The organism is Runella limosa DSM 17973 (assembly GCF_000482465.1).
Taxonomy (GTDB): domain Bacteria; phylum Bacteroidota; class Bacteroidia; order Cytophagales; family Spirosomataceae; genus Runella; species Runella limosa.
In genome coordinates this window covers 1-57671 of record NZ_AXVJ01000063.1, presented here as the reverse complement: position 1 = coordinate 57671, position 57671 = coordinate 1, and the positions used below count along the sequence as shown (strand labels likewise).

34 protein-coding genes (1 of these 34 running past the window's edge) are annotated in these 57671 nt (G+C 45.3%); 28 read left to right on the top strand and 6 right to left on the bottom strand.

Features of this window, described 5'->3' with window-relative positions:
- The 5 genes from K339_RS0107445 to K339_RS37685 all read left to right on the top strand — a co-directional run.
- A protein-coding gene (locus K339_RS0107445) for a hypothetical protein (protein ID WP_037299549.1) crosses the window boundary here: on the top strand, positions 1 to 1023 show its 3' portion. The gene continues 678 nt to the left of window position 1, outside the view; only the last 1023 of its 1701 coding nucleotides appear in the window; its start codon lies off the left edge, out of view; its stop codon occupies positions 1021 to 1023.
- Between the two features lie 63 nt (positions 1024 to 1086).
- Positions 1087 to 1485 carry a hypothetical protein gene (locus K339_RS32860; protein ID WP_037299547.1) on the top strand — a complete coding sequence of 133 codons (399 nt, stop codon included), beginning with the start codon at positions 1087 to 1089 and terminating at the stop codon, positions 1483 to 1485.
- A gap of 114 nt (positions 1486 to 1599) precedes the next feature.
- Complete coding sequence (locus tag K339_RS0107435; protein WP_037299544.1) at positions 1600 to 2724, top strand: efflux RND transporter periplasmic adaptor subunit; 1125 nt, start codon at positions 1600 to 1602, stop codon at positions 2722 to 2724.
- Between the two features lie 25 nt (positions 2725 to 2749).
- Positions 2750 to 5920 (top strand): efflux RND transporter permease subunit, encoded by a 3171-nt coding sequence (locus K339_RS0107430; RefSeq protein ID WP_028523048.1) that lies wholly within the window; start codon positions 2750 to 2752, stop codon positions 5918 to 5920.
- Positions 5911 to 7341 carry an efflux transporter outer membrane subunit gene (locus K339_RS37685; RefSeq protein WP_037299542.1) on the top strand — a complete coding sequence of 477 codons (1431 nt, stop codon included), beginning with the start codon at positions 5911 to 5913 and terminating at the stop codon, positions 7339 to 7341. The genes K339_RS0107430 and K339_RS37685 overlap by 10 nt, the downstream gene beginning before the upstream one ends.
- 60 nt (positions 7342 to 7401) lie before the next feature.
- On the opposite strand, the gene K339_RS0107420 is transcribed toward K339_RS37685, so the two are convergent.
- The gene (locus tag K339_RS0107420) at positions 7402 to 8658 is read right to left on the bottom strand and encodes a sialidase family protein (RefSeq protein ID WP_028523046.1); all 1257 of its coding nucleotides are present in this window, start codon (positions 8656 to 8658) and stop codon (positions 7402 to 7404) included.
- 297 nt (positions 8659 to 8955) lie between these two features.
- On the opposite strand from K339_RS0107420, the gene K339_RS0107410 reads away from it, so the two are divergent.
- From K339_RS0107410 to lolA1, 5 genes are all read left to right on the top strand, one after another.
- Positions 8956 to 11364, top strand: a complete 2409-nt coding sequence (locus K339_RS0107410; RefSeq protein WP_028523045.1) for a TonB-dependent receptor — start codon at positions 8956 to 8958, stop codon at positions 11362 to 11364.
- A 17-nt stretch (positions 11365 to 11381) separates the two neighbouring features.
- Positions 11382 to 12704, top strand: a complete 1323-nt coding sequence (locus K339_RS0107405) for a DUF4374 domain-containing protein (RefSeq protein WP_028523044.1) — start codon at positions 11382 to 11384, stop codon at positions 12702 to 12704.
- Positions 12705 to 12801: 97 nt separating this feature from the next.
- Complete coding sequence (locus tag K339_RS0107400) at positions 12802 to 13863, top strand: quinone-dependent dihydroorotate dehydrogenase (RefSeq protein ID WP_028523043.1); 1062 nt, start codon at positions 12802 to 12804, stop codon at positions 13861 to 13863.
- Between the two features lie 171 nt (positions 13864 to 14034).
- Positions 14035 to 16560 (top strand): DNA translocase FtsK, encoded by a 2526-nt coding sequence (locus K339_RS0107395; RefSeq protein WP_028523042.1) that lies wholly within the window; start codon positions 14035 to 14037, stop codon positions 16558 to 16560.
- A gap of 167 nt (positions 16561 to 16727) precedes the next feature.
- Positions 16728 to 17357 carry an outer membrane lipoprotein periplasmic chaperone LolA1 gene (lolA1, locus tag K339_RS0107390; protein WP_028523041.1) on the top strand — a complete coding sequence of 210 codons (630 nt, stop codon included), beginning with the start codon at positions 16728 to 16730 and terminating at the stop codon, positions 17355 to 17357.
- 81 nt (positions 17358 to 17438) lie between these two features.
- On the opposite strand, the gene K339_RS0107385 is transcribed toward lolA1, so the two are convergent.
- The 3 genes from K339_RS0107385 to K339_RS32855 all read right to left on the bottom strand — a co-directional run bounded on the left by K339_RS0107385 (position 17439) and on the right by K339_RS32855 (position 23009).
- A complete protein-coding gene (locus tag K339_RS0107385) occupies positions 17439 to 19841 on the bottom strand; it encodes a 3-hydroxyacyl-CoA dehydrogenase/enoyl-CoA hydratase family protein (protein WP_028523040.1) in 2403 nt (800 codons plus the stop codon).
- Between the two features lie 114 nt (positions 19842 to 19955).
- Positions 19956 to 20411, bottom strand: coding sequence for a helix-turn-helix domain-containing protein (locus tag K339_RS0107380; protein WP_084332134.1), 456 nt, complete (start codon positions 20409 to 20411; stop codon positions 19956 to 19958).
- Positions 20412 to 20579: 168 nt separating this feature from the next.
- Complete coding sequence (locus tag K339_RS32855) at positions 20580 to 23009, bottom strand: TonB-dependent receptor (protein WP_051397869.1); 2430 nt, start codon at positions 23007 to 23009, stop codon at positions 20580 to 20582.
- 193 nt (positions 23010 to 23202) lie between these two features.
- Here K339_RS32855 and purU point away from each other — a divergent pair, with 193 nt between their 5' ends.
- The 4 genes from purU to K339_RS0107355 all read left to right on the top strand — a co-directional run bounded on the left by purU (position 23203) and on the right by K339_RS0107355 (position 28555).
- Positions 23203 to 24012, top strand: coding sequence for a formyltetrahydrofolate deformylase (purU, locus tag K339_RS0107370; RefSeq protein WP_028523038.1), 810 nt, complete (start codon positions 23203 to 23205; stop codon positions 24010 to 24012).
- 98 nt (positions 24013 to 24110) lie between these two features.
- The gene (locus tag K339_RS0107365; protein ID WP_028523037.1) at positions 24111 to 25754 is read left to right on the top strand and encodes a sodium:solute symporter family transporter; all 1644 of its coding nucleotides are present in this window, start codon (positions 24111 to 24113) and stop codon (positions 25752 to 25754) included.
- 125 nt (positions 25755 to 25879) lie between these two features.
- Complete coding sequence (locus K339_RS0107360) at positions 25880 to 27316, top strand: DUF1800 domain-containing protein (protein ID WP_028523036.1); 1437 nt, start codon at positions 25880 to 25882, stop codon at positions 27314 to 27316.
- Between the two features lie 27 nt (positions 27317 to 27343).
- Positions 27344 to 28555, top strand: a complete 1212-nt coding sequence (locus K339_RS0107355; protein ID WP_028523035.1) for a DUF1501 domain-containing protein — start codon at positions 27344 to 27346, stop codon at positions 28553 to 28555.
- 11 nt (positions 28556 to 28566) lie between these two features.
- Here the strand turns inward: K339_RS0107355 and K339_RS0107350 are convergent, their stop codons facing one another.
- Complete coding sequence (locus K339_RS0107350) at positions 28567 to 29895, bottom strand: sensor histidine kinase (RefSeq protein WP_028523034.1); 1329 nt, start codon at positions 29893 to 29895, stop codon at positions 28567 to 28569.
- The gene (locus K339_RS0107345) at positions 29892 to 31268 is read right to left on the bottom strand and encodes a sigma-54-dependent transcriptional regulator (protein WP_028523033.1); all 1377 of its coding nucleotides are present in this window, start codon (positions 31266 to 31268) and stop codon (positions 29892 to 29894) included. Before K339_RS0107345 ends, K339_RS0107350 begins: the two co-directional genes overlap by 4 nt.
- A 440-nt stretch (positions 31269 to 31708) precedes the next feature.
- Here K339_RS0107345 and K339_RS0107340 point away from each other — a divergent pair, with 440 nt between their 5' ends.
- The 14 genes from K339_RS0107340 to K339_RS0107275 all read left to right on the top strand — a co-directional run bounded on the left by K339_RS0107340 (position 31709) and on the right by K339_RS0107275 (position 57141).
- On the top strand, positions 31709 to 32959 hold the full coding sequence (locus K339_RS0107340; RefSeq protein WP_028523032.1) for an efflux RND transporter periplasmic adaptor subunit: 1251 nt from the start codon (positions 31709 to 31711) through the stop codon (positions 32957 to 32959).
- Between the two features lie 108 nt (positions 32960 to 33067).
- Entirely contained in the window at positions 33068 to 33745 is a 678-nt protein-coding gene (locus K339_RS0107335) for an ABC transporter ATP-binding protein (RefSeq protein ID WP_028523031.1), read from the top strand.
- A 90-nt stretch (positions 33746 to 33835) separates the two neighbouring features.
- A complete protein-coding gene (locus K339_RS0107330) occupies positions 33836 to 36193 on the top strand; it encodes an ABC transporter permease (protein ID WP_028523030.1) in 2358 nt (785 codons plus the stop codon).
- A 12-nt stretch (positions 36194 to 36205) separates the two neighbouring features.
- A complete protein-coding gene (locus K339_RS0107325; protein WP_028523029.1) occupies positions 36206 to 36799 on the top strand; it encodes a hypothetical protein in 594 nt (197 codons plus the stop codon).
- A gap of 120 nt (positions 36800 to 36919) precedes the next feature.
- Positions 36920 to 37258, top strand: coding sequence for a PadR family transcriptional regulator (locus tag K339_RS0107320; RefSeq protein ID WP_028523028.1), 339 nt, complete (start codon positions 36920 to 36922; stop codon positions 37256 to 37258).
- An 11-nt stretch (positions 37259 to 37269) separates the two neighbouring features.
- Positions 37270 to 39936, top strand: coding sequence for an ABC transporter permease (locus K339_RS0107315; protein WP_051397867.1), 2667 nt, complete (start codon positions 37270 to 37272; stop codon positions 39934 to 39936).
- A gap of 5 nt (positions 39937 to 39941) precedes the next feature.
- Positions 39942 to 42578 (top strand): ABC transporter permease, encoded by a 2637-nt coding sequence (locus tag K339_RS0107310; protein WP_037299537.1) that lies wholly within the window; start codon positions 39942 to 39944, stop codon positions 42576 to 42578.
- Between the two features lie 94 nt (positions 42579 to 42672).
- A complete protein-coding gene (locus K339_RS0107305; RefSeq protein WP_028523025.1) occupies positions 42673 to 45048 on the top strand; it encodes an ABC transporter permease in 2376 nt (791 codons plus the stop codon).
- A 306-nt stretch (positions 45049 to 45354) separates the two neighbouring features.
- Positions 45355 to 45693 (top strand): PadR family transcriptional regulator, encoded by a 339-nt coding sequence (locus K339_RS0107300; protein ID WP_028523024.1) that lies wholly within the window; start codon positions 45355 to 45357, stop codon positions 45691 to 45693.
- A complete protein-coding gene (locus K339_RS0107295; protein WP_028523023.1) occupies positions 45690 to 48344 on the top strand; it encodes an ABC transporter permease in 2655 nt (884 codons plus the stop codon). Before K339_RS0107300 ends, K339_RS0107295 begins: the two co-directional genes overlap by 4 nt.
- Positions 48345 to 48495: 151 nt before the next feature.
- Positions 48496 to 50895 carry an ABC transporter permease gene (locus K339_RS0107290; RefSeq protein WP_028523022.1) on the top strand — a complete coding sequence of 800 codons (2400 nt, stop codon included), beginning with the start codon at positions 48496 to 48498 and terminating at the stop codon, positions 50893 to 50895.
- A 590-nt stretch (positions 50896 to 51485) separates the two neighbouring features.
- Complete coding sequence (locus K339_RS0107285; protein WP_028523021.1) at positions 51486 to 51821, top strand: PadR family transcriptional regulator; 336 nt, start codon at positions 51486 to 51488, stop codon at positions 51819 to 51821.
- 13 nt (positions 51822 to 51834) lie between these two features.
- A complete protein-coding gene (locus K339_RS0107280; protein ID WP_051397866.1) occupies positions 51835 to 54453 on the top strand; it encodes an ABC transporter permease in 2619 nt (872 codons plus the stop codon).
- Positions 54454 to 54456: 3 nt separating this feature from the next.
- Entirely contained in the window at positions 54457 to 57141 is a 2685-nt protein-coding gene (locus tag K339_RS0107275; RefSeq protein ID WP_157607509.1) for an ABC transporter permease, read from the top strand.
- The last annotated feature ends 530 nt before the right edge of the window (positions 57142 to 57671 follow it).

The following is a 57671-nucleotide window of genomic DNA, read 5'->3' as shown; positions in this document are numbered from 1 at the left end:
AACCCAATTAAGCAAATCAATATTCAGTTTGGTCATGATCAAAATTTCATAGGAAGTGGATACCGTTCGATGCTTCTTTCCAACTGGAGTGCTCCTTACTTGTTCTTGAAAGTGACTGCGCAACTGGGGCGTTTTCAATACACCAACCTTTGGTGTAATATGTTGTACAATCAACCCAATCGTAAACCAGAAGAGCCTATTGAGAAGAAATATGCGGCTATTCACCACTTGAGTATTAATTTGAGTAAAAACGTTAGCTTAGGGATTTTTGAAGCCGAAATGTACGGTCGAACCAATGGGAAACTAGACGCCAATTACTTCAATCCAATTATTTTTTATCGTTATCTAGAAACCTACTTAGGAAGTTCTGATAATGCCATGTTGGGGGTTGATTTTCGCTGGAATTTTTTGAAGAAGTTTAGTTTTTATAGCCAATTTATGTTGGATGAATTTAAAACTTCGGAATATTTTGGTAAAAAAGGCTCGTGGGGGAAAAAGTTCGGTTTTCAAGCAGGGCTTAAATACGTAGATGCTTTCAAGATTCCGAATTTGGATTTACAAGCGGAATTAAATCTTGCTCGCCCTTACACGTATGCGCACAAATCGGGATACACCAATTATGTCCATTATGACGTGCCCTTGGCGCACCCACTTGGAGCAAATTTTTGGGAAGTCGTAGGACTTGCTCGCTATCAGCCAAGTCGTAGGTTAACCCTTTATGGAACGTTTCTGCGCTCGCGCAAAGGAATTGACATTGATGGTCGAAACTGGGGAGGGAGTGTTTATCGAAGCTATCAAGATGGTCGCCCAGGTGATACTAATAATTTTTTGACGCAAGGCACGCCCGTCGATGTATCATTTACAGACTTAAGAGCGTCGTATATGCTCAAACACAATTTCTTTATTGATGGACGGCTCTTGTTTCGTAATCAAGTAAGCCCAGCGGCTTCGGTAAACCTCAAAACCAACTTAGCCACCTTTGGTTTTCGATTAAATTTACCCTACCGCCAACAGGTGTTCTAATTTACAGGCGAACTTTTTTTGTAAAAACACGCTTGCTTTAACAATCCACTATTAAAAATACCGATGTCCATTCTCCGTAAACATATCGTTTTTCGAATCGTTTGGGTGTTTATGGCATTGCACATTCTTAACTGTAGTATTGACTCTCCTGACGCCCAGCCTGATTATGTTCCCGAAAACCTCAGCTACAACGACATCGAAAGTGTGGCCGAGTTGATTATCGAGCAAATCATGGGATTCGACAACATCATTCCTGAACAAGACGAACACGATACCGAAGACGGTGGGAGTATCTCCATCGCCAAAATCCTTTTTTACTGTCAGCCCTTCAGTATTTTTTCACTGACTACGACCGAAGCCGTACTGCCTTCGGCCGAGCGCCCAATTCACTACCGCGATACCTACGCGTCCCAGTTTCACGCCGAAATTGTTCCCCCCCCACCCAAAGAAATGGCTTCATAAGGCTTTTGGCCTAAAACCAGTCATTCGACTGCGTTAGCTCATTTTCTTAATTTTTAATAACACAAAAGCATAGCTCCAAAAGCTACGCTTGGTTGTACTTTTTATCCAACTATTATGAAACCATTCGTAGTGTTGGCGGGTATTTCTGCCTGCCTAATAATGCTTTGGTCGTGCGCCAAAGAGACAAAAATCGCACAAGCTACCCAAGAAATATTGCCTGTTACTCAACCCATTATCATTGACACGACTTACACCCAAGAGTACGTAGCCTCCATTGCGTCGCTCCAAAATGTGGAAGTAAGAAGCAAAATCGGCGGGTACATCGAAGCAGTATTGGTGGACGAAGGCAAACCTGTACGGGCGGGTCAAACGCTATTTCGACTAGGAAGCCAAGCGTACCGCCAAGAACTTAACAAAGCACAAGCGATTCTCAGAAGCTCCCAAGCGGAAGCAAAAACGCTGGTGCTTGAAATCAAAAACACCCGCCTCCTCGTAGAACAAAACGTGGTGTCGAAATCCGAATTGGACATTGTGGAGTCGAAGCTCGAAACCCTCAAAGCCAAAATCGAAGAAACGGAATCGGACGTGGCCAACGCCCAACTCCAACTGTCGCTTACCGAAATCAAAGCTCCCTTTAGCGGCGTCATTGGGCGTATTCCTAACAAAACGGGGAGTTTGGTGGACGAAGGAACGCTGCTTACTACCCTGTCTAACAACCAAGATGTATTTGCCTATTTCAACGTCACCGAAAAAGAATACTTGGATTTTACGGAGCAAAACGAGGTGGGTCAACGTAGGCCAGTGAAGCTACTGTTGGCCAACGGTCAGCCGTATTCTCAAACGGGCGTTATCGAAACCGTTGATAGCCAATTTGATAAAAGTACGGGGACGATTGCTTTTCGTGCCAAATTTCCGAACCCTAAACAGGTGTTAAAAAACGGGGCGAGCGGAAAAGTCCAACTGACCAGCACGCTTAAAAATGCGCTGATTGTACCACAAAAATCGGTGTTTGAAGTGCAAGATAGAAACTGTGTCTATGTGCTTGATGCAGGAAACAAAGTCAGCCTCCGCAACGTACAAATCTTACAGCGATTGCCGCAACTTTATGTGATAGCCTCGGGGCTAGGTACGTCCGATACGATTTTGTACGAGGGCATTCAGCGAGTGGTCGATGGCGATTCTGTCTCGCCGAAGTTGATGCCAATGCGTCAGGTAATGGCAGGTATGGGACAGAAATAGCGCACAATTCAAACTGAAAAAATCCATGTTTAATCAATTCATACATCGACCCGTACTGTCGGTAGTCATCGCCATGATTATCACACTACTGGGTTTATTGATGCTCACCCGACTGCCCATGACGCAGTTCCCGAGCATTGCTCCCCCCGAAGTAAACGTAACTGTCGAATATACGGGAGCCAACGCTGAAACAGTCACAAAAGCCGCCCTTGTCCCGATTGAACGGGCTATCAATGGCGTACCAGGAATGAAATACATGTCATCGGATGCAGGAAACGATGGGGTGGGCGTAGTACAAGTCATTTTTGAAGTAGGCACTGACCCCGACGTGGCGGCAGTCAACGTCCAAAACCGCGTAGCTGCCGTTATGGGGGAACTTCCTGCGGAGGTGATTCGGAACGGGGTAAAAATAGCCAAAGAGGAAAATGCCATGTTGATGTACCTCAACATCTACAGCCGAGATAGTACGATGGAGGAAAAATTCCTCTACAATTTTGCGGACATCAACGTCTTGGCCGAACTCAAGCGGGTAAAAGGCGTAGGGTACGCCGACATTTTGGGAGCGCGCGAGTACGCCATGCGTATTTGGCTCAAACCCGACAAAATGCTCAATTATGCCATTTCTACGGAAGACGTACTAGAGGCATTGGAAGAACAAAACGTGGAAGCTGCTCCAGGAAAAGTGGGGGAGAGCAACGACAAAACTCCGCAGGCGTTGCAGTATGTCATCAAGTACGGCGGAAAGTACAATACACCCGAAAAGTACGAGAACATTCCCATCAAGTCCAATGCTGATGGGCAGATTTTGCGCATCAAAGACGTCGCTGATGTGGAGTTTGGAACGACGTATTTTGACGTAGAAGCCAAAATCAACGGTCGCCCCACGGCGGCTATCATGCTCAAACAGCTTCCAGGCTCGAATGCCAGTGAGGTGATTGCCCAAGTAAAAGAACGAATGGCGACCATCAAAGAACGGGTTTTCTTGAAAGGAATGGAGTACGAACTTAGCTACGATGTGTCTCGCTTTTTGGATGCGTCTGTTCATGAAGTAGTCAAAACCCTGATTGAAGCCTTTATTTTGGTGGCGTTGGTGGTGTTTTTGTTTTTGCAAGACGTTCGCTCTACGCTCATTCCTACCGTTACGGTGCCTGTGTCGTTGGTTGGGACGTTTTTCTTCATGCAGTTGTTTGGGTTTTCGCTCAACCTCATCACGCTGTTTGCGCTGGTGTTGGCCATCGGAATTGTGATTGACGACGCCATCGTGGTCGTTGAGGCAGTTCATGCAAAGCTAGAAACGGGAAAATATTCTCCCCGAAAAGCCACCGAAAAAGCCATGAAAGAAATCAGTGGGGCTATTATTGCGATTACGTTGGTTATGTCGGCAGTGTTTGTACCCACTTCGTTTATGACGGGCCCCGTGGGGATTTTCTACAAACAATTTTCTCTAACGATGGCCATCGCGATTGTGCTCTCAGGAGTTAGTGCCTTGACGCTGACGCCTGCGTTGTGTGGCTTGTTTTTGAAAAATACCCACGCCGAACATCGTAGTCATGGACTCTTAGCTCGTTTTTTTGCGGGGTTCAACCGTTGGTACGAAGGGCTTTCAGGGCGATACCAACGCTTGCTTTCAGTCATCGTCAACCGCCGAGTGGTGACGTTGGGAATGCTACTGGCATTTTGCGCTGGGACGGGTATTTTGGGGAAATTAATTCCGTCAGGTTTTATCCCCAACGAAGACCAAGGTACTTTTTACGTGAGCATTACCACGCCGTCGGGTTCAACCCTCGAACGTACCAAGGCCGTAGTCGATGAAGTGCAGCGAGCCTGTCAAAGTCTCGAATCGGTCGAGTCTATTTCTACGTTGGCGGGTACCAATATCCTTTCGGACGGGACAGGAGCTACCTACGGTACGTGCTTAATTAATCTTAAAGATTGGGAAAATCGAAAAGAAACGGTGGATGAAGTCATCGAACAAGTCACCGAGCGAACCAAACACATCAAAGATGCCCGCCTTGAGTACTTTCCGCCGCCCGCCGTCCCAGGTTATGGCAATGCGAGTGGGTTTGAATTACGATTGTTAGACAAAACGGGGAGTGGCGACTTCAAAGCGATGGAAGCGGTGGTTACGCAGTTTATCAAAGACCTCAAAGCTCGCCCCGAAATTGCTTCGGCATTTACCATTTTTGATGCGAGCTTTCCACAGTACCTGTTGCACATTGACGAAGACAAAGCCGCGCAAAAAGAAGTAACCATCAACAAAGCGATGGGCGCATTGCAGACCCTGCTGGGGAGTGAATACGCTACCAACTTCATCAAGTACGGCCAAATGTATAAAGTAATGGTACAGGCATTGCCGCAGTATCGTGCCAAGCCCGAAGACATCCTAAACCTGTACGTGAAGAATAACAAAGGAGAAATGGTGCCTTTGTCGGCCTTTGTGCGTATCGAACGGGTATATGGGGTGGATCAAGTAACCCGCTATAACATGTACCCTTCGGCGGAGCTGAATGGCGAACCCGCCGAGGGATACAGTAGTGGCAGCGCCATTGAAGCCGTGCAGGCAACGGCGCGCGAAAAACTCCCAACGGGTTATGACATTGACTGGGCAGGTATTAGCCGCGACGAAGTAGAAACGGGTAACCAAGCCGTTTACATCTTCGCCATTTGTTTGTTGTTCGTGTATTTGTTGTTGTCGGCTCAGTACGAAAGCTTCTTATTGCCGCTACCTGTCGTGTTTTCGCTCCCAACGGGGATTTTTGGAACGTTCTTATTTCTGCACTTTTTGGGGTTAGAAAACAATATTTACGCCCAAATCGCAATGGTGATGCTCATTGGGTTGTTGGGAAAAAATGCCATTCTGATTGTGGAATTTGCCACGCTTCGCCACCGTGAAGGAGCGACCGTGGTTGAGGCTGCGATTGAGAGCGCCAAAGTCCGCCTTCGACCCATTTTGATGACATCCTTTGCGTTTATTGCGGGATTGCTACCACTGATGTTTGCGACGGGGGCAGGAGCCATTGGCAACCGCACCATTGGTACGGCAGCCGCAGGAGGAATGTTGTTTGGGACTGTTTTTGGCGTGATTGTCATCCCTGGACTGTACGTCATTTTTGGCACATTGGCCGAAAAATTAAAAAAGAACTCCAAAAAAGAAGAAAAACCACTTACCGAAGAGCGCCTAAAAAAATGGATATAAAACCAATAAAACTGCTAATCATCTTGCTGTTGGGAGGAGTTATTGCGGGATGTAAAGTGCCACCCATTGCCACCCAACGCGAATTTGAACCACTTCCTGCGACGTTTGAAAATAGAGCAGATACCGCAAACAGCGCCCAGATTCAGTGGAGAGACTATTTTCAAGACAGTACCTTGACGGCGCTGATTGAAACAGCTTTGGTCAATAATTTTGATGCCCTGACGGCCATTCAACGGATTGAGATGGCGCGTTCCAACGTGAGAGCAACGGAAGGACTGCTGAAACCAACGGTTTGGGGAGGAGGAACAACGGCGCTGCGCCGATTTGGCCTTTATACCATGGACGGAGCAGGAAATGCCACCACCGACATTGTGGAGGGGAAAGTTGTTCCGACCCACCTTCCTGATTTTTTTGTGGGCTTGACGGCTTCGTGGGAAGTTGATATTTGGAAAAAACTTCGTACGCAGCGAGAAGCGGCTTTGGCGCGTTATTTGGCCAGTGTCGAAGCGAAAAATTGGATTACGACCAATTTGGTAGCGGGCGTTGCCAATGCCTATTATGGTTTGTTGGCACTTGACAACGAGCGAGAAATTGTTCGGCAAACCATTGGTTTACAGGAAGAAGCCCTCAAAATTGTAAAAGTGCAAAAACAAGCAGGAGCGGCCAACGAACTGGCTGTAGAACAGTTTGAAGCCCAACTTCTGAATAGCCAACACGCTGAAGTGGCTATTATGCAAGCAATTACTGAGACCGAAAATGTTATTCATGGGCTTCTAGGACGGTTTCCACAGCCAATTGTTCGGGATAAAAACCAACTCTCGCGAGCAATTGCCGCGCAGATTCAAACGGGGATGCCGTCAGACTTACTCAAAAACCGTCCCGATATTCGAGCGGCCGAATTGGAACTTATAGCAACCAAAGCCGACTTGGTGGCAGCAAGAGCGGCCTTCTTTCCGTCGTTTAGTTTGACGGGAATGTTGGGATTACAGGCATTTAATCCGAAATTTTTGGTGAGTACGCCTCAGTCGTTGGCTTATTCGGTCGTAGGAAATTTGGCAGGCCCGCTTATCAATCGTTCGGCCATTATAGCACAGTTCAATGGGGCGCAAGCCGTGCAAATTGAAGCGTTGTATAATTACCAAAAGACGATTTTAGATGGGTATATCGAAGTCAACAACCAACTGGCCAATCTACGAAACTTGGCCCAGATGTTTGACCTCAAAAATCGGGAAGCGCTGTTGCTAACTCGCTCAATAGAAACGTCTAGTAAACTGTATCGCACGGGGAGGGCGTCTTATTTAGAAGTACTTTTTGCCCAACAAAATGCGCTGCAGGCGAAGTTGACGCTTATCAATACCCAAAAACAGCAACAACAAACGACGGTTAATCTGTACCGTGCCTTGGGTGGGGGCTGGAAATAAATTCGCTCACAAAAAAGCAAGGCTGAAAGCCTTGCTTTTTTTGTAAATCGTACATAAGTTTTAGTCAACAGTTTGGAGCGCTAGGGCTGTTTTTTTATCAGCAGTGACAACTTCATAGGCGATGAATACCTCGCCATTATGGGCCAAACTACTAGCGTTTTGACCATTGATAGAGTTTTTAACGGACTGAATATCAAATAGTTTTCCATTAATAACTTTGCTGTAAAATACGCTAGTTGTGCCAGCTTCTGACGTTTGTTCCCACACCCAAACGGCAGTTTTCGCATCGGCGGCAATCGAAGCATTTTTAGCACTGGCATCCAATACTCTCAATAAATTACCCGATGAGTTGGTCAAACGAATGCCCGATTGTCCGTTGCGTGTTCCCGAAAACCAAGTGATGTATTGTTCGGTTTTTGTAGCGGCTGAAGTTGCACCTGAGTGCGGGCAACCTTTGATTTCCCACTTATCGTTGTACAAAATTTTGGGCGCAGAAAACGTCATACCATTGTCTTTTGACACGATATGCGCCATGTCACGTACGTCGTTGTTGTTGTCGCGGTAAACCATGTGTAAAGCCCCCGACTCATCCACAACCATGCTAATATTGCAGCAATCACAAACCACGGGGTCGATTAGTCTTTCTGCTTGAAAAACACCATTTTTTGATACCGCCAAGCGCAAATCACGTTCTTCGTGCTTGGTACTTCCTTTTACGTCTTTCAAATAAGCCACTGCAATTTCATCATTAGGCAACACAACCGCATCGAAAAAGCCACGGATGAGTTTGCTGGTATCGGCATCAACCGACGTTGGGGACGTCCACGAACTTCCGCCGTCTTTAGAAACCGAAAACCTGATTTCTGAGCTACGTTTTGGTCTTGCTTGCGGGGCTTGTTGCGGGGCGGCCTGCGCACCGTGATTGCCATGGTCATGACTGGCGGCTGCGGGGCGCTGTTCTCTTGGTGGAGTTGCGCCACCTGCTCGGTAAGAAAACACTGCTACGATGTCGCCATTTTTTTTAAATAACAATTTGGGACGCATCAAACGACCATTTCCTAAGCCTGCATCGGCAAAGACTAATTTCTTTTCCCCAAACGTTTTGCCATCTTTTGAGGTAGAAAAGTACAACGAAACGGTGTTTTGAGGGTCTTTTTCTGTCCAGTATAACACAACCTCTCCCTTGTTGTTTTTGGCCAAAGTGGGTAAGGTGTAAGACTTGGTTGGATCCAAGGGGATGGGGGCGTTATCGGCTGGGTTCGTTTTCCAAAAAAGACTTACGAACATCAACGAAATTGGAATTAGTAATTTTAGCATGGTGTATTTAGACTAATTTTAAATTGTGTGCAAATAAAGCGCATACCAATTGAAAAGGCAAATGCTTTCGGCATTTATCTCACCTCAGCACTTCAAGCCAAGGACAAAGAAGCTTTAAAATGTGTTTTTACGAGGCAGTTATATGATTTTGTAAAGAAAAACACCCAAGTCATGGAATATTTTTTGGTTCTTATTTAGAACAAATCTAGTTTTGTTGACTAAATTAGATTAAATCCAAATTAAAATAGAGTTAAATAGCCATTAAAATAACTGCACACGCACAGTTGTACATCATCTATGAAAATACCGTTTCTGTTATTGCTGTTGCTTTTGTTTTCTGTGAGCGTCTTTGCACAAACGGCCACGCTGAAAGGCCGTATTTATACCAAAGAGCAGGGTGGAGTAGCCCACGCCAATGTGAAGTTGATGCAAAGCAATGCGGTGGTTGCGGCCGATGAAAACGGGTATTTTATGCTAAAAAATGTTCCTTATGGGCAGCATGAAGTGATGGTTACCTCGGTTGAAATAGAGCCGATACAACTCAAAGTGACCATTAATAAGCCTCAGATAAATCTACCTATTACGGCCAAACCTAAAAATTTTGAATTGAACGAAGTACGGGTTGTTCAAAAATCAGAGAAAAAAGAAATCGAAACGTTGGGGTTTGCGGTGAATGTCGTTGAAACGAAGGAAGTAGCCCAACGCAATATTCAAACCAACGAGTTGCTAGACCGAACCGTGGGGATACGGGTTCGGCAGAATGGCGGGTTAGGCTCGGCTGTAAATTATAACCTAAACGGTATGTCAGGAAATTCGGTACGGGTGTTCATCGACGGTATCCCGATTTCTACCTATGGAGAGTCTTTTAGCTTAAATAGCATTCCACCTGCCCTGATTGAACGCGTAGAAGTGTATAAAGGGGTGATTCCTGCGCATTTGGCCGATGATGCCTTGGGGGGAGCTATCAACGTTATTCTAAAAAAGGGAGCAATGAATAACCTGTCTGCCTCTGTTTCTTACGGGTCTTTCAATACGTTTCAAACCAACTTCAACGGTACGTACCGCAACGAAAAAACGGGCTTTACGGTCAAAGCTTCCGCTTTTCATAATTACTCAGACAATGACTACGAGGTGTGGGGAAAGTTTGTGCGAAACATCCTGCCCAATGGACGCTACGAATATGTAAGGGCTAGACGGTTCAATGACGCGTATCGTTCTACGGGTGGGCAAATTCAGCTGGGTTTTATGAATGTGAAATGGGCCGACCAATTTTTGATTGGCTACAATGGCTCAGACGATTTCAAAGAAGTACAACACGGTACCTATATGTCCATTCCTTACATGGGGCGCTTCACCGAATCGCAAGCTAATGTGTTGAGCCTAAACTACGTGAAGAAAAACTTCTTGACCCGAGGGCTGGAATTTAACGTCAATGCTATGTATAGCCAACGCGGCCAAGTGGTGGTAGATACCGTGAAATGGAACTACAATTGGTACGGTCAGATCAGCGTCGGATTGAACGGAAACCCCATTATGCGCCCAACGGGTGCCCAGCAAGCCGCCCCGACTATCATGCACATCGACCGAAATGTCAGCACTTTTCGAGCAGGGTTAAACTATGATTTGAGCAAAAACCATCGCTTGGTAGTCAATCATATTTATTACGGCATCGACCGTCGGGAACAAGATTTTATGCGGTCGGAGTTGGAACGAGCGTTTATTGGAACGCGTAATCTCCAAAAAAACATCACTTCGGTTGCTTATGAAGCTAAGTTGCTCGAAAATCGGCTGAAAAGTAACCTTTTTGCCAAGTTTTATGAGCAAAGTATAGACCGCATAGACCCTGTTTTACGCGTGGTAGATGGGCAAAATGTGCGTCAAGAAAACCGTGCAAACAGCAGTAAAAAGCACACAGGTTATGGTTTGGCCATGTCATATACGCTCAATCCGAAATTTATTTTGTTGACATCGGCCGAAAAAGCCGTGCGTTTGCCGTCGGAAAGTGAAGTGTTTGGGAGCCCAGGTGAAAACATTATTGAGAATTTTGGGATTCGTCCAGAGGTAAGCTACAACTACAATTTTGGCCTAAATGCAGGTAATTTTTATGCGGGAAAGCACCGTTACTCTTTTACCGTTTCGGGTTTTATCCGCGATACCCGCGATAAAATTGTGCAGCGCATCAACCCAAGGGTAAATGATGCCCTGCAAACCAATCCTTTTGAAAACTTAGGCAAAAACAAGGCGATTGGTTTTGAAGCCGACCTTCACTATTCTTTTGATAATAACCTGCGGGTGGACGTGAACATGTCGAAGTTTAATTCGGTATTTAACGTTCGTTACGACGCCAACGGCCGAGAGTATGATTATTACAACCGACAGCTTCCCAACGAACCCTACTGGACGACCAACGCCAATGTTCAATACACCATAAAGGATTTGTTCAAAAAGAAATCAGCGCTGAACCTCTATTACGGCTTTCGTTTTGTGGAACGTTTCTACACCACTTGGTTGATTTTGGAAGACTTTCGGACGCCACGCCAGTACATCCAAGATTTGGGTGTGAGCTATGCTTTTCCTCAAAACAAATTTGTCGTGAGTGCCGATGTCAAAAATGTATTTGACCAACAAGCCTACGACAATTTTGCGGTGCAAAAACCAGGACGGGCATTTTATTTGAAACTTAACTATCTGATTAATAATTTCTAACATTTAATTTATCCACAATGAAACGACAGCTAAGAAACGTGTTAGTTTGTACGTCGGTTATCGCGGCATTTACCATTACGAGTTGTGAGAATGCAGGAAGCGGTACGGTCGAACCCGACGAAACCTCCAAAGAACGTTGGATAACCGTGGCGGGGGCGCTCATGGGAACAACCGCAGGCGACGGAAACGGCGGAACAATGGTCTATTCAGTAAGCAAAGCAGATGCTAAAAATCCGAATATATCTATTGGGGTGTATGACAATGGTTTTCCTGTAAAATCAACCAGAACAGCCCGTTTGCAAGCCTCGGAAGATGGCACAACGTTGTTTAACATCGCCTATTCGGGAGATAATGGAGGGGAGTTTGCTCGGTATAAAGTCAATGGTTCAGGAAGTTATACCCAAGAAGATGTGACGGTAAATATTTCTCAGTATGCTACCACCACACCCCGTTGGTCTAAATTGTTTGACGGTGACAAAACGGGAATCGCAGTCAACGTAGCCAGCATTGTAGCCAACAATGCCACTGATAAAACCAAGCCATTTGCCTACTACCGAGGTACTGCCACGGTATTGGCGCTTGACTTACAAAAAGTACTTATCAATGGGTATAAGCAATACGAAATTCCGTTGTCGGCCGAAGAGGAGTTGAAAGGTCATACCATTTTCCGTTTAGATGCGCCAGTACTTAACAAGGCACAAAACAAACTCATCATCGGTACGTGGATGCGTAAGTACAACCCCGCTACGGGTGCTATTGAAAGCACATTTGATCGCTTGGGAAGTAAGTCGGTGGTCGTTGATTACCCTTCTTTGGAAAATCCTAAAGTGATTACTTCGACCGTAAGCAACGGTGACAACAGCGGCTACCGCAGTCCCAATGCGTTTGTGTCGGAAGATGGCAATATTTACCAAGCAACCCAACGTGACAGCAAAGGGTCGCATATTTTGCGGATTAACCAAAACAACGAGTATGACAATTCGTACGTGTTTAGTTTGGATGCTGCATTGGGTGTAAAAGGCTCGTACGTGGATAGTTGGAAGTATGCGGGAAATGGCATTGCGTACGTACTTTATACGCACGAAGGTACTACCCAAGGCTACATCGCTCGGGTGGATTTGACTGCCAAAACTGCAACAAAAGTAAACATAGAATACGATGCTGACCTGAACTTTGGCCAATACCAAGGGATTTTGGTGAGTGGCGATGAGGTTTATGTCGCAGTAACGCCAACGGGTAAAGACGGAAATATCTATATCTTCAATAGCAAAACAGGAGCGGTGACCAAAGGCGCAAAATTGCTAAACAAAGCGGGCAACCACTACATCGGGATTTTTTAGTCTTTTCTTTTGATAATTTTTAAAAAGTCTGTCTTTCAATTATATGAAGGGCAGACTTTTTTCTTTCAAGACGTCGATTTTCATTACCTTTGTCGCCATGTATAAGTGGCTCATTCTTCCGATTCTCTTCCGTTTTGATGCCGAAAAAGTGCATCATTTTATCTGTGGAACCCTCAAGTTTTTCTTTCAAATTCCTGGCGTTCCGTTTATTTCAAGGCAATTATTCAATTTTGAACATCCTTCGCTAGAGCGAGAAGTGTTTGGGTTGAAGTTTAAAAATCCTGTAGGACTGGCGGCGGGTTTTGATAAAAATGCAGAATTGGTGGATGAATTGGCCTGCTTGGGCTTTGGCTTTGTGGAAATCGGGACGGTGACCCCAAAACCGCAAGATGGCAACGATAAACCCCGTTTGTTTCGCCTCAAACCCGACCACGCTATCATCAATCGCATGGGTTTCAACAACCACGGCGCTGCCGCTGCTGCCCAGCGGCTTCGGAAGCGAAAAACGAATATTTTGATTGGAGGAAATATCGGTAAAAATAAACTTACCCCCAACGAAAACGCGCTCGACGATTATTTGAAGAGTTTTGATGCGCTATATGATACCGTTGATTATTTCGTCGTCAACGTGAGTTCGCCCAATACCCCAGGCTTGCGTGATTTGCAAGAAAAAGAACCGTTGATGAAAATCTTGGCGGCACTCAAACAAAGAGCCAACGAACTTGCGCACACCTCATCACTCATCACTCATCACTCATCACTGACGACGAAGCCCATTCTGTTGAAAATCGCGCCTGATTTGACCGATAGCCAGTTGGATGATATTATTGAAATAGTCACCACGACCCAAATAGCGGGTGTGATTGCCACCAACACGACCATTAGCCGCGCCGATTTGAAAACAGACGACGAGTTAGTGAAAAAAATTGGGGCTGGCGGGCTAAGTGGTGCTCCCCTAACGCATCGTTCTACTGAGGTAATTCGTTATCTTTGTGAAAAATCCAATCGGGCTTTTCCTGTCATCGGAGTAGGAGGGATTTCTTCTCCCGAAGACGCAAAAGCAAAATTGGAGGCAGGAGCGAGTCTTGTCCAAATTTATACGGGCTTCATTTACGAAGGTCCCGCCTTGGCAAAGCGCATCTGTCAATCCCTCGTTTAGTGCTTCACATACCCCATTTGTGCGTCAGCACACCTTCATACTGAGTGAGTTGTGTACTGTAAAACGCTTTTGTTCTACGGTCTCAATAACTGTGTCTATTCTTCGTTAGCATTTTTTGATAAAGTAGTAACTCGAAAAGAATTAGTAACGAAACCCTACAACGAGTATCTAATGGCCAAAAACGTTATTCCTCCCAATTCGTCGAAGCAAGATCGCAGGACGACGCCACCCCCGCCTAACCCACCCAGCGGACGAGGCAAACAAATGACAATTCCGTTTAATCCAAGCCCCCGTAGCCGTAAAGTTTGGGGTTGGGTATTGCTATTTTTATCGCTTTATATTTTTGGCGCTTTTATTTGGTACCTATTCACAGGCGCGGCCGACCAGAGTGTGGTCGATTCGGCTTTTACCACCAAAATGCGGGTATCGGTCAAAGAAACAGAAAACATCATGGGCTTTTTTGGGCTCTTGCTTTCACACTTCTTTATTTTTCGCTGGTTTGGAATCGCCGCTTTGGGATTACCGTTTCTCCTATTTTTAATAGGGGTAAAAATCGCGTTTGGACGTGAATTATTGCCTTTGCAGCGCACTACCCAGTTGGTATTGATTTACCTGATGTGGCTTGGGTTGTTTTTTGGCTTCTTCGTGTTTCAGACCGATACGGCTGGTTCGCTTAGTTTTTTGTGCGGTGGCATAGGCTACGAAATCAATGCCTTGCTCAACAAATACATTGGTTTTGGTGGTTTGTTTGTTGTTTTGGGTTTGTTAGGGATTATCATGATTTATTTTCACGGTATTTCTTCTTTTGATGAATTTGCCGAAATGGTTGAAACCCCCATCAAAAAGCGTGTGCAACCCGTGGACCTTGAGGTAGTGTTGGAGGAGAAAGAGGAAGCCGCTGTACCAAAAGAACGCCCTGCCCCTGCAACTCCGCCGAAAGTGGAAACAAAACCAGCAGATGAGCCTGAAGAAAAAGCGCAAACGGTTGATTTTACGGCAAATGGTTCAGCCTCTAAAACGCCCAAAGCAGCCCCTAACTTGACCCTTATTGTCGAAAATGCCGACGAAGTGGTGGCAGCCAAAGAAGATAGTACAGATGATACGCCAATTTCGGGTACGACGACCAAGATTCCAGTAGTGCCTTTTTCCGATGCTGACAAAGCAGCGGATGAATTGGTGGAGTTACACGGGCCGTATGACCCTACCCTCGACTTGGCCAATTATAAATATCCTACGCTTGATTTGCTCCATAACCGTGGCGAAGGACAATCAAAGGTGACGGCAGAGGAATTGGAAGCCAACAAAGACCGCATCGTTGAAACGTTGGCTAATTACGGAATCAGCATCGCAAGTATCAAAGCGACCATCGGGCCGACGGTGACTTTGTACGAAATTATTCCAGAAGCGGGGGTGCGTATTTCTAAAATCAAAAGCCTTGAAGACGATATTGCGCTGAGTTTGGCGGCGTTGGGGATTCGTATCATTGCGCCTATGCCAGGTAAAGGAACGATTGGGATTGAAGTGCCTAACAAAAATCGCGAGATGGTGTCGATTCGGTCGGTGCTGGCGAGTAAGAAATTCCAAGAAAGTACGTTTGATTTGCCAGTAGCTTTGGGGAAAACAATCTCCAACGAGTTTTTTATCACCGATTTGGCCAAAATGCCTCACTTGCTGATGGCAGGGGCAACGGGGCAAGGAAAATCAGTGGGGTTGAACGTGCTTTTGGCCTCGTTGATTTACAAAAAACATCCTGCTTTGCTCAAGTTTGTGCTAGTGGATCCTAAAAAGGTAGAATTGACGCTGTTCAATAAAATCGAACGCCACTTTTTGGCCAAACTCCCCAACAGCGAAGAGGCGATTATTACGGATACCAAAAAGGTGGTTTATACCCTCAACTCGCTTTGTATTGAAATGGATACCCGTTACAATTTGCTGAAAGAAGGGGGTGTGAGAAATATCAAAGAATACAATGCTAAGTTTATCCAGCGACAGTTGAGCCCTGAGCGAGGCCACCGTTTTTTGCCTTATATCGTATTGGTAATTGATGAGTTAGCCGATTTGATGATGACGGCGGGCAAAGAAGTAGAACAACCAATTGCCCGTTTGGCGCAGTTGGCGCGTGCCATCGGTATTCACTTGGTGGTGGCGACGCAGCGCCCATCGGTCAACGTCATTACGGGGTTGATTAAGGCCAACTTTCCCGCTCGCCTTTCGTTTAGGGTTACGTCAAAAATTGACTCACGAACAATTTTGGATACGGGAGGTGCCGAACAGCTCGTCGGGATGGGGGATATGCTGCTTTCAACGGGCTCAGACATGATTCGTCTTCAGTGTGCCTTTGCCGATACCGATGAGATTGATGAGGTATGTGAATTTATTGGTAGCCAACGTGGCTATCCTTCGGCCTATCATTTACCAGAGTTTAGCGGCGATGACGATGAAGGAGGCAAAGAAACGATTGATTTGGCCGACCGCGACCCGATGTTCGATGATGCTGCACGCGTGATTGTCGTAAGCCAACAAGGAAGTACGTCGCTGATTCAACGAAAACTGAAGCTAGGATATAACCGCGCAGGTCGTATCATGGATCAACTCGAAGCCGCAGGAATTGTAGGGCCATTTGAAGGCAGCAAAGCCCGTGAGGTGTTGATAACCGACATCGCCACGCTTGAACAAATGCTCAAAAACATGGGGTAGTGCCTTTTTGTCTCGACGGATGCTAGGCTTCTATCGACCAACAAATATTGAACACTTCGGTACTTGTTGTAACTTTGCTCAATCAAGTTTGGTTATATAGGCGTGTGTTTTAAACGTTTTCGTTGGAAAGCCATCTATATAGCATCTTTAACAAAAACAGATATTAAATGAGAAAAGCCCTAGTTGCAATGGCTCTTTTGGGGAGCCTTTTCGCAAATGCTCAAAATGACAAACGCGCTGCGACCATTTTGGATGCAATGAGCAATAAGTACAAGACGATGACATCGTTCAAAGTTGCGTTTACATACATCAATGAGGGAACGAAAGAAACCCTAAAAGGGGATGCGACCGTGAAGGGAACAAAGTTTCGTTTGAAAATGGCGGGTCAAGAGATTTTCAACGATGGAAAAATCATGACTACCTACATCAAAGAAAGCAACGAAGCAACTGTTAATAACTACGACCCGAAAGAAGCGGGGGACATTGACCCAACGAAGGTATATACGATTTACAAAAAAGGGTACAAATACACCTTCTTGGAAGAAGTAACTGAAGCAGGGAAGGTCTATGAAGTAGTGGAGCTTACGCCTGATAAGAAGGATTCGAAAGTAGCCAAGCTACACATCAAAGTAGATAAAAAAGACAAGTCAGTAAAAAGCTGGAAAATCTTTCAACGCAGCGGACAACGCCTTGGTTTTAAGGTAGATAGTTTTGTTCCTAACGTAAAAGTGGATGACAAGTCGTTTGCCTTTGACGCTTCAAAATACAAAGGAGTAGAGGTGATTGACCTCCGATAAGCAAGAATAAAATTCGTCTTATAGACCTTCCAAGTTTCAAAAACTTGGAAGGTCTTTTTGTTGGCAAGGACTATATAGCGACTAATTCCGAGGAGGTTTTCCACCCGTAAGTAGTCCTTGAATACGTTCTAACGTTTTCTTCTCACCTGTTAATGACAAGAAAGCTTCGCGCTCTAAGTCGAGGAGGTATTGCTCGGTGACGTTTTGAGGATAACTTAAGTCGCCTCCGCAAATGACGTAGGCCAATTTATCGGCGATTTTGGCGTCGTGGTCTGAGATGTAATTCGCCATGCGCATACTTCCAATTCCCGCTTTAAACAAAGCCAAGCCTGTTTTTCCCTGTACTTTGATGTCGGTGCGGTGTTTTGGTTGCGTGTAACCGTTTTCCGCCAAATCTACCGCTGCTTGTTTGGCTTCGGCAATTAAGCGGCTTCGGTTAAGCACAATTTGGTCGCGGTCGGCTTTGATGTAATTCATTTCCACTGCCTCTTGCGCCGAGGTCGAAACCTTCGCTTGTGCGATGTTCATAAAAGCAGTTTGGAGAATATTCAATTCAGGGTCGCCTGTTTGGTACAAGTCTGAGCAACGGAGCGCCATTTCTTTGGTACCACCTCCTGCAGGAATCAATCCTACGCCGAGTTCTACCAATCCCATATACGTTTCGGCGTGAGCCACGACTTTGTCGGAATGTAGGTTTAATTCGCAACCACCTCCGAGCGCCAACGAGTGAGCCGCCGTTACGACAGGAATCGACGAGTAGCGTGCGCGCATCATTGTTTGTTGGAATTGCGCAATCATGAGGTTGATTTCGTCGTATTCTTGCTCAATCGCAAACATAAACAACATGGCCAAGTTGGCTCCTGCTGAGAAAGCTTCGTTAGAGTCATTTCCGACGACCAAGCCACGGAAATCTTTTTCGGCAATGGCATACGCGCGATTAAGCCCTTCGACTACCTCGGCACCGAAGGTGTTCATTTTTGAATGGAATTCTACGCCTGCAATGCCGTCGCCGAGGTCGTAAATCGACGCTCCAGCGTTTTTCCAGATGATATTCTGTGATTTATTTTCAAGAATGATAAACGACTCTTGGCCTGGAATGATTTTGTACGATTTGGAAGGAATGTCGTAGTACAATTTTTTTCCATCCTGAACTTTATAGAACGTTTCATTCCCTGCTTCCAGCATTTCATATACCCACGGGGCAGGATTGAGCTGAAGCGACTCCATGATGCCTACCATGTTTTTAACTCCAATGGCATCCCAAGTTGTAAAAAGTCCCATTTCCCAGCCAAAACCCGCGCAAATGGCTTGGTCGATGCGGTAAAGCTCATCCGAAATTTCGGGAATGCGGTTAGAAGCATAGCGGAAGCCACTGGCAAACGTACGACGGTAAAACTCACCCGCTTTGTCGGTGCCTTTGAGTAAAATGCCAAAACGTTTTTTGAGGTCGTCGATGGCCTTGGTCTTTTCAAGGGTTTCAAACTTCACTTTCACCGATGGCTTGTATTCCAACGTGTTTAAGTCAAGCGCCAAAATGAGCGTTTTTCCTTTTTCGTCTTTTGATTTTTTGTAGAAACCTTGGCCAGTTTTATCGCCCAACCACTTGTTTTCCATCAGCTTTGCCATAATCGGCGGAAGTTCAAAGGCGGCTCTCGACTCGTCGTGTTGCATCTGGACGAGGTTATTACAAACGTTGACGGTCGTATCCAAACCTACCACATCCGACAAACGGAACGTACCTGATTTGGGGCGACCTACCACGGGACCCGTCAATTTATCGACTTCTTCGACCGTGAGGCCCATTTCGGCCGCCACGCGAATCGTTTCTACAAGGGCATGAATCCCGAGACGGTTGGCAATAAAGCCAGGGGTATCTTTACACAGTACGGTAGTTTTGCCCAAATACAAGTCTCCGTAGTGCATCAAGAAATCGAGGATAGACTTGTCGGTTTGGGGGCCTGGAATCACCTCAAACAATTTGAGGTAACGAGGAGGGTTAAAAAAGTGCGTTCCGCAAAAATGCTTCTGAAAATCATCGCTGCGGCCTTCCGACATCAAATGAATCGGAATCCCCGATGTGTTTGACGTAATGAGTGTTCCAGGTTTGCGAAGCGCATCTACTTTTTCAAACAACGACCGCTTTATGTCCAAACGTTCCACAATCGCTTCCAATACCCAGTCGTAGTTTTTGATTTCGGCGAGGTTATCGTCAAAATTACCAAGTTTGACCCGACTCGCAAATTTGGCACTGTACAAGGCCGCAGGGCTTGCTTTGAGAGTATTTTGGAACGCGTCGTTCACAATACGGTTACGAACCGCAGGGTGTTCGAGCGTCAAACCTTTGGCTTGCTCGGCCGCGTTGAGTTCTTTGGGAACAATGTCTAACAACAATACTTCTACGCCGATGTTGGCAAAGTGGCACGCAATACGCGACCCCATGATGCCTGAGCCTAACACGGCTACTTTCTTAATGCTACGGTTCATTGTATCTAAATCAGTATGTGTTGAATGAGATATTTTTGGTGAACCAAAAGTAGAAAAAAATAGTATGCAAGCATAATATTTTTAAAAAATATCTCTGACAACCACTTCAAGTAGCTAAGAATCCAACGGCCCGCACACCAAGTTCATTTGTTGGCGGTATTCGTCGGGTGTGAGAAGGGTATGTTGGTAGAAGGTTTTGAGGAAGTTGCTGTGCGAAAGATACCCCAAGTGTGACGAAATATTTTCAAGACAGATTTCGATGTTATTGGGATTGGCAAGAATTTTCTTGGCTTCCTGAACGCGGTAATAATTGATAAGTTCCAAAAAATCTTGTTCGATGGTTTCGCGAAGCGCTTTGGACAACAGCGACGGAGTAACGTTGAGGCGAAGGGCCAGCGAGTCGAGCGAAAAATGCGGAGAGAGGTAGAGCTTTTCTTGATTCAATAAAAAAAAGAGCCGATGAACGAGCTGACTGGGACGTTCTTGGGTGCGTTCTCTGAGAAATCCCAGCGAAACGCGCCTGAACAAATGCCCAAAATGAAATCGCTCCCCCGTCATAATGCTGCTCATTTTGTAATAAGATGCAAAATGCCAGGGGAACGTTGCATGAATGGGCTATTTCATTTAAAAATCTTGATAAAATAAGGCTGCTAATAGGTGTTTGGAAACCTTGTGCAAACATCAGAATTTTGAATCAATGAACGCTTACCCGATTCGTTAAAGTATGTTAAATGGGGGTTAACTAACTCCTACTCGGCGTTTTTCGTCCTCTACGCCCGAATTTCTACGGCGCGACTGGGTCACTTTGTTGTTACCAAAACGATACGAAAAAGACAACGTGGCCACGCGCGTATCACGGTTTACTCGAAATATTTCTACGTAATCATTGAACGTCACTGTAGCGCGCCCGATTTGGGTGTAAAGCAAGTCGGTGGCGTTGAGTTTTAAAGTCCCTTTACGTTGCCAGAAAGTTTTTTGAATTCCAACAGAGACTTGTCCCGTTGGTAGCACGTCCATGTATCCATAAATCTCGCGGGCACGATACACGACGGTAAGTTCTGCTACGTAGCCTTTTTTGCCAAGCGTAAAGCTGTTGTTGCTGTTGATGTTAATGTTGAAGTTTCCATTTTGCAGCGGTGTATTGGCCGTAAAACCTGTGTATTTTCCGTAATAAGTATTGATGTTGTTGACACTATTCCACCACTTGGTTACTTGGATAGGCGCCGAAACGTTGATTCCCCAAAACTCAAACTCGGTTAGATTTCGGTTGGTTTGAATGGTGATTTTTTCTTCTCCATCAGCAGGGACGATAACCTCAGTGATGTTATTGAACGTCTTGCTGTACGAAAGAGTCGTCGTGATTTGGTCTTTGTAGGTGTGCGACAGTTCGAGAGAGTACGTAAACTGAGGTTGTAAGTAGGGGTTTCCTTCGCTGTAGGTGCTGTTATTGATAAAAAACTTAAACGGATTGAGCTGCTTGTAGCTTGGGCGGTCGATACGACGACTCAGTGAAAGTCCCCAATGGTGGGTTTTGGAGTGTTTATAGTTGATAAAAGCACTGGGAAAGAGCCGCGTATAAGACGTATCAAACTGCGCTTGAGTAGCAATTTGATGTCCATTTAGGCGGGTTTGTTCGACTCGTAAACCCAACTGAAAATTGATTTTATTCAGCTCTTTGGCAAAGTTGACGTAGCCAGCGTTGATGTTTTCGTTGTAAATAAAATGATTGCTTTGCCTAGGGTCAAACACAGGTTTCCCGTCGCTAAGGTTGTAGTATTTGAGGTCATTGTCGGCGCGAACAAAGCTGCTTTTCGCTCCCAATTCTAATTTTGCTTTTTGTTTGAGTGGACGGGTGTAATCAAATTTGAGCGATTTGATGTCTAAAGAACCCGCGATGTCGCCCGTTAAAATAGCGGTTGGTAGCACTTTTTGCCCCAAGCCATCCAAAAAATCGGTGTCAAAACGTTGGTCAGAGGTGTTTTGGTAATGCACATAGTCGGCGTCTATGCTTAACTCATGGCCTTTGGTATCGAAACTATGCTTGAGGTTGAGGTTGGCCGCGTAGTTTTGCAATTTGTCTTTAGAATCATTGGTATTCAAGTCGTTTCGGAGGAAATTTCGTTGACCATCCAAGACACGTGTCGTGGTATTCCCGACGGGATTAAAGCGATTGTCCAAGCCTGTAACGAGCGCTCCCATAATCGTTTTGGACGAAATAGCATAGTCAAGACCAAGGCGGGCCGTGTGCGTTTTGAAGGGAAAACGAATGAAATTATCTTGGTCAAAAACACCTTCTAAAGTTGAGTTTTTGTAAAATTGACGGTCGAGGCGGAGGTGGCTGAAGCCTTTTCGGTAGGAGTAATTATAATTTCCGTAGAGGTTGAGTTTTTTGTTGCGGTGGTTGAATGTCACGCCTTCGGTCGTTTTTGCATATACGCCTTGCCCGTACGACAAGCTCAGTGTGCCGTTTGTGCCTAGGCTTTGGTCTTTTTTGAGGACTAAGTTGAGAATACCCGCGTTGCCAGCGGCGTCGTATTTGGCCGATGGATTGGTGATGATTTCAATTTTTTCGAGGGTATTGGCTGGTAAGCCTCTCAGGTAATTGGCAAGGTCTTGGTTAGAAATAACGGATGGTTTACCATTTATCATCACTACAACACCCTGCTTGCCTTTGAGGCTGAGGTTGTCATTTTGGTCAATAACCACTCCAGGCGAGCGTTCAAGCACTTCGAGGGCATTGCTACCTGCGCTGACGATGCTGTTTTCGACATTGACAATTGTTTTATCAAGTTGCCGTTCGATAAAGGGTTTGGTGCTGCGTACCGTGACTTCGTTGAGGTTTTGCGCGGCTTGGGTTAGAGCAAGCGAACGCAAATGAATAGAAGGTGTTTCGGAGTTGAGTACAAAAACGGGGCTGCTGAAAGTAGCATAGCTAAGTTGACTGACCCGAACAAAAAAACGGCCAAAAGCGATTTTTTCAAACGAAAAATCCCCTTGAGCATCTGTTATTTCGCCTTTGACGAGGGTAGAATCATTGGCTTTTAGGAGTGTAACGGTGGCAAATTCAACGCCTTTTCCGACTTCATCCGTAACGCGTCCAGAGATGGTTTGGGCAAAAAGGGCGTGTGTAGCCCCGCAAAGCAATAAAAGTAGTGTAAAACGAAACATAGCTGTATGAGTTTGGTAAGCCAAAACTACCGCCTATGCTTATTGAGGACGTTCACCCAAAGGGGGGGATTTACACCAATGGTTGCGAGAAGGAATGATATTTGGCCAAAAAATGGGTAAAATAGCCGTAATTCGTACATTTGAATAAAAATACCAAATCAACTTTTACCTTCAAATGAAGCAGATTCTCCTCATGGATGGGCCAGACCACAAAGGGCTCATCTACCAAGTTACGCATGTGCTGTATAATCACAACCAAAATATTATTAGTCAGGACGAATACGTGAGCCCGTCGGGACAGTTTTTTATGCGTACTGAATTTGAGGGAGAGGGAAATCCGAAAAGTATATTGGATGATTTAACGGCGACGCTTCCTGCGGGACTTAACCTGCGATTGAATCCCAAGAAAAAGAAAGATGTGGTGTTGTTTGTGACGAAAGAACACCATTGCCTTGGTGAATTGTTGATACGGTACGCTTTTGATGAACTTGACGCAACGATTCAGGCGGTGATTAGCAACTACAACGTCCTTCAACCGCTAGTCAGTAAGTTTGGGATTCCGTTCCATTTTATTTCCCACGAACACAAAACCCGTGAAGAACACGAAGAGGCTATTTTACGCACGCTCGACATCTATCAGCCTGAATATCTGGTGTTAGCCAAATACATGCGCGTGCTTACTTCGGATTTTGTGAAACACTATCCCAATCGAATTGTCAACATTCACCATTCGTTTTTACCTGCCTTTATTGGGGCTAATCCGTACCGACAAGCGTACGACAGAGGAGTAAAAATCATTGGGGCTACGGCGCACTTTGTCAACGATAATTTGGATGAAGGGCCTATCATTGCCCAAGATGTCAAAGAGGTAGATCACCGTTTGACGGCATTTGACATGGCAACGCTTGGAAAAGATACCGAAAAATCGGTGTTGTCGAAGGCGTTAAAACTGGTATTCAATGACCGTGTGTTTATTCATGGCAACCGAACTATTATTTTGTAAAATAGCATTAAAACAGTATTTTTTCTACTTTTTTATAGACGTTTCCGTATCTTGCGACGTATTTGACCCTAATAACAACTAACCTCCCAGCAATTAAAATGCAAAAACTCCAAACCCTAGACTACTTAGTCTTTCTAGTGTATTTTGTCGTAGTCGCAGGCTACGGTTACTGGATTTACCAACGAAAAAAATCAGCTGAAGCAAGTACAACCGACTTCTTCCTCGCCGAAGGTTCACTGACTTGGTGGGCGATTGGTGCTTCTCTCATTGCCTCCAACATCTCGGCCGAGCAGTTTATTGGAATGTCAGGCGATGGTTTTAAAGTCGGATTAGCTATTGCAACGTATGAGTGGATGGCAGCGGCAACCTTGCTAGTAGTAGGTATTTTCTTCATGCCTATTTACCTCAAAAACCACATTTTTACGATGCCTCAGTTTTTGAATAAACGGTATAATCAAACTGTTAGCTTAACGATGGCAATATTTTGGCTGTTGTTGTATGTCTTAGTCAATTTGACCTCTATTCTATTTTTAGGAGCATTGGCTGTATCAACTATCTCAGGGATTGACTTTACGGTTTGTATGATTGGCTTGTCAGTATTTGCCATTTTTATTACTGTAGGTGGTATGAAAGTAATTGGCTATACCGATGTAATTCAGGTGTTCTTCTTGATTTTGGGAGGTTTGGCAACTACCTATTTGGCGCTAGATTTAGTTTCTCAAGAATTTGGTGTTTCTGGTATCTCAGGTGCTTTGAATACAATTTTTGAAAATTCGGGAGATCACTTTCACATGATTTTTAGTCCAGGACAGTTATCATACCCAGATGGAGAAGGAGGTACCAAAGATGCTTACATGTATTTGCCAGGATTGACGGTATTGATTGGGGGGATGTGGATTGTAAATCTTAACTATTGGGGATGTAACCAATACATTACGCAACGTGCGCTCGGGGCGGACTTAAAAACTGCCCGTGAAGGGATTTTATTCGCGGCATTTTTGAAACTTTTGATGCCTGTTATTGTGGTATTGCCAGGGATTGCGGCTTATACCTTGTATCAAAAAGGGTTGTTTCAGGCAGAAATGATGAATAGCGGAGTACTCAAACCAGATAGAGCTTACCCTGTATTACTCAACTTGTTGCCAGTGGGTTTGAAAGGTCTTTCGTTTGCGGCATTGACGGCAGCGATTGTGGCGTCACTTGCGGGTAAAGCTAATAGTATCTCAACAATTTTTACGTTAGATATTTACAAAAAATACGTTGCTCCCGAAGCCGACGAGAAGAAGTTGGTGTGGGTTGGTCGGGTGACAATTGTGGTAGCGATGATTTTGGCGATTATAATATCACCTTATATGGGGATAGACAAAGGAGGGTTTCAGTTTATTCAAGAAATGACGGGATTGGTTTCTCCAGGGTTATTTGCGGCCTTCTTGTTAGGGTTTTTCTGGAAAAAAACCAATTCGGCGGGCGCTATGTTTGCGATTGTGGGTGGTTTCTTGTTGGCCTTTTCGATGCACAACAACTGGCTTCCAGGCGCAGATTGGTCAACCGTGCCGTTCCTTGACCGTATGGGAATCGTGTTCCTTATCTGTGTGGCAGTAATGATTGCCCTCGGACTTTGGAAACCAAGCGACAAAGGGCTTGAAATTGATGCGTCAATGTTCCGCGTGAAAGGCACATTTGCCGTTGGAGCAGCGATTGTAGTAGTTGTTGTCGCTATTCTTTACACGGTGTTCTGGTAAATCAATAATTCGTTTTTTCTAAAAATCCCCTGCTAGACTGGCTAGCAGGGGATTTTTTTAATGTGGGTATATTAAACCTATTCCTTCCGAGTGGTTCTAAGAAAAAAACAGTTCAAGGAAACACTATGGAAGCAAATTCACACCAGCGTCAGCTTCAACATTTTTTTTGGAGGGCAGGATTTGGGGCTTCTCCCGACGAGATAAAAGCCGCGCTCTCGGCCCCGAGGCAGCGGGTTATCAAGGATTTTATTCGAGATAGCAAAGAGGTTCATGACTTCAATGTCGTTGAGCCAATGCCCTATTTTTCATTGCGGAACGATAAACGCGACATGAAAGCTAGTCCGACCCAAGAACTTGACGGAATCAAGGACAAGTTAAAGGCCGTAGCCGAAGAGCGTCGAGAAAGCATCGGAAATTTAAACGATGCGTGGGTGGCTCGGATGGGGCAAGGAACGGGGGCTTTTCGCGAAAAAATGACTTTCTTTTGGCATAACCACTTCGCTTGCCGCAGCAGGATGGCGTTGTTTGTTCAGCAGCAAAACAATACGTTGCGCCGCCATGCCCTTGGCAAATTTAGCGATTTGCTGATGGCTATTTCCAAAGATGCGGCCATGCTTCAATTTTTGAACAATCAGCAAAATCGTAAAAAAAGTCCCAACGAAAATTTCGCCCGTGAGGTGATGGAATTGTTTACGCTGGGACGCGGAAATTACACCGAAAACGATGTGAAAGAGGCGGCAAGGGCGTTTACGGGCTGGGGATTTAACGGCTCAGGCGAGTTTGTATTTCGGCCACTATTCCACGATGAAGGTTCCAAAACGATATTTGGGAAAACAGGTAACTTCACGGGAGAGGATGTCGTGGATATGCTACTGGCCAATCCCAAAACGGCTCAGTTTATTTCTACGAAACTGTACCGCTATTTTGTCAATCAAAAAGTAAATCCCGAGCACGTTGAAGCATTGAAAAATCGCTTTTTACGCACTGATGGTGACATTTTGGAGGTCATGGAGTATGTATTTACACAGGACTGGTTTTACGACTCTGCCAATATTGGGGCGCAAATCAAGTCGCCCGTAGAGTTACTAGCGGGAATGCAGCGGACGCTTCAGATGGATTTTGTGGATAAAACGCCCGTCTTGTATGCCCAAAAGCTATTGGGACAAACGTTGTTCAATCCCCCCAACGTGGCGGGCTGGCCATCGGGAACGGCTTGGATTGATAGCTCAAGTTTGCTGACCCGAATGCAGCTGCCAAAAGTACTTTTTCGCAACGAAATGCTGGCGGCAAGCGTAAAAGAAAGCGGGGATGCCAACGAAGAAACGGTGAAACGGAAAAATAAATTTGAGGTAACGATGAATTGGGAAAAGTTTGCCTCCTTTTTTGAGACTTTTTCTGAACAAGACCTTACCGAAGCGCTGGCATCACATTTGATACAAGTACCTATTAACAGCTCTTTATTAAAACAAATTGATAAACAAGGAAATGCCTCAGGCCGAGTCGAGCGTGTCAAACAATTGACGGTGGCGTTGATGTCCATTCCTGAGTATCAAGTATGTTAAACACACTATCTAACTACCACTACCACCATGAAACGCCGCGAATTTTTAAGAAATACGACTTTTACGACCGCTGGCTCGTTATTAGTCCCTCAGTTTTTGAAAGCCTACGAAACGCAGTATTCTGCACCTTCTACGCTCAACGAAAAAGTAGTCGTCATCATCCAATTATCGGGTGGAAATGACGGACTCAATACAGTGGTGCCGTTTCGGAATGATATTTATTACCGTGAACGGCCGTCGATTGCCATAAAATCAACGAACGTACTGCGCTTGAACGATGACATTGGGCTGAATCCCGCCCTTGAAAAAATTAAAGAATTGTACGACAACGGGTTGGTGTCGATTATCAACAATGTAGGCTATCCCAATCCTGACCGCTCGCATTTTCGCTCGATGGATATTTGGCAAACGGGAAGCAGCGCCAGCGAGTATCTGTCAACGGGTTGGATTGGACGTTATTTAGATGCACAATGTGCGGGTCAAAGTGCCAAAATCGCTCCGCACCAAGCCCTCGAAATCGACGATACGTTAAGTTTGGCGTTGAAGGGGAAAAATTTGAATGGATTAGCACTTCAAAACCCCGAAAAGTTGTTTTCCCAAACCCAAAACGGTTTTGTAAAAGCTAATTCAAAACTAACCCCTGCCGACGACTACGAAAATGTGGCGTATCTGTACAAAACCTTGGCAGAAACTGTTTCGTCGGCCGAGTATGTTTACAACAAAGCCCAAATACATAAATCTAGTAAGTTGTATCCGACAACAGAGTTGGGAAAAAGCCTTAAAACCATTGCGGAGCTGATTACCTCGGGCGTAAGCACGCGGGTGTATTATGTATCGTTGTCGGGTTTTGATACGCACATTCGTCAAAACGACCAACAAGACCGCCTGTTGCGTCAGTACGCCGAAGCCGTGGGTGTATTTGTGGATGACCTAAAGTCGAATAATCGCTTGGATGATGTGATGGTTATGACGTTCAGCGAGTTCGGGCGTCGCGTGAAACAAAATGCTTCCAACGGTACCGACCATGGTACGGCCAACAACGTATTTGTGATTGGCGGGCCACACCGCACGAAGCCAGTATTGTCAGAAGCGCCTGATTTGACAGATTTGGATAACGGAGATTTAAAATACAAAATAGATTTTCGTCAAATATATTCAAGCCTGCTCGACGACTGGCTCAAAGCGGATTCTCGATTGGTTCTCGGCCAAGCGTTTGAACCTGTGCGATTGTTTGGATAAGGTAAATACTCTCACAGCACCATCACAAACGTGGTGCCCTCGCCAACTTCTGAGGTAGCTGTCAGTGAGCCGCCATGTTGCTGCAAAATTTGCCTTGATAGGCTCAGACCAATCCCTGAGCCTGTTTTTTTTGTGGTATAAAACGGAATAAAAATACGCTCCAATGCCTCAGGCTCGATGCCCGAACCATTATCGGCGACTTCAATGTAGGTTCGTTGGTTGATGTCCGAATGGGCTTTGACGGTAATCAGAGGTTCAGGATTTCCCTGCAAAGCCTCGATGGCGTTTTTAATGAGGTTGATAATAACTTGCTCAATCTGATCAGCATCGGCATTGAGAAGAAGGGTGTCGGGAACGACGCTCACTTTTAATTGTACCGACGATTCTTGTAAGCTTTTTTGGAATAACTGAACCACCCGTTGAAGAAGCTCCTTGACCGAAATTTCGGCAAAAGTAGGTTTGGGCAAGGCCGTAAAGTCGCGGTACGCATTCACAAACTGAATAATCCCTGTACTGCGCTTTTCAATGGTTTGAAGTGCTTCGGTCAAATCTTGAAGTCCTTCATTTTCGGGGATTTCTGGTTGTATGTCTAGCTGGACAATCTCTTTCATGGTGCCAACCAACGACAAAATCGGCGCCAACGAATTCATAATTTCGTGCCGAAGCACGCGCGTCAGGTTTTGCCAAGCCTCTACTTCTTTCTGTTGGAGTTCGGACTGAATGTTTTGAAGAACCACAATCCTGAGGACTTTGCCCCGTAGCTGAATTTGGGTTGCTTGTACCGAAAGCGATTCATCGTCGGGGGTTTCGTAGAGTTGTTTTACCCCCGTTTTGATGTTTGCTATAAGCGAAAAAAGCTGAGGGTGAGGTTCTTGTAAATCTTCAAGTTGGCGAAGTCGATAAATACTCAGCATCTTCAACGCAGCACTGTTGACCAGTTCGACGCGGCCGTCGCTGCCAAAACTTATCAAACCCGTATTGATTTGTTGAACGATGGTGTTGAGGTACTGTAAATTGGCTTCCTTTTCGGCCCGAGCGATGCGGAAGGCTTCGAGTACTTCGTTGAACTGTTGATTAATTTCCTGAAAACTAGCCCCCATTTTGTCGTCAGAACGAAACTTTACCGCAAAATCAGAGTAACGAACCGATTCAAAAAAACGGGAAAGTTTTCGGTTGATGTTCGTGACATAGTGGTACAAGTTAAACATGGCAGCAGCGCCCAATGCCCCAAGTAGCGATACGGCCGTCCACTGTTCTTTGTTGCCAAAATACACTGCCAAGCCTACAAAAAACACAAGTAGGACGATGCGCCAAAGAATACCAATAGAGAAATGTCTCATAGTCCGTATTTTTCCATGCGCCGATACAACGCTTGCCGTGAAAGACCCAATTCGCGCGCTACTTCTGTGATATTGCCGTTGTATTTCTTCATGGCCTTCACAATCAGTTGTTTTTCCATTTCTTCCAACTGAAACGTTTCATTGAACTGCGACGCTTCGGTAAAGGCATTTTGGAAGAAATCTTCGGGTTGGAGGGTGGAGTTTTGGGTCAAAATAATGGCCCGCTCTACCGCACTTCGCAATTCGCGCACATTTCCAGGCCAATTGTAGCGTTGGAGCTGTTTGACGAGTGCCGCACTGAACGCTGTCACCACTCGTTTGTACTGATGACGGTATTGTTTTAAGAACAATTCGGCCAACGGAACAATGTCTTCGGGGCGCTCGCGAAGCGGAGGCAGGCGAAGCTCAATGGTGTTGATACGGTACAACAAATCTTGACGGAAAGTGCGCTCGGCTACCATTTGGGCGAGCGGCTGATTGGTGGCACAAATCACTCGGACGTCGATTTGCTTGGGCTTATTTGAGCCGACGCGCGTCACGAGGCGGCTTTGCAAGACCGAAAGCAATTTGGCTTGCATGGGAAGCGATAAATTTCCGATTTCGTCCAAAAACAACGTTCCGCCGTGAGCTTCTTCAAACCGTCCTGCGCGGTCTTCTTTGGCGTCCGTAAACGCCCCTTTGACACTTCCAAAGAGCTCACTTTCAAACAAACTTTCAGGAATTGCTCCTAAGTCAACGGTGACGAAGGGCTTGTCGATGCGGTTTGATTTTTGGTGAAGAAGTTGGGCCAAATCACTTTTTCCCGTCCCGTTTTCTCCTAAAATTAAAACTGTTGCGTCCGTCGATGCTACGCGCTCAACGGTAGCATACAGCTGCTGCATGATGGGGCTGGTCGCCAAAAAACTGGACTGCGCTGGTTTGTTGGCGGTTTTGGGGGGAGCGGTCGGAGTCGCGGAAGTAGGTTGCACGTTGGCGTGTGCTTTATTTTCTGCCCGTTTTTGGACGGCAGCTTGCAGCGTAGCCAGCAATTTGTCGTTTTCCCATGGCTTTAAAACAAAATCCAACGCTCCCGATTTCATCGCCCGAACGGCCATTTCTACGTTTCCGAAAGCCGTAAAAAGAACCACAACCGCCAACGGGTCAATGTCTAAAATACGGTCGAGCCAATCAAACCCTTCTTTACCACTGATAACGTCGCGGGTGAAGTTCATGTCCAGCAAAATCGCGTCATAGTCGCCGTTGGTGACCAAAAAAGGGATTCGTTGCGGATTTTTTTCAATATCAATTTGGCTAAAATGGCGTTTGAGCATCAGTTTAGCAGCACTAAGCACATCTACGTCGTCGTCAACAATGAGGATTTTGGCTGAAAGCATGGGCTATTTATACGATTGTTGTTTACAGAGGGTTTCAAACTCTAACGGAGTTTACCCAATAAGAGTGCCAAGTTACAAAATCCCTCATAATCAATCAGTAAGAAAATACGTACTTTTTAATCCTGTCCACCGCCGTACAATGCTTGTCCGAAAACGGACAAAATTAGAAATGGCATTTTTGAATAATTGTCTAAAATTCAATCACTTATGGTTCTGGCACGGGTATTGGATAAAGAGAGGTACAGTACTCATACAGCCATAAGAACACATACAATTGAAGGATTTTAGTTTAGGTTAGAGAACCGTGAGCCAGACAAGGCGTTGTTTTTAACAGCCATCATTGTTTAAAAAAATTAAATTCATCAGAATTAACAAATGCACCCATGGAAGTCAAACATCCACTTAGCAACCAAACTTCAAACAACAGCACACAAGGATCAATGGACCGCGTTCGGAAAAAGAAATTTTGGAATACACAGCGTATCATTTTGGTGGTAGGCGGCGGCGCCATCATCGCCTTTATCGGATACCAAGTATTCTTTTCAGATAAACGTTCAAAACTCAACGTAGAAGCAGATAAACTGACAGTATCAAGCGTTTCAACGGGTTCGTTTGATGAGTTTATTGTGGTAACGGGGGTAATTCAGCCGCTCAAAACGATTCGCCTTGACGCGATTGTGGGCGGATACGTGAAAGAAAAAATAGTAGAAGGTGGTAGCATGGTAAGCCAAGGCCAAGTGCTTTTGCGCCTTGAAAACCAAAACTTGAAGCTCAACTTCTTGCAATCGGAAACCGAAGCGAGCCGATTGGTGAACGACCTTCAGAATACGCGTCAACAGTTGCGCGTCAACCGATTCAACATGCGTCGTACGCTCAATGAACTTGATTTCAAAATTGACCAAGCCAAAGATATTTACGACCGTAACCAAAAGTTGTTCAAAGACAAGGTCATTCCCGAATCTGACTTTTTGAAGTCGAAACGCGATTATGAATTGTTGGTAAAGCAACGTGACATTGAAACGGAGTCGCAAAACTACCAAGAAGAAAACGCTAAAATGCAGATTACGCAGTTGGAGGGAACTTTGGTGCGTACGCAGAAAAACGTAGAGTTGTGGCGTCAAACCCTCGATAACTTGGTCGTAAAAGCACCCGTGAGCGGGATGTTGTCGTCGATTGATGTGGAAGTAGGGTCAAACATCAGTCAAGGGCAAAATATTGGCCAAATTGATGACTTGGACGGTTTTAAAATGCGCGTAGCGATTGACGAACACTATATTTCACGGATTTTTGTGGGGTTAATGGGGCATTTTGATTTCAACGGTAAAGAGCATAACCTCCAAATCACGCGCATTTATCCAGAAGTACGCAATGGCCGTTTTGAAGTAGATATGAGCTTCCCAAAAGGAGCACCAGAAGGCATCAAGCGTGGGCAATCGACCCCGATTCGTTTGGACTTGGGTAAGGCCGAAAAAGCGATGTTGTTACCAGTTGGTGGGTTCTTCTCCGATACGGGTGGAAACTGGGTGTATGTCTTAGACAACAGCGGCAAGCGTGCAAGCAAACGCAACATTACCCTTGGTCGCAAAAACCCAGAGTATTACGAAGTACTCGAAGGGTTGCAGCCAGGCGAGAAAGTAATCACCAGTTCGTATGCTAACTTTGGAGACAAAGAAGTATTAGAAATGAAATAACTAAGCCCCCAAACCCCCGATGGGGGCTTCAACAGCCAAGTCTCGGGGCAAATAAACACACAAAAACGCTACCCTGGCGTTTCTCCATTGGGGAGTAAAGGGCCTAACATGATCAAAATAACCAACCTTCAAAAAATCTTCTCAACTGAAGAAGTTGAAACTACAGCCCTGAATGGAATAGACTTGGAAGTAAAAGATGGCGAGTTTGTGGCCATCATGGGGCCATCAGGCTGTGGAAAATCTACGTTACTAAATATAGTGGGCTTGCTCGACAATCCTTCGGGAGGGAGCTATGACTTCCACGGAACCGAAGTGGCTACTTTGTCGGAGCGCCAACGGGCACAACTACGCAAAGGAAACATCGGATTTGTGTTCCAAAGCTTTAACCTTATCGACGAACTTACGGTGTATGAAAACGTCGAGCTTCCGTTGCTTTACTTGAAAGTACCTGCCAACGAACGCAAAGAAATGGTCGAAACCGTATTGACCCGCATGAACATCATGCACCGTCGCAATCACTTCCCTCAACAACTATCGGGGGGGCAACAACAACGTACGGCGATTGCCCGCGCGGTCGTTGCCAAACCCAAACTAATCTTGGCCGATGAGCCTACGGGTAACCTCGACTCTGCCAACGGCGAAGAGGTAATGAAACTCCTCATCCAACTCAACGACGAAGGAACGAGTATCGTCATGGTAACGCACTCCCCGTACGATGCTGGATTTGCACACCGTATCGTCAACTTGTTTGATGGTAAGGTAGTTACCGAAAAAATGCGCGTTTAATCACGTATTCCTATCCATTATATTTTTGAGTAAAGGGCACAGAGTTTCTACAATTCTTTGCCCTTTCTATTGCCTTTTACCCATACAGCTATGATCAGAAACTACTTCACGATTGCATTCCGCAACCTGCTCAAAAACAAGGTTTATTCGTTTATTAATATCATGGGGTTGGCCCTTGGTATGGCTTGCAGCCTGATGATTATGCTTTGGGTGCAAGATGAAATAAACATGGATGGTTTTCACGCCAACGGCGCTCGCCTTTATCGAGTGATGGAAAACCAATACTATTCAGGAAAAATTGAAACGTACGCGTCCACGCCAGGAATTTTGGCTGAAAACATCACCAAAGATATCCCCGAAATAGAAATGGCAAGCCAGTTTTTGTGGGAAGAACAGCCGCTTTTTACCGTGGGAAATACCTTTGACAAGGAAAAAGGGCGTTATGTCCAAGGCGATTTTTTGCGTTTGTTTAGTTTTCCCCTGGAAAAAGGCGACGCTAAAACAGCCCTCAAACGTCCTGATGGCGTGGTGATTTCAAAAAAATTAGCCCAAAAGTATTTTCCCAACCAAGACCCCATCGGCAAAATCATCAAGGTGGACAACAAAGATGCGGTGATGGTAACGGGAGTGCTCAAAGAACTTCCTAAAAATAACTCGATACAGTTTGATTTTTTGATGAGCTACGACCGTTGGCAAAAAACCAACGCGTGGTCGAAAGAGTGGGGGAATAACGGCCCGCGTTGTTATGTATTGTTGGCCAAAAATGCTTCTTTGGCGAAAGTAAATGCCAAAATCAAGGGCTACATCAAAACCAAAAATAAAGACAGCAACGTAGAGTTGTTCTTGCAATCTTTTCCAGAATCATACTTGTATTCAAAATGGGATTCGGGAAAGCAAGACGGAGGGCGCATCGAATACGTGCGGATTTTCTCGATTGTAGCCATCGTTATTTTGCTCATTGCCTGCATCAATTTTATGAATTTGGCGACGGCACGCTCCGTCAAACGTGCCAAAGAAGTAGGCGTTCGGAAAGTAATTGGTGCTGTCAAGGGTGTTTTGGTGGGACAGTTTATGGGAGAAGCCATCCTGATTACGTCGTTGTCGCTGCTGATTTCGATTGTGTTGGTCTTTTTGTTATTGCCAACATTCAACCTCCTTACCGAAAAAGAACTGACGCTCAACTTCACCGACCCGCGCATTCTAGCCACTTTGTTGGGCTTGACCGTGTTTACGGGCTTAGTCGCGGGTAGTTACCCTGCGCTTTTTATGTCTTCGCTCAACCCCGTGGTGGTGCTCAAAGGTTCATTGAAGTTTAAACCGAGCGCTACTTATTTCCGTAAAGGCTTGGTGGTGTTTCAGTTTGCGTTGTCGATTATGCTCATTGTGGGCATGGTGATTGTACACGAACAACTGGATTATCTTCAAACCAAAAATTCGGGATACGACCGCGAGAACTTGGTGTATATGCCGTTGGAGGGCGACTTACAGACCAATTTCTCTTCGTTCAAACAAGAACTTCAACGTCAGCCAGGCATTAAGCACGTTACGCTTTCGCAGGCCAATCCGTTGGAAGTCGGCTCATCGACCCAAGGGGTAACGTGGCCAGGCAAAGACACAACGCAGCTATTGCTGTTTGCCCAAAATGCCATTTCGTACGATTACATCCAAACCATGGGCATTCGGCTGGTAGGTGGACGTGATTTTGGCGAGCAATATGGCATGGATACGACCAACTACATCATCAACGAAGCAAGTGCCAAAAAAATGGGGTATAAAGACCCCGTTGGCAAAGAAATGACCATGTGGGGACGCAAGGGAACCATCGTAGGCTTGATGAAAGATTTCCACTACAACTCGTTACACTCAACCATCGAACCCCTGATTTTACGCCTACAACCCAAAACTGAAAATTGGGGGGTAGTGATTGTGAGGGCAGAGGCTGGCAAAACCAAGGATGCGTTGGCGAACCTTGAGAAAACATTCAAGAAGTTTAATCCGAGTTTCCCGTTTAAGTACTCGTTTACCGACCAAGAATACGCCAAACAATACAAAAGCGAGCAGGTGGTCAATCAACTGTCGAATTTCTTTGCTTTTTTGGCCATTTTTATTTCGTGTTTAGGGCTGTTTGGCTTGGCAGCGTTTACGGCTGAACAACGCACCAAAGAGATTGGCGTGCGAAAAGTGCTCGGCGCTAGCGTGACCAACTTGGTAGGTATGCTGTCGGCGGAGTTTATAAAATTGGTGTTGGTGGCGACGTTCATTGCCTTTCCTATTGCGTGGTATTTCTTAAAAGGGTGGCTCGAAAAATACGCCTATCGCATCGAAATCGAATGGTGGTATTTTGCTTTGGCGGCCATTGTGGCGGTTTTTATCGCCCTGCTAACCGTGAGTTCTCAGGCCATTCGTGCCGCTTTGATGAATCCTGTAAAATCATTGAAAACCGATTAACCCTTTCCTGCTATGAAAACTTTATCAATCATTGGTTTATTATTTGTGAGTTCAATGGCCATGGCCCAACAACACCGCTCTATTAGTAGCAGTATTGATGACAATGGCCAAACGATGTCAATACGGGTCAAAGGAACAATAGACGGTCGGGCGATTCAGTATAACCGCACCTTCGACGTCGCTCATTTGAGCAAAACCGAACGTAAAGAGTTGCGTGATCATGTGCTGGATTCGTTGGGAATTCAATCCCCCACGCCTCCTGTACCTCCCACACCGCCGACTCCGCCTACACCTCCAACTCCACCTACGCCACCCGTACCCCCAACTCCTCCGACCCCACCCACTCCGCCAACGCCCCCAAGTGGAGTCGAGTTCTCAGATGGGTTTCACGGAAGTGGCCACACCATTCCCAAACCGTTGAAAGGTGGGTTTGAAAAAGAAGTAAAATATAACTCGGAAACGGGCGAGCTTTTTATGCGCTACCGTTTTAATAAAGAGGGTGAAGAAGTGATTTATGAGCGGACAATCAATGCCGCTGATAAATCGGAAAAAGAACGCAAAAAAATTATTGAAAAAATAGAACAAGAATTGGGCTTGAAAAAATAGCCTTGGGTGTTTGAAGAAGGCTCAACCTTTGTTTTTGAGGTTGAGCCTTTCTTGAAAGTATTAATTCTACAAAAGTTGAAGTAATACGCCACCTCCTTTGGGAATAAATAATATTCAACTATGAAACGAACGTATTTAGGCGAGTTTGAAGAAGTGGTACTCTTGACCGTGGCTATTCTCGGTGAAGGAGCCTACGGGATAGCAATTACCGACGAGTTAGACCGACAAACGGGACGAAATGTGAGCATTAGTGCGGTACACGCGGCCTTGCATCGGCTTGAAGAAAAAGGAATGCTATCGTCGAAAATGGGGGATGCAACCGCCGAACGTGGCGGGCGCCGCAAGCGCCTGTTTAGTGTGACTGTGCTGGGGAGTAAAACCTTGCAGGAAGTGCGCGAACAACGAAATCGTTTGTGGGATTCCATTTCACCCCAGACTTTACCTGCATTGGGAATATAACCTGATAATTTATGCAAAACCACCCACCCCGCTGGGCCGAACGCCTGCTCGAATTCTTTTGCGCGCCTCACCTTTTGGAAGAAGTGCAGGGTGACTTACACGAGCGTTATCAGCGGCAACTAGCCCTGTTTGGGGCGAAAATCGCGCGCCGTCAGTATGTATGGAATGTCCTGAGTTTTATTCGTCCTTTTGCCTTAAAACGTAAATCAACTTCGTATTCAATCCCTTTTATATACAGCCCAATTATGATACTCAATTATTTAAAAATCGCTTTTCGGAATCTTGTTCGCCACAAGATGTTCAGTTCGCTCAATATTCTCGGCCTGACCGTCGGGACGGTGTGCTGTTTGTATATTTTGTTGTACGTCAAAGACCAATTTGGCTACGATAATCACCACAAAGACGCCGAGAACATTTACCGACTCCAAACAAACATTTTACACAACGGTGGCGATCAGCCCATGTTCAACAGCGGCACGAGTTCGCCCATCATCGCGCCTACCATGAAAAAGGATTTTCCCGAAGTGGTGGAATATACGCGGGTGCTCAATTTCTTTACCGCAAAAAATAATCTTTTGGGGGTAGAAGGAAAAACCGAAACGTTTATTGACGACAAAGGCTTTTTGGTGGATTCTACGTTTTTCAATGTCTTCACTTACCAATTCGTAGAAGGTGCGCCAGAACACTCGTTGGATGCGCCCTATACCGTGGTGCTTTCAAAGACGATTGCTGAAAAGCTTTTTGGCCAAGAAAAAGCCATCAACAAACGCATAAAAGTTGGTAACAATCTCAATACCACTACCCTCACCGTGACGGGGGTGTATGACGATAGTTTTGGCAAATCGCACCTTCGACCCAGCTTTTTGGTAAGCCTAAACAGCGGTGGGCTTGGGGAGTTTGCCCGAAATAACACCGAATGGGGCGGCAATAACTTTATTTATTCGTACGTAAAGCTCAAGCCCAACGTCAATCCCGAAAGCGTGAATGCCAAAATGCCTGCGCTTTTGCAGCGATATGGCGGAAAAAGACTGGCAGAATTGGGGATGAAAAAAAGCGTTGTTCTGCAAAAAATGGCGGATATTCACCTGTATTCCAAAGGCATCACCAATCAAGCGGGTAAGGTCTCAGACATTTCCTTTTTGTATATTTTATTGACCATCGCTGCTTTTATTCAACTGATTGCTTGCATCAATTTTGTCAACCTGACCACGGCACGTTCGGTGCGTCGTGCCAAAGAAGTGGGTGTTAGAAAAGCCGTTGGTGCCTTTAGGTCGGTGTTGATTGGGCAGTTTTTGGGCGAGTCGATGCTGATTGCTTTTATTTCTATTTTCTTGGCTTTGCCAATTGTTAAGCTCCTTTTGCCATTTCTAAACTCGCTTACGGACAGTACGTTAGCGCTTAATATTACCCAAAATCTTGATATTTTATTCATAACGGTGTTGGTGGCGTTGGCGACGGGCTTGTTAGCGGGCATTTACCCTGCCATTTATTTATCAAGTTTCAAACCTGTAAGTGTGTTGAAGGGAACGTTTAAGTTCAATCCCGCTTCGGTGGTTCTTCGCAAAGGCTTGGTGGTGTTTCAGTTTTCGATTGCCATTGTGCTCATTATCGGCGTGTTGGTGATTTCGAAGCAGTTGGACTTTATGCAAAACAAAGATTTGGGTTTTGACAAAAAACAGAAAGTTGTGGTGTCTTTGTCCAACGAAAATGCCCAAAAGCATTTTACGGCGCTGAAAAATGAATTATTGACCCAACATCAGATTAAAAATATTGGAGGAGTACGGTATTATCCTTCGCAGCAGTTTTTGCAGGATATGTTGGTTTTCAAATCGGGGGGAACGATGGACAAGGGCGTTTTAATTAAAAACAACGTCGTTGACGAAGGCTTTTTCAAAACCCTTGGTATCAAGCTCATTGCAGGGAGAAACTTCACGCCAGCTGATACCAATAACCAAGTGATTTTGAGCGAAAAAAGTGTAAAAGACTTGAATTTGACGGTGGAGACGGCCGTGGGTACGCAGGTATTCACGGGGACGGGAGATAATATCGAAGCCTATAACGTCATTGGGGTACATAAAGCGTATATCAACAATTCGCTCAAGGACGAAATGACACCCGTGATGACGCATTACAGTGCTCAACCTGAGTACATGGTGCTTGATGTGCAAGCCGAGAATTATGAAAGCCTGTTTGCCAACGTGGAAAAAATCTGGAAAAAACTCATCCCGACCGTACCGTTGCAATATTCGTTTTTGGACGAAGACCTTCAGAAGCAGTATTCAGAGGAAAAAACGCTCCGTAAAATTATCAATTCGTTTACGCTGATTGCCATTCTTCTCAGTTGTTTGGGGTTGTTTGGGCTGGCCATGTTTACCGCCGAGCAGCGTACCAAAGAAATCGGCGTTCGGAAAGTGCTAGGTGCCAGTGTGGTCAGTATCACGACGTTGCTTTCCAAAGAGTTTCTAAAACCCGTTTTGATTGCGCTCATCATCGCCTCTCCGCTGTCGTATTATGCCATGAATAAATGGCTTGAAGGTTTTGTGTATCGCACCGAGGTGGGTTGGGAAAGTTTTGCCGTTGCGGGCATTGCGATTGTGACTATTTCCTTGTTTACGGTTAGCTATCAGACCCTAAAAGCAGCGTTGGTAAATCCTGTGACCACGTTGAAATCGGAATAAATTATATGCAAAACCACCCGCCTCGCTGGGCCGACCGCCTGCTCGAATTTTTCTGTGCGCCTCACCTACTGGAAGAGGTACAGGGAGACCTGCATGAGCGTTTTCAGCGCCAGGTCGGGCTATTCGGGATAAAAATAGCGCGCCGTCAGTATGTGCTGAACGTCCTGAGTTTTATCCGTCCCTTTGCTTTGAAACGTAAACCATCACCTTATCCATTCACCTTTTTATACAGCCCTTCTATGTTACGTAATTATTTAAAAGTCGCTCTTCGAAACCTCACTAAAAATGCGGGGTATTCGGCCATCAATATTGGTGGATTGGCCGTCGGCATGGCCGTGGCCATGATGATTGGTCTTTGGATTTACGACGAATTGTCGTACGATAAGTACCATCAAAACTATAGTCGCCTTGCGCAGGTGATGCAAAAACAGACCTTCAATGGCCGAAAAGGGACACAAAGTGCTATCCCAATGCCATTGGAGCCAGAGTTGCGCGCAAAATACGGTACTGATTTTAAGCATTTGGCCATGGCTACTTGGCAAGGAGACCGTATTCTGACGTATGGCGAAACCAAGATTACGCGCTCGGGCAACTACATGGATGTGGATATGCCTCGAATGCTTTCGTTGAAAATGCTTAAAGGCAATAATGAAGGATTGAAAGAATTGAATTCGGTGCTTTTGTCGGCTTCAACGGCCAAGTCTCTTTTTGGAACCGCTGATCCGATGGGCAAACTGATGCGGATTGATAACAAGTTGGACGTCAAAGTTACGGGAGTGTATGAAGACCTGCCGCACAATAGCCAATTCCGCGACCTTACGTTTATTGCCCCGTGGAAACTCTACGTTTCTTCGCAAAAATGGGTACAACGCGCGCTCGACGAAGGGCAGTGGGGCAATAATTCGTTTCAGTTGTTTGCCCAAATTACCGACTATGCTGACATGGGCAATCTAAGTGCGAAAATCAAAAATGCGAAGTTGGACAAAGTTGACAAGGAGGAAAAGAAATTTAAGGCGGAGATTTTTCTGCATCCCATGAGCGATTGGCATTTGCGCTCTAATTGGGAAGAAGGGGTACAAACGGGTGGTTTTATTCAGTATGTATGGTTGTTTGCCATTGTTGGGCTGTTTGTGTTGTTGCTGGCCTGTATCAATTTTATGAACCTAAGCACCGCCCGCTCCGAAAAACGGGCCAAAGAAGTAGGAATTCGTAAAGCAGTAGGCTCGATTCGCGCGCAGCTAATCAATCAGTTTTTCAGCGAATCGTTTTTGGTGGTAATTTTTGCCTTTCTAGGAGCGGTGCTGCTGACGTTGGCTGTTTTGCCGTTGTTCAACGAAATTACTGATAAAAAAATGGTCTTCCCGTGGGCCGAACCTGTATTTTGGCTCTTAAGCGTAGGTTTTATTGTCCTCACGGGGGTGTTGGCAGGAAGTTATCCCGCGCTGTATTTGTCGTCGTTTCAACCCGTGAAAGTGCTCAAAGGTACTTTTAGGGCGGGGCGCTTTGCCTCGGTGCCGCGTCAGGTGTTGGTGGTAGTTCAGTTTACGGTGTCCATTACGCTGATTATCGGAACTATGATTGTCTATCGTCAGATTCAGCATACCAAAGACCGCCCTATGGGGTACGACAACAACGGCCTGATTATGATGCAAATGATGTCGCCCGATTTTTATGGGAAGTTTGATTTGCTTCGTACGGAGCTGAAAAACAAAGGGGCAATTGTCGAAATGGCCGAATCATCAAGCCCACTGACGGGGGTTTGGTCAAACAACGGCGGGTTTGAGTGGAAAGGCAAAGATCCGAGCCTACAAGCGGAGTTTGCCACGATTTGGGTCACGCATGATTTTGGTAAAACAGTAGGGTGGAAATTCAAAGAAGGTCGCGATTTCTCTCGGAGTTTTTCCACCGATACGGCAGCGATTGTCATCAACGAAGCCGCTGTAAAATTTATGGGATTGAAAAATCCTTTGGGAACGGTCGTTCAATGGGGACAAGGGAAAGACGCAGGGCATTTTACCATCGTGGGTATTATCAAAGACATGCTCATGGAGTCGCCGTATGAACCAGTGAAGCAAACCATTTACTTGATGAACTACGAAAACGTGAATTGGATGACGATGAAACTCAATCCAGCGCGTAGTGCCTCCGAGTCGGTGGCGATGATTGAAGCCACGTTCAAAAAACACCTTCCCGCCGCTCCGTTCGATTATAAATTTGCCGACCAAGAGTTTGGCAAAAAATTCCAATCGGAAGAACGCATTGGTAAACTTGCCGCCATTTTTGCTTTGTTGGCCGTTTTTATCTCGTGTTTAGGGTTGTTTGGATTGGCGTCGTTTGTGGCGGAGCAGCGCACCAAAGAAATTGGTGTTCGCAAAGTGCTTGGCGCTTCGGTATTCAACCTGTGGGGAATGCTTTCCAAAGACTTTGTTGTATTGGTGATTATTTCGTGCCTGATTGCCATTCCGATTGCTTATTATTTCTTGAGTGACTGGCTGCAAGATTATAAATACCATACCGAAATTTCGTGGTGGATTTTTGTGATGGCTACGCTAGGAGCGTTGGCTATCACCCTGTTGACGGTTAGTTATCAGTCAATTAGGGCCGCGATGGCGAATCCTATAAAGAGTTTAAAATCTGAATAAAAACAGCCCCCAAACCCCCGATGGGGGCTTAAAACCAAAGTTCGGAGGTATTTTTTATAACGTTTAAATTCCCCCTTTGGGGGACAGGGGGCTTATGCTACGCAATCACCTAAAAATCGCCTTGCGGAATCTTTGGAAAAACCGCCTTTTTACGGGTATTAATTTACTCGGAATGTCCATCGGTATGGCTTGTGTAGTGGTGTTGGTATTGTTTGCCCAAAAAAGCCTCATGTTCGATGCTTTTCACGAAAAATCCGACCGTCTTTTCTATGTTCAAACAGAATCGGGAGGTAAAACGCACACCAACACCGTCTATCCTATTTTGGGGCAATTGCTGAAAGACTATCCCGAAATCGAAACAGGAACCCACGTTCAGTCGTGGTATTGGCCGTGGATGCACCACGCCACCAAAGACGTACAGCCGCGCTCGCTGTTTGTGGATTCTACCTTTTTTGACGTCTTTAGCTTTCCACTCAAATACGGAAATCCTGCTACTGCCCTTCGTGATAGGAATTCGTTGGTGATTGGTGAAAAAACGGCTTTGTATCTTTTTGGAGAGAGCAATCCCGTTGGAAAAACCATCGTGCTCGATGATACCCTTTCCATGAAAGTGTCGGGCGTATTGGCCGAACTTCCTGCCAATTCGTCGCAGCAATTTGAAGCGTTGCTACCGATAGCGATTTTGGAACAACAATCTTCGTTTAAAGAAAGCGCTGATTGGTACAATACGTTTGCCAATGTGTTTGTGGTACTCAAAAAAGGGGCAAATAAAGCGGCTTTAGAAGCGAAGCTACCGACCTTGGTCAAAACCCATTTCTCGCCCGATTCCCAAAAACAAACCTTACACCTAAGTGCGTTTACCCACTACATTCACGATCAAAATCCAACGTTTAAAAACTTGATTTATGGTGCGCTGGGCATCGCCGTTTTTCTATTGCTCATTATCAGTATTAATCTCATTAACCTCAACATGGCGGCGGCCTTGCCTCGGGTCAAAGAAGTGGCCGTGCGACAAGTGGTAGGAGCGAGTAGGGGCATCGTGTTGCGGCAGTTTTGGACAGAATCTGGCCTCGTGATGTTGCTTTCTCTGGTGTTGGCGAGTGGATTTGCGGTATATTATTTGATTCCGTCGTTCAATGACTTGCGTAAACAAAACATGCAATTACACATTTCTTGGACGGACTATCCGACGGTTTTGACCATTGTTGGCATTACCATGTTGGTGACGTTTATTGCAGGTACGTATCCTGCACGTTATTTGATGAGCCTCAACACCACCGAGGCCGTCAAAGGAAAGCTATCGGCCGACCCGCGCCAAGGTCGTTTGCGCCAAAACAGTCTCATTGTACTTCAATTTGCGTTGGCGGTGGTGCTTATTGTCGGAACAATTGGGCTTCGTCAGCAGGTGAGTTTTATGAAAAACGCTGACCTTGGTTTTGACCGAAAAAATGTATTGGTGTTCCAAACCGACTTGTCGTATAAAAATGAAACCACGGCGGTGTCAGAAGGGCGGGTGATTTTGGACCAATTACGCCAAAACCCCAATGTGCTTTCATTTACAACTTCGGAAGTGGTACCGATGCGGTATTGGCAAAACTTCAACAGCTATTACCCCGAAGGAAATGACGCCAAAAAAATTGGCCTTCGGCACGTAAGTGGGGGAGAAAAGTATTTTGAAACCCTTAAAATCCCGATGATTGAAGGGCGCGGTTTTCGCGACAACTCGGCTGACTCAGCCAATAACGCAGTGGTCATCAACGAAGCCGCCATGAAAGCGTTTGGCTGGCAGACGGCCGTGGGGAAACGCATTCGTCAAAACAACAATAATGCGGTTTATACGGTGATTGGGGTAACAAAAGATTTCCACTACCAAAGCCTGAAAGATGAAGTAGAGCCATTGCTGCATTGGTACGGTGGAAAACAACAACTTTCGAGCTATCTGACGGTGCGCTTGACCGACGAAGCAAAAGGCAAAGAACTCGTGAGCCAACTCGAAGCACGTTTTAAAAAGATTCCTGCCCGACGCGGTTTAGACCATTTTTACCTCGATGAGGAAGTAAATAAAGTCTATGAATCAATTAGTAATATTTTGCAAATGACGGGTTTTGTTACGTTGATTGCCATTTTGACGGCCTGTGCGGGGATTTTTGGGTTGATTTCGTTGGTGGCCAAACAACGTACCAAGGAAATCGGTATCCGCAAAACCTTAGGGGCGAGTGTGGCTAACATCACCGCCTTGCTCTCGGCCGATTTTATGAAATTGGTCGTTATTTCCTTGTTGATTGCGCTGCCCATCTCGTACTGGTTGGGAAAAAAACTGCTCCAATCTTTTGCTTACCGAGTAGAGTTACAGTGGTGGTACTTGGGGCTGGCTTCGTTTTTTGCCTTGGCCATTGCCCTTATATCGGTTGCTTTTCAGGCCATTCGTGCGGCATTGGCCAATCCTGTGAAATCGTTGAAATCGGAATAAATTCATTGTCCACCGCAGGACAACGGTTGTCCGTTTGCGGACACGTTTTAATTTCTAAGGTTTTTAAAAAGAAGCTGTTTCAAAAGTCTTTATTACCAAATTATCTTCGGCCTCTGTTCAACCTCACCCCCTAAATCCCCCTCTCCTTTCAGTAGAGGGGGACTTTTAAAGCCCTTCTCCAGAAAGGAGAAGGGTTGGGATGAGGTTAAAAACAAAGGAAATTTGGTAATAAAGACTTTTGAAACAGTTCCTTTTTATTTTCTGGCACGGATTTGTACGATAAAATATAAACTAATCATAATACCCATGCGTCGAACCTATTTAGGCGAATTTGAGGAAGTCGTTTTGCTGATGGTAGCCATTCTCGATGGAGAGGCGTATGGCGTCACGGTCAGTCAGGCGTTGGAAGAGCACACGGGGCGGGTGGTGACGTTTGGAACGGTGCACAATACGCTCATTCGATTGGAAGAAAAAGGCTTTGTCGGTTCCGAACTCGGTGGCGCTACCAACGAACGCGGCGGCCGACGCAAGCGCCTTTTTCACGTAACTGCTCTTGGAAATCGTGCTTTGCAAGAAATACAACAACTCCGCCAACAACTTTGGCAACTCCTACCACCGACTAAATTGCAATTGAACAGCCTATGAAAACCAACGAACTTCATCCGCCTCAGTGGGCTAACCGACTGTTGAGGTGGTTGCATCCTGAAGATACCCTCGAAGAAGTGGAAGGGGATTTGGAGGAGCTTTATGCTTACTGGCATGAGCGTGCAGGAAAACGCCAAGCCACGTGGCGGTATCTGCTCAATGTTGCATCGGTATTGCCTCCTTTTGTCCGCCGTCGTGAAAGAAAACAAGCTTACAATAACCCTTTTTTAATTCAGCCATCTATGTTACGTAATTACTTCACCATCGCCTTTCGTACCTTGGCGCACAACAAGGTGTATTCGTCCATCAACGTCATTGGGTTGAGTATTGGCTTGGCAGCGGCCATGTTGATTATGCTTTATACCAAAGACGAAGTGAGTTTTGATCGGTTTCACGCCAACAACCCCCACATCTATCGCATTACGAGCAAACAGTTTACGCCTGCGGGAGTTTTTCAGTCGTACAACACCCATACGGGGTATTTGCAAGGGCCTAAATTTGCGGCGGGTGTTCCCGAAATCAAAATGTCGGTGCGTTACCAAAGCGATCGAAGTGATATAAAAGTGGGAACAGAAGTCAAAAGTTTTGAATCATTTCATGCCGATAGCAGTTTCTTCGCGCTGTTTTCGTTCCCGCTTGTCAGCGGAAACCCTGCTACGGCGTTAAAAGAACCCAAATCAGTAGTGCTTTCGGAAGAAATGGCCGAAAAGCAGTTTGGAACCACCAACGCTTTAGGTAAAACCCTCTTGGTGCGAAATTCTAACGGAGATTCAAAAGAGTTTGAACCCTATACCGTGACGGGAATTGCTAAAAAATGCCCCCAAAATTCTTCCATTAAGTTTGACTTCCTTTTTCCATACGTAGTAAGCAAAGAAGACATGGCAAACGGGGGCAACTGGTTTAGTTTCTTCCAAAATACGTTCGTCGTGCTTCAACCCAATGCCAACCTCAAAAAAGTAGAGGCAACCATGAACCGCGTTTTTCAAAAGGATGCAAAACAAGCGTTGGAAGAAGAGGTAAAACGATTTGGGCCTCAAAGCAAAACAGAATATATGCTGCAAGCTTTTACCGATATGCACCTAAATAAAGACATGCCCGCCCAAAATGGCTTAGTGGACGGCAGTAATCCCATGTTTTCGTACATCCTTTCGGGCATTGCGCTGTTTATTTTATTGATTGCTTGTATCAATTTTGTGAACTTAACCGTAGCGCGCTCGCTTAAACGGGCCAAAGAAATTGGCGTTCGTAAAGTTGTTGGTGGTGGGCGTGGACAATTGATGATACAGTTTTTGGGTGAGTCGTTTATTCTGTGCTTTTTGGCGTTTGGGTTTGCTTTGTTGTTGGTACAAATGGTGTTGCCGACTTTCAATGAGCTTTCTAATAAAGCATTGGCATTTTCGTATTTGTTTGATGCTAACTTGATTGCAGGTTATTTCGCTTTGTTTGCTGCTACGGGTCTTTTGGCGGGCTTTTATCCTGCGTTGGTCTTGTCTAATTATAATCCCGTTCAAACGCTTTATAGCCGATTCAACCTTTCGGGCAAAAACTACCTTCAAAAAGGTTTGGTCGTGTTGCAGTTTGCGTTGGCTTCGTTTTTAATCATTGCAACGTTGACTATTTATTCTCAATTCAACTACTTGACCAACAAAGACTTAGGCTATAACGATAAAGGAGTAATAACCGTTGGTAAGTCGGGATTGAGTCGCAATGAAGCGAAGGTCTTCAAAGATGAATTATTGAAAAATCAGAATATATTAGAAGTTGCTCCCAAAAATGGCGGAGGTTGGTACACAATTGCCAAAGTAAACGGTCAAACCGAAATTAATTTTGCATTTGAGACGGTCGATGCCACCTACTTTTCATTGTTACAAATCCCGATTATCAAAGGGCGTAATTTTTCGGCGGAGTTTAATTCTGATTCGACTTCGTCGGTGTTGGTCAATGAGTCTTTTGTGAAAAAAGCAGGTTGGACAAACCCGTTGGGGCAAGTGGTAGATTTCTGGTACAATGAAGGCGAAAAATACAAGGTGATTGGAGTTATTAAAGACTATCATTTTGAGTCACTTAACGCCAAAATAAGCCCACAGTTGTTTACGATGAAGCCAGGGAATCAGTACGGAAAAGTATTCATCAAAATCAAAGAAGGAAGCGAAACGGCGAGCCTGAGCCACCTTGCCAAAACGTACAAAAAACTCTTTCCGACAAATCCGTACGAGTACAAGTTTATGGATGAAGAAAACGAAAAACGTTACGAATCAGAAGCCAAATGGAAGCAAATCATGCTTTTTGGCGCGATTCTGACGATATTTATTTCGTGCATTGGCCTGTTTGGACTGGCGACCCTTTCGGCCGAACGTCGTACCAAAGAAATCGGTATCCGCAAAGTTTTGGGCGCGTCGGTAGCAAGTATCACGACGCTACTTTCGGCTGATTTTCTGAAATTGGTCAGTTTATCGTTCGTTTTTGCCTTTCCTGTGGCCTATTATGCCATCAAACAGTGGCTCGAAAATTATCCTTACCGCATCGACATCAGCATTTGGACGTTTGTGATTGCGGCGGCATTGTCGATTCTAATCGCCTTTTGCACCGTCAGTTTTCAATCCATCAAAGCGGCCTTGGGCAATCCAGTAAAGTCGCTGAAAGCAGAGTAATAAAAGATTGTCCTTCCAAGACTGGGCGTCCCCGACTGGGCGTCCCCGTTTTCAAACTTGGAAGGACTTCTACAAACACTTAACATTTTTTAACGGTCGCCAGTGGAAGGTTGTGAGTATCTTCGACATAAAATAACGCTACTGCCATTTTATGTTCAAAAATTACCTCACCATTGCGCTGCGAAATCTACGTCATTATCGGACGTACACCGCCCTCAACGTATTAGGACTCACCGTCGGAATGGCGGGAGGAATCCTGATTTTTCTCTTTATTTCGTATCACTTCAGTACCGACCGTCACCACCAAAAATTCGATCGCATTTTTCGCATTGTGTTGGATTTGCATTTGGAAGACGGTTCCGTAGAAACGTACCCCGAGGCTCCTCTTCCCATGTCAAAGGTGCTTCGCGAGGGGTTTTCGCAAGTAGAGCAAGCTGCTTCGTTGAAAACATTGCGTGAGCTGACCGTGAGCCTTCCCAGCTCTAAAAACGGGAGTTCGCAACGTTTTTTAGAACAAAATACGGGTGCGCTCATCGAATCAGAATGGTTTGATGTTTTTGATTATCAATGGCTTAAAGGAAACCCCAAGACATCTCTTAGCGAACCAAATACGGTAGTACTTACCGAAACGTGGGCAAAAAAATACTTCGGCAACGAAGAGCCAATCGGTAAAGTGCTGGACTTGAATCACTTGACAAAAGTAAAAGTGACAGGGGTCTTGGCGGATCCACCGCGCACGACCAATAACGATGTGCAGTTGTTTATTTCGATGGGCACGTTCTCACATCTACTCCCCGACCAAAACCTAAACGATTGGTGGGCACTCAACTCTACCGACCGCGTTTATCTTACGCTCAAAAACCTAAGTTCGGTGGCTCAGGTGGCAGCGGCCTTCCCTGCGCTTGCTCAAAAATATTATGGTAAAGATGCCTCGATTTTTCAGTTTCACATTCAACCTTTGTCGGACGTACACTTCGACGTAAAACGAACGGGTGGGGCATTGATTCAGCACTCGTTGCTGTGGTCGCTGGGGTGGATTGGCGCGTTTTTGATTCTAATTGCTTGCCTCAATTTTATCAACTTAGCTACGGCGCAGTCGTTGAGTCGGGCCAAAGAAATTGGTATTCGCAAAACGTTGGGAAGTAGCAAATGGCAAGTAATGCGCCAATTTTTGTTGGAAACTGCACTGATTGTGACAACGGCGGCAATCGGGGCAGGGCTTCTAGTAGTGCTTATTTTACCTTTTGTTAATCAATGGCTAGGATTGAATTTGTCATTTATCCTCGATGCCCAAGCGACGCTATTTTTGATGGTACTTTTGGTAGTCATCATCGGACTGGCGGGTGGGTACCCCGCGTTTATGATGTCGGGCTTTAGCCCTTGGCAGGCATTGAAAGGAAAAGGAGTTCTGCCCAAAAGAGGAGGTTTTTCCCTGCGGCAGTCGATGATAGTGGTGCAATTTGCCATTTGTCAAGCTTTACTTATTGGTACAATGGTCGTAACGAGGCAAATGAAGTACGTGGAGCAGTCGGATTTGGGTTTTAAAAAAGACAACGTATTGGTTGTCAACCTACCCGATCCTTCCCCAACGGCCCTCACAGCGTTTAAAAACACCTTGCTTCAATACCCCGAAATACAGTCGGTAAGTGCGGCGTATCGCCCACCGTCGGCTTCGGTAATGAACGGTGGCTCGTTCAAATTTGACAACCGTGCCCAATGGGAAGCTTTTCCGATACGAGAACGATTGGGGGATGCCGATTACCTCAAAACCTACGGGCTGGAATTAGTAGCAGGAAGGAACGCCTTGGCGTCGGATACCATTCGGGAATACGTGGTCAACGAAGCGTTGCTCAAAAAACTCAACATCAAAAACCCCAACGACATATTAGGACATAAAATAGAAACTTACCTGTCGCCCGTAGCTGCGCCCGTGGTGGGAGTGGTCAAAGATTTTCATTTACGCTCATTACGTGAGCAAATTGAGCCTTGTGTGATTTCTACCCAAACTGCCCGTTATCGAAAAGTAGGCGTACGGGTTGCGGCAGCTTCTCCCTCCAAAACCCTTAATCACGTTCGGCAAACGTGGCAAAAAATTTATCCGAATGAGGTGTTTAGCTACGAATACCTTGATGAACAATTGGCAAAATTTTACGAAACCGAACAGCTGACGGTTCGGCTGGCGAGTGTTTTTTCGGTAGTTGCCATTCTTATTGGGTGTTTGGGGTTGTACGGGCTCGTTTTGCTGGTCGTGGCTCGACGCACCAAAGAAATTGGCGTGCGGAAAGTACTCGGTGCCTCGGTCGCAAGCATTGTAAGGCTCCTTTCTATCGACTTCTTAAAACCTATTTTGGTAGCTATTGTACTGGCTACGCCTGCGGCTTGGTACCTCATGAATCAGTGGTTGGCCGATTTTGTCTATCGCATCGAAGTGGACTGGCTTATCCCGACCTTGGCAGGACTCTTGACGGTGGTAATTGCGTTCCTTACCCTCTGTTTTCGCAGTACCAAAGCCGCCTTGTCTGACCCAGTAGAAGCACTGAAAGTAGAGTAGAAAAAGGTAGGGGGGCAGGTTAAACGCATTAAAAAAACTAGCCTCAGGGAGGCTAAATCTTAGTAGAAAAAAAGGGTGAAGGCTGTCCCAAAGCCCCATCGGGGTGACATCTTTCACGAGCGTCGGCTGCCGCGAAGGGGCTTTGGTGGGAATTTGATTCATTTTTCTACTAAGAGGTAGCTCCTCTGGAGCAATGAATAGCCACTCTATATTTTAATGCGTTCAACCTGGCAAGGGGGGAAATATGCAAGGGGCAAACCGAAAAACGCTAAACCCAAAACCGTAAACCCAAAACTGACTGTCCGAAGGCGTACTAAAATTTGTCCGCTTTTGGACAATTGATAAAGAATAAAGGAGCTTTTTTGAAGTAGGGAATTACCAAATTATCTTTCGTTTTAACCTCATCCCAACCCTTCTCATGGAAGGAGAAGGGCTTTAAAAATCCCCCTCTCCAGAAAGGAGAGGGGGATTTAGGGGGTGAGGTTGAATAAGTGCCGAAGATAATTTGGTGATACTAGGCTTTTGAGATAGCTTTTTCTATGATTGGCAAGGTATTTTACATACAGAAATAGATGAAATAAAAATTACTCATGCGAAGAAGTGATTTAGGTGAATTTGAAGAGGTGGTACTATTGACCGTAGCGGTTCTTGCCCCCCATGCCTACTCGGTGTCTATTGCCGAAGAATTGGAACAAGAAACGGGACAAACCGTCAGCACTGGAGCGGTTCATGCCGCTTTGCAGCGGCTCGAACAAAAAGGCTACGTGACTTCCCTTTTGGGTGAAGCTACTGCTGAACGCGGCGGGCGGCGTAAACGCTTATTTACCGTGACGGCCTTGGGTGGAAGAGTCCTGAACGACGTACGCCAAGTCCGAAACCGACTTTGGGAGCGCATTGTGCCGCAAGTGACTTTAAAATGGAGCTAATTCTTTGGCCACAATGAAAACACTAAAAAATAAAAGCCCTTTTCCGAGGCTCGATGAGTTTCTGCATCGCTTGGTGGCTCCGCACCTTCGGGAGGAAATCATGGGTGATTTGCACGAACGGTATCAACGCCGTACGCAGCGTTTGGGTGAGCCAAACGCCCGCCAACGCTATTGGCGCGATGCCCTGACGTACGTTCGATGGTCAAACATCAAACGGAAGCCGAATCCGTATCCAACAACCTATATATACAGCCCTACCATGTTACGTAACTATTTTAAAATCGCTTTTCGTAACCTGTTGAAACACAAAGGTTACTCCTTTGTCAATATTTTTGGACTCGCTACGGGGATGGCCGTGGCGATGCTGATTGGCCTGTGGGTTTGGGACGAACTATCGTTCAATAAAAGCCACAAAAACTACGACCGAATCGCTCAAGTATGGCAGTTTGTGAATTTTGACGGGACGATTTCTTCGTACAACTCTGTCCCTATTCCAATGGCGGAAGAACTGCGCAGCAAGTACCCTGATTTTCAGGCGACGAGCCTTTCCACTTATACCCGCGACGTGATTCTAGCGGCAGGTGATAAAAAATTAACCAAAAGTGGTAATTATGTACAGCCAGCCTTTGTCGATATGATGTCTTTCAAGATGTTGGCGGGTAGCGCCGACGGATTGAAAGACGTCCATACTATTTTTCTTTCTGAGTCGGTGGCAAAAGCATTTTTCGGTACCGAAAATCCGCTGAATAAAATCATCAGGATGGGCAACAAAACCGACGTAAAAGTGACAGGGGTGTATGAAGATTTGCCGTATAACAGCGCCTTTCGCGACGTACTCTTCCTAGCTCCTTGGGAGTTGTTTGTGGCCAACGATGCTTATGTCAAAAGAGTGTTGGACGAATGGGATGAGAATTCCTTTCAGGTATTTGCGCAATTGAAAGAAGGGCCAAGTGCGGAGGCGGTTTCGGCCAAAATCAAGGATATTCGCATGAAACGCAAAGACCCGCCAGGCTACAAACCTGCCTTTTTCCTACATCCGATGGAGCAATGGCATTTATACACCGACTTTAAAGACGGAAAAAACGCGGGTGGCATTGTTTACTTTGTTTGGCTTTTTGGCGCCATTGGGGTGTTTGTTTTGCTGTTGGCCTGCATCAATTTTATGAACCTAAGCACCGCCCGTTCCGAAAAACGAGCCAAAGAGGTGGGCATTCGTAAGTCGGTTGGTTCGGTACGTGGACAATTGATTTTTCAATTTTTGAGTGAGTCGTTTGTCATTACCCTGATTGCATTTGTGTTGGCGTTGCTTTTTGCCCAACTTACTCTTCCTTTTTTCAATGAAATCGCAGATAAGCGAGTTTCTATTTTATGGGCTAACCCTTGGTTTTGGCTGTTTGGGTTAGGTTTTAGCTTGCTTACGGGGTTGATTGCGGGCAGTTATCCAGCGCTTTATCTATCTTCCTTTCAGCCGATTAAGGTATTGAAAGGCACTTTCAAAGCATCGAGATTTACTTCTGTTCCTCGCAAAGTGTTGGTGGTTTTTCAGTTTACGGTTTCAGTTACTTTAATCATTGGCATCATTACCGTTTTTCGGCAGATCCAACACGCCAAAGACCGCCCTTCGGGTTATGAGCGTAGTAGCTTGGTAGAAATCAACATGAACACGCCCGAACTCTACGCTCACTATGAAGCCTTGCGGAATGATTTGCTGAATACGGGTGCAGTAGTCGAATTTGCGGAGTCGGGTGGTTCTATTACAAATCAGTATGGCGGAACCACCAATATTTCTTGGAAAGGAAAAACGCCTAATACCCAACCGTTGTTCATGGGAAATCAAGTTACCCATGATTTTGGCAAAACGGTAGGGTGGAAAGTGATAGAGGGTCGTGATTTTTCAAGAAAGTTCTCCACGGATTCTTCGGCTATGATCATCAACGAAGCGGCATTGAAGCTAATGGGTTTCAAAAACCCCATCGGCGAAATCGTCCGAAGTGGGAAGGAATATAAAGTAATCGGGGTCATTAAAAACATGATTCGACAATCGCCTTTTGAGCCTGTTAACGCTGCTTTTTATACCATTAATTACAACGCAGTCAATACGATTAGCTTCAAACTTGCTCCTCAATTGGGGACAAGCAAGGCATTGGACAAAGTGGCTGGCGTATTCAAAAAATACAATCCCGAAGCGCCGTTTGAGTATAGTTTTGTGGATGAAGTCTATGGTCGGAAGTTCAGCGACGAAGAACGAATTGGCAAACTAGCGGCCTTCTTTGCCCTTTTGGCGATACTAATTTCGTGTTTAGGGTTGTTTGGGTTGGCCTCGTTTATTGCCGAGCAACGTATCAAAGAAATCGGCATCCGAAAAGTGTTGGGGGCTAGTGTGGCTGGGCTTTGGCAAATGCTTTCCAAAGATTTTGCCTTACTGGTGTTGATTGCGTGCTTCATCTCGGCGCCAATTTCCTACTATTTGCTCAACGATTGGCTACAACATTACGAATACCGCACCGAATTATCTTGGTGGGTATTTGTAGCGGCGGGTTTGGGGGCTATCGCAATTGCCTTGCTGACGGTCAGTTACCAAGCCATCAGGGCTGCGCTGATGAATCCTATAAAATCACTGAAGACGGAATAGAACATGAAATATCAACCGCCTGCTTGGATTGACAAATGGCTTAGTCGCCTGCTCGCACCACATTTGCGGGAGGAAGTGATGGGCGATTTGAATGAACGTTATCAACGCCGTAGCCAACGTTTGGGTGAGCCAAACGCCCGTCAACGCTATTGGCGCGATGCCCTGACGTATGTTCGATGGTCAAACATCAAACGAAAGCCCAATCCGTATCCAACAACCTATTTATACAGCCCAACTATGTTACGCAACTACCTAAAAATCGCATTTCGTACCCTTACTCGTCACAAATTGTACACAGCCCTCAATGTGGCTGGCCTGACTTTCGGAATCACTTGTTTTTTGATTATTGGCTTGTATTTGTTTGATGAGTTAACTTTTGACCAACAGCACCGCAATGCGTCGCGTATTTACCGAGTGCTCGAACACAAAAAGACCAAAACCGATGACCTTACGGTGGCAGCCGTAAGTTATAAATTAGCCGAAGAATCAAAGAAAAGTATTCCAGAAATCGAAACAACGGCGCGCATGACCAGTTTTGGGCGTGATAATCTGTCGAATCCTGAAACCAAAAACAAGTATCACTTGACCATCAACTTGGCCGATGAAAATTTTATGAAGGTATTTGATTTTGAGTTGATTTCGGGAGAAAAGCAAACGGCCCTCAAAGAGCCTAATTCAATTGTAATCGTGGAGGATATTGCCAAAAAGCTATTTAATAGCACCGATGTTGTTGGCAAAACCCTTCGATTTGATTTTACGGAAAAGCCCTTCAAAATCACGGCCGTCATTAAAAACCATCCGAGCAATTCAAGTTTCGATTTTGAGTCTTTATTATCCGAAAGTACTTTCAACGACGATGCCGAGTTTCAGAAATCGAATGCGTCTGACTGGTCATCTCACGATTATACGGTGTATGCTTTGCTGAAAGAAAATACCGAGCCGCAAGCCGTGGGTACTAAAATGAATGCCTTGGTGGCAGCCAATTATAAACCTGAAGTAGGAACAACGACCGATTATTCGTTGCAGCCCCTTACCGATATGCGCTTGCATTCTGACCATATTGCTAGAGGTTCTACCAGCTTAGGTTCGGGAAAAGGCAGTATGTTGTACATCAAAATTTTTGGAGTAGTAGCGCTGTTTGTCCTGTTGATAGCCTGCATCAATTATATGAACCTGACGACTGCGCGCGCGTCCAATCGTTCTAAAGAAATTGGCGTTCGCAAGGCCAACGGTGCTTTTCGCAGCCATTTGATCAACCAGTTTTTGTTTGAGTCGTTGCTCGTAACGTTACTTTCCTTCGCATTGTCGATTGGGCTTGTCAATCTTCTTTTGCCGTATTTCAATGCTTTTACCGAAAAACAGCTTTCGCTCGGTTTCCATTCCGATTACCGTATTTGGCTATGCACGATTGTCGCGGTGGTGCTAACGGGTTTGATTTCGGGGAGTTATCCAGCGTTTTTGCTGTCACGTTTCAGCCCGCTTGCACTTTTGAAATCGCTCAAGTTACAAAACAAAGGCGATTTGTCGCTGCGGAAAGGATTGGTGGTTTTTCAGTTTACCATTTCTGTCGTAATGATTATTGGAACAATTGTCTTGTTTCGACAAATCCAATACGTGAGCAACAAAGATTTAGGGTTTACAAAAGAATTACTGTTGGTGGTGGATATAAATTCGGGTGATGTCCGAAAAAATGCCCAAACCATCAAAAATGAAATCAGTAAGATTGCGACGGTAAAAAATACCTCGGTGATGTCGCGGGTGCCAGGGGAATGGAAAAACATCCCAACCGTTAAGATCCGCCCAGAAGGAGATAACGACGAACATAAAATTTCGTATTTGTTAGGAGTGGATGAAGATTTTGCCACTACGTTTGAAGTAAAGGTTGTGAACGGGCGCAATTTCATGGGGGCAAACGATTCCACTTCGATTATTTTAAATGAGACTGCTGCCAACATGTTGAACATAAAAGAAGCCGTGGGGCAATTGGTAGAAATCCCCGAACGCTCGATGGGAGGAAGCTACAATCTTCTTAATTCAAGAGAAACCTTTCGCGCGCGCGTAATAGGTATAGTAAAGGACTTCCATTTTCAGTCGCTGCGCGAAAAAATAGCGCCTATGGTTTTGGCTTATCAAAACAACCCCGTGCATTCGATTGACTACTTCACGTCAAGAGTTACGGGCAATGATATTCCAACGACTTTGGCCAAGATCAATGACGCCTTGACAAAAATTGATCCTGCGCATTTATTGGAGTATCATTTTTTGGACGAACAATTGGCGCGCTTCTATGCCGATGACCACCGCCGCGAAACCATGCTGATTTGGGCAGCCCTTGCTACTATTTTTATCGCCTGCTTAGGGTTGTTTGGTTTGGCTACCTATACCGCCGAGCAACGAATCAAGGAAATTGGGGTCCGAAAGGTGCTTGGAGCAAGCGTCGTTAATCTCACAGCCTTACTTTCCAAAGACTTTTTAAAGTTGGTATTAATTGCCAACGGTATTGCATTTCCCCTAGCGTGGTGGGTTACGGGGCTGTGGTTGCAAGAATTTGCGTACCATATTACAATAGAATGGTGGATTTTTTTGGTCGCGGGAGGGTCAGCAATGTTTATTGCACTACTTACAATCAGCTATCAGGCCATAAAAGCAGCCTTAGCAGACCCAGTGAAGAGCTTAAAAACAGAATAAAATCAAAATGGGGCAGAATCGAATAAAAGTATCTGCCCCATTTATAAACCTTATCCAAGAATAACTTGCAGATTTCGGAGAAGATGAAAAATGGCTTTTAGCCCTAAAATCACGAAAAGAAGGTAGCGTGAGCACGTTTTGCGTTATTTTGGTGAGGAACTGGGTATTTTTTTGTAGCTATAAGTGAGTGGTTGATAGGTAATTGCGAATTATTTTTAAAAATAGTTGTGTAAATATTTGGAAAGTGATGATAAAAGTGGGACTTTTGCAACCCCAAACAACGAGGGCGGGGTTGAAAGTCCAAATAAAATTTTGAGAAACAAAAAAAATCAAAAATAAATTTGGAAGTTAAAATAAAAAGTGAGACTTTTGCAACCCGAAAGAAACGAAGGGGAGCTGATAAAGAAGAGAGGATTTTGAAGGTTGAAAAAAAAGTTCAAAATTTTTTTGGAAATTAGAAAAGAAAGTCAGACCTTTGCAACCCGAAACGAGGAGATAGGAAGAGGGGGATAAGTTAACTAGCGGGGTTA

Excerpts from the sequence above, each read along its gene's own strand:
- K339_RS0107360 (WP_028523036.1), top strand. The coding sequence starts at position 25,880 with ATGGAAGCAAATTCACACCAGCGTCAGCTTCAACATTTTTTTTGGAGG.
- K339_RS0107435 (WP_037299544.1), top strand. The coding sequence starts at position 1,600 with ATGAAACCATTCGTAGTGTTGGCGGGTATTTCTGCCTGCCTAATAATG.
- K339_RS37685 (WP_037299542.1), top strand. The coding sequence starts at position 5,911 with ATGGATATAAAACCAATAAAACTGCTAATCATCTTGCTGTTGGGAGGA.
- K339_RS32855 (WP_051397869.1), bottom strand. The coding sequence starts at position 23,009 with ATGTTTCGTTTTACACTACTTTTATTGCTTTGCGGGGCTACACACGCC.
- K339_RS0107385 (WP_028523040.1), bottom strand. The coding sequence starts at position 19,841 with ATGAACCGTAGCATTAAGAAAGTAGCCGTGTTAGGCTCAGGCATCATG.
- K339_RS0107420 (WP_028523046.1), bottom strand. The coding sequence starts at position 8,658 with ATGCTAAAATTACTAATTCCAATTTCGTTGATGTTCGTAAGTCTTTTT.
- K339_RS0107410 (WP_028523045.1), top strand. The coding sequence starts at position 8,956 with ATGAAAATACCGTTTCTGTTATTGCTGTTGCTTTTGTTTTCTGTGAGC.
- K339_RS0107345 (WP_028523033.1), bottom strand. The coding sequence starts at position 31,268 with ATGCTTTCAGCCAAAATCCTCATTGTTGACGACGACGTAGATGTGCTT.
- K339_RS0107405 (WP_028523044.1), top strand. The coding sequence starts at position 11,382 with ATGAAACGACAGCTAAGAAACGTGTTAGTTTGTACGTCGGTTATCGCG.
- K339_RS0107350 (WP_028523034.1), bottom strand. The coding sequence starts at position 29,895 with ATGAGACATTTCTCTATTGGTATTCTTTGGCGCATCGTCCTACTTGTG.
- K339_RS0107320 (WP_028523028.1), top strand. The coding sequence starts at position 36,920 with ATGAAACGAACGTATTTAGGCGAGTTTGAAGAAGTGGTACTCTTGACC.
- K339_RS0107310 (WP_037299537.1), top strand. The coding sequence starts at position 39,942 with ATGCAAAACCACCCGCCTCGCTGGGCCGACCGCCTGCTCGAATTTTTC.
- K339_RS0107330 (WP_028523030.1), top strand. The coding sequence starts at position 33,836 with ATGATCAGAAACTACTTCACGATTGCATTCCGCAACCTGCTCAAAAAC.
- K339_RS0107430 (WP_028523048.1), top strand. The coding sequence starts at position 2,750 with ATGTTTAATCAATTCATACATCGACCCGTACTGTCGGTAGTCATCGCC.
- K339_RS0107295 (WP_028523023.1), top strand. The coding sequence starts at position 45,690 with ATGAAAACCAACGAACTTCATCCGCCTCAGTGGGCTAACCGACTGTTG.
- K339_RS0107335 (WP_028523031.1), top strand. The coding sequence starts at position 33,068 with ATGATCAAAATAACCAACCTTCAAAAAATCTTCTCAACTGAAGAAGTT.
- K339_RS0107355 (WP_028523035.1), top strand. The coding sequence starts at position 27,344 with ATGAAACGCCGCGAATTTTTAAGAAATACGACTTTTACGACCGCTGGC.
- K339_RS0107300 (WP_028523024.1), top strand. The coding sequence starts at position 45,355 with ATGCGTCGAACCTATTTAGGCGAATTTGAGGAAGTCGTTTTGCTGATG.
- K339_RS0107275 (WP_157607509.1), top strand. The coding sequence starts at position 54,457 with ATGAAATATCAACCGCCTGCTTGGATTGACAAATGGCTTAGTCGCCTG.
- K339_RS0107365 (WP_028523037.1), top strand. The coding sequence starts at position 24,111 with ATGCAAAAACTCCAAACCCTAGACTACTTAGTCTTTCTAGTGTATTTT.
- K339_RS32860 (WP_037299547.1), top strand. The coding sequence starts at position 1,087 with ATGTCCATTCTCCGTAAACATATCGTTTTTCGAATCGTTTGGGTGTTT.
- K339_RS0107290 (WP_028523022.1), top strand. The coding sequence starts at position 48,496 with ATGTTCAAAAATTACCTCACCATTGCGCTGCGAAATCTACGTCATTAT.
- purU (WP_028523038.1), top strand. The coding sequence starts at position 23,203 with ATGGATGGGCCAGACCACAAAGGGCTCATCTACCAAGTTACGCATGTG.
- K339_RS0107285 (WP_028523021.1), top strand. The coding sequence starts at position 51,486 with ATGCGAAGAAGTGATTTAGGTGAATTTGAAGAGGTGGTACTATTGACC.
- K339_RS0107315 (WP_051397867.1), top strand. The coding sequence starts at position 37,270 with ATGCAAAACCACCCACCCCGCTGGGCCGAACGCCTGCTCGAATTCTTT.
- K339_RS0107400 (WP_028523043.1), top strand. The coding sequence starts at position 12,802 with ATGTATAAGTGGCTCATTCTTCCGATTCTCTTCCGTTTTGATGCCGAA.
- K339_RS0107340 (WP_028523032.1), top strand. The coding sequence starts at position 31,709 with ATGGACCGCGTTCGGAAAAAGAAATTTTGGAATACACAGCGTATCATT.
- K339_RS0107305 (WP_028523025.1), top strand. The coding sequence starts at position 42,673 with ATGCTACGCAATCACCTAAAAATCGCCTTGCGGAATCTTTGGAAAAAC.
- K339_RS0107280 (WP_051397866.1), top strand. The coding sequence starts at position 51,835 with ATGAAAACACTAAAAAATAAAAGCCCTTTTCCGAGGCTCGATGAGTTT.
- lolA1 (WP_028523041.1), top strand. The coding sequence starts at position 16,728 with ATGAGAAAAGCCCTAGTTGCAATGGCTCTTTTGGGGAGCCTTTTCGCA.
- K339_RS0107380 (WP_084332134.1), bottom strand. The coding sequence starts at position 20,411 with ATGAGCAGCATTATGACGGGGGAGCGATTTCATTTTGGGCATTTGTTC.
- K339_RS0107325 (WP_028523029.1), top strand. The coding sequence starts at position 36,206 with ATGAAAACTTTATCAATCATTGGTTTATTATTTGTGAGTTCAATGGCC.
- K339_RS0107395 (WP_028523042.1), top strand. The coding sequence starts at position 14,035 with ATGGCCAAAAACGTTATTCCTCCCAATTCGTCGAAGCAAGATCGCAGG.